We start from the raw sequence: 41,690 nt of genomic DNA on the forward strand, positions 1-41,690 counted from the left end.
AAGATATTATTCGCAAGATGAAATAGGAACCCCTTGGTGTGTTACGATAGATTATCAAACACTAGAAGATAACACTGTAACCATTCGTGATCGCGACACTACTAAACAAGAAAGAATTAAAATCTCCGAAATAAAAGCTTTTGTAGAAAGTAAAATTAGGGATTATCCCTAATTTGGGATGATCCCTCATCAATTATGAAAAATTTCTATCACACTGGTGTACTAGTTGATCAAGCTATCGCGGGTCTTAATGTTTTTCCCAAAGAAAAATATATTGATGCCACAATTGGAGGTGGGGATCATACCGCGAAAATAATGGAGTTAGGAGGAATTGTTTTAGGACTTGATCAAGATGTCAACGCGATTAAATACTGCCAAAAACGCTTTGGGCATCAGTTGCAAAAGAAGCAACTAACTCTTGTTCATACAAATTTCGAAAAAATTGACGAAGTCGCAAAAGCGCGTGATTTTGTCAATGTTTCTGGAATACTATACGACCTTGGTATCTCGAGTTTTCAAATGGAAGATCCTACCCGCGGTTTTAGTTTTAGGTTCAAAGATGCCCCCCTTGATATGCGCATGGGAGAGCAAACGGGGGTTAAAGCCTGCGATTTGCTAAACGCCTTACCCCAAAAAGCCCTTGAGGAGATATTTTTTAAATATGGAAATATTCGGGAGGCAAAGAAATTAGTTCAAGAAATCATTAGAGCTCGAACGAACCAACGGTTTGTTACTGTTGGGGATTTGTTAACAACGCTAATGCGAATAAAGAAAGATTTTACGCGTGACGATTTTGCCGCCAAAGTTTTTTTGTCTTTACGCATAGCCGTAAATTTGGAGCTGGAGGTATTATCTCAATCTTTACCTAAGGCGCAATCCTTGTTGGACAAGGACGGGAGACTTGCCGTAATATCCTTTCAAGGTTTAGAAGATGGTGTGGTAAAAAACTTTGGTCGTGGCGCGAGTTCAACCTTAGTGTCTTTGTCTGTTCCTATGCGTTGTGAAATAATTGCAAACCCAAGGTCAAGAAGCGCCAAATTAAGGGTGTATAGATTTAGAGGTAGCAAAAATGAGATCGCTAAAAAATAAAAAAATTAACTTTTATTTGGTTTTTTCTTTTGTCATTGCTGTGGGGTCTTTTATCTTTGGGGCTTTTTTTATTAATTCTTCGTCCGAAGAAAGTTCTGAATACGCAAGATTTTTGGTTAGAAGAAACTCTTTGCTTACCGAAAATCAAATTCTACGCAATAAAACAGCAAAATACAGCGCTCTCTCTAACATTAAAAAAATGGCTACTGACTTTGGTATGATAGATTCAATTACTAGATAATGCTTTTAAAAACGATTGGGATTAGAATAGCTCTGGTACAATATTTTGTCGTAGGCGTTGCTTTGGTATTTTTGTGCCGATTATTCTATATTCAAATAATATGCCATAAAGCTTTGTTTGCTAAAGCAAGTAGCCAACAGGTTCAAGAAATTGTAATTCCAGCATCAAGAGGCAGTATTCATTTCTCTGATTTGTCGCCTTTGGCGTCTTCCCAAACAGCATACTTTCTTTTTGCCGAACCCAGAAATTTTACTGACAAAGACAAAAGCTCTTTAGTACTCTATTTAAAAGATAAGTTTAAATTAGATTCGGAAGTTGTTAATCGTCTTAACGATGTTACATTGTGGTATGTTCCAATTAAACATGGCATATCCCCGGAGGAAAAAGTAGAAATAGAAAAAAATATTACCAGTGGAATAGTTTTTAAAAAAGAGGATTCACGGTTTTTTCCAGAAGAAGATTTAGCGGTTTCTGTTGTTGGTGTTGTAGCTAGCGACGAAAATGGATTGCCCCAAGGTTATTTTGGTGTAGAGGGTTTTTATAACTCCGATTTGAAAGGCAAAAGCGGAAGGATTATTTCCGAAACCGATGCTTTTGGAAATGCGATTATTATGGGATCGTATACAGAGATGCCATCAATTTCTGGAACCAGCATTGTTTTGTCATTAGACAGAGCTGTGCAATATCTTTTAGAAGAACGCCTTAAGTATTACTTGGCAAGCTATGGGGCAAAATCCGCTAGCGCTGTTGTAATAGAATGCGAAACAGGAAAAATCCTTGGGATGGCATCGTTTTTGTTGCTAGAAGAAGATAGCAAGCCAAAAATTGATTCAACATCTAACTTAGTTATAAGCGATACCTATGAGCCTGGTTCTGTCTTTAAGGCGTTTACAATGTCTTCTGCTATCGATTTAAATTTGGTTACCCCCGAGACTTCGTTTGAAGATACTGGTCCTAAATATTATTCGGGTCATAAAGTTGACACTTGGGATGGAAAGCATTATGGAACAGAGACAATGTATGAGGTGTTGGAACACTCTAATAACCTAGGGGCGGCATGGGTAGCCGAAAGACTAGGTTCCGAAAATCTTTGGAAATATCTTGTTAGCTTTGGAATGGGAACACCTTTGGGGGTGGATTTAGAAGGGGAGCAAACAGGGCAGTTGCGCCATTATTCTACCTGGCGTGATATTGATTTAGCCACGGCTTCTTTTGGGCAGGGAGTTTCGGCGACCGCTCTTCAGGTTGTAAATGGTTTTGGCGCGATAGCCAACGGTGGTGAGTTGTTAAAGCCTTATCTGGCGGTAAATTTTGTAGAAAATATGCCCAATGGAGATACAAAAATTGTTAAACAAAGAAATTTAAAAACAATAATTTCTAGAGTTATAAGCCAAAAAACATCCTTTACCATGGTTGATATGTTAACTCGCGCTACCAGTAGCGGAGAAGCCAAATTTTTTATCTCTAAAAAGTATCAAGTTGCGGGTAAGACTGGAACTGCCCAAATTGCAGTTGAAGGTGGCTATGACCTCAACAAAACTAACGCTACATTTGTGGGGTTTTTGCCAAAAAGCAGGAAATTTGTTATGCTGGTTCGGTTTAGTGAGCCTACTACAAGTATTTACGCCGCCGAAACTGCGGTTCCTGCTTGGATGGACATTGCGGAGAAGTTAGCTTTATATTACAGAATTCCTTACGATTATTAAGATGAAATATATTGTAGCTGGTCAAAATAAAATTGCGGGAAAAGTTGCTGTTTCGGGATCGCCTCTTGGTGCATCTGCTTTAGTTTCTTTGGCGCTACTTTTAAATGACAATTCAAAAATAGAGAATGCTCCTAGTTCTTTTGGTTTCGATCAACTATTTAATATTTTAGTGTCTGTGTTCTCTAAAACAACAAGAAGTCAGGATGGAATCCTCTTAGTAGATCCTTCTGTTGCTTCTACAAGCCCCAAGAGAATAAAAATTGCAGTGGATATCGACAACGAGGTTTTTTTTGCCTTGCCTGCTTTCATTTTTAAAAATATAGAGGTCATTTTGGATGGTTCATCAAAGATCTTTAACAAGCACAAAAATATTCTTGATCTTTTAAAAATTTTTGGACTAGTAAAAGAAACTAATTCCAAAAATTTGCTGGTTATTAGACCCGCGATTATAAAGGAGAGCTATTATCTAGATTTTCGAAATAGGGGTGGACCTGAAGCGTTTTTGGCGATCCTCTTTGCTATCTCCTTGGATGCCAAAATTATTATGGTAAATTACCCCCAAGATCCGCTGTTTAAATGGTTTTTGGGGGTTTTAGTAGATTGTAATCTAAATGTAGATGCTGGTGTAAGAACAAACGAATCGGATACGGTTTGTGTTTCTACAGCAGGTCTTCCTACAGGTAGAGTAGAGAAAAAAGTATCGTTTAACGACAATCTTGCGGCTTTTTATACCTTTCTAGCAATGGGTACTCAAGGTGATATTACGCTTTCACAAGTCAATTCGCAGGACTTAATGCCTTTTTGCGCTAAGATATTGTCTTGGGGGGCGCAAATTGATTCTTTATCTAAAGGCGAATTAAGGGTTTATATGCAACCTGTAAAATATGAAGATACTGTTAGCTTTGAGGTTAAGCCATACCCCGGGTTCGTGGAATCTTGGAGTTATTTAGCTTTAGTTTTTCTTCTGTCGAGACAAATCGCGATGTCTTTAATCTTTCCCAATTCTTCCGTAATCCAGGTTTTACTTAAAGAACTTAATCGTATGGGCGCAAATTTAGATTTTAAAGTCTTGGGGAATTTTGTTAGCGTAACCAGTGTTAAAAAGTCAGCCCTTTTGGCGCAAAAAATAATTTTAGACGAGAGAGAACTTTTGTTGCCTTATCTTTTATTGTCTTTATTAAATAAAGGAAAGACAGTCTTAATTGGTGGCGAGTTGATTGATTCGTATTACCCCGGTCTGATAGATAACTTAAAAATGTTAGGCGCAAATATTAGCGTTGGTTAATGGTAAGATATAGCTATGGGTGATAACTCGTTGGGTTCATTGAAGATTGTTGGAGGAAATCCTCTGCGAGGTACTGTTGTTCCTATTCCAAATAAAAATTCCATCGTTGTTGCCCTTCCCGCCTCGATTTTAACTGATGAGACTGTTATCTATAACAATGTGCCACAATCAACCGATGTTCAAAAAATTTTGGAAATGATAGTTCTTTTGGGCGGTGAATTCACTTGGACAAGCGCCAACTCGGTTTCGGTTTGTTGCAAGAATTTAAAATCATATAAAGTCGATTTTGCTTTGGGAAATCTAATTAGAGCTTCGATTCTTTTCGCGGGACCGCTTCTTGTGCGTTTTGGTGTTGCCGAAATACCAGTCCCTGGTGGTTGTGTGCTTGGAAAAAGATCCATCGCTTCTCATGTTGATGTTTTTAATAAATTAGGAATTGTCACCGAGTTTTTTGACGGGTTTGTAAGGTTTACCCTGCCCAAAAAAATTACCTCCTGTTCCATTTGGCAAAACGAAGCCAGCGTTACAGCAACCGAAAATTTTGCTATGCTGGTTGCTGGTCTTAGCGGTAATACAATTTCACTTACTGATGCGGCTTGTGAACCTCATGTAGTTGATCTGTTAAAACTGTTATCGGATATGGGAGCGAGTATAACTGGCGCGGGTTCTAACATTATCACCGTATCGGGTAAAAAACTAAAAGGTGCCACATTTGTTGCGGGACCCGATTTTGTAGATATTGGAGGCTTTATTGTAGCTAGCGCTTTAACTCACGGAAATATTACGATCAGAGGTGGTAATGTTCCAGAAATAACGGGTGGAATGGTAAATTGGTTTAGGAAATTTGGGATTAAGATAGTAGAAAGCGGTCAAGACCTTGTAGTGGATGGGAATTGTGAACTTAAAATAGATCAGATTAATTCGGGGTTTCCTCTGGCTGGAGAAGATTTACTCAAATTTGCCCCTCGCCCCTGGCCAGGGTTTCCCGTTGATGTTCTGCCTCCGGTTGTAACGCTAGCTTGCAAAACAAACGGGAAACTTTTAATTAATAATTGGATGTATGAGACAGGGTTGGAGTTTTGTAAGGACCTAAACTTAATTGGAGCTAATATCCAAATGATTGATTCGCAAAAGATTATTGTTAATGGTCCTGTGACATTTAAAGGTGGGGAGGTTACTCCCCCGGGAATTATTCAAGCAGTCAAAGCTTTGTTCCTAGCATCTCTTGCCGATCCTGTTACAACTGTGGTACACAATGCTGACATCTTAAAGCGCCGATATCCTGATATAGTAGCAGGTTACACCTCCCTTGGAGCAAATATCAGTCCCGTTTAGGTTGTTGTTATAAGGTACTACCCGATTCGGGTACTACCCGATGATTTGTTGTTAAATCAAGGTATTTTTGATGCTTTCTAAAATGTTGTTGTAACAAGAAAAGATGGGGTGAGACCCAAATTCGGGTCTCACCCCTCTATCGTTTTACCCTAAAGAATCATTTTGTATATCTTGTTATAATATTATTACAATGCAAAAAGCCAAAAGAAGTTTCAAAGCACCAATTGTCTACGCTTTCATAGATAGTCAAAATCTCAATTTAGGTGTTAGATCTTTAGGTTGGAAATTAGATTTTAATAAATTCTATATTTATCTAAAAGATAAGTACAATATCTCTAAAGCCTTTTTATTTATTGGATACTTGGATTCAAATAAAAACCTCTATAGCAATTTAGAAAAGTGGGGATACAGTTTGGTTTTTAAACCTGCAATACGATTTAATCGTAAAAGTATTAAAGGTAATGTAGATGCGGAGTTGGTTCTGCATTCCGCAAAAATTCAGTATCCAAAATATAATTTGGCAATAATTGTTTCTGGTGACGGTGATTTCTTTTGCCTACATGAAGAATTGGAAAAAGATAAAAAGCTTTTTAAAGTAATAGTTCCAAGTAGAAAATCGGAGTCGTCTTTAATAAAGAGATTTAGAGATTACAAGCTTTATGTCGAAGATATTAAGCCAAAGGTTGAGTTAATTGGGAAATAATAAAGGAGGCTTCACTTGCAACACCAGCATTGCAAACTACTGACCTCCTGATGATTAGTTAAATACTATCAGTTTACTTAAAGCAAGTCAATATTTGTTGTGATTAAACATCTTCCGCAAATTGACAAAAATGTTTCGCTTGCTTCGTTTACTTCGCTTAAAGTTGGAGGACTAGCGGAGAATTTTGCCGTTGCCAAAAATCAAGATGAGCTTGTGGCTTTGTATCTTTGGGCTAAACAAAAAGAGATTTCAGTTTTCGTCTTGGGTGGAGGAACAAATGTTTTAATCTCTGATGACGGAATAAGAGGATTAGTAATTAAAAACGAAGCTAGAGGTTTTGTAGTTGGTGACAAAATCAACTCTCAAACTGTAACTAAACGCAAAAAACGCAATCAGCAAACCCACTGGCGTAAAGGTCTTTTAAATTGGGACGATTTATCAATTTCACAATCAACCGAGGGGGTTGCAATTGAGGTTCAATCAGGTCATCGGCTTCCTTTATTACTATCTCAAACACTACAAAACAAAATTACCGGATTGGAGCTTTTTGCCGGAATTCCAGGAACTGTAGGCGGTGCGGTGTGGAATAATATCCATGGAGCGGATTGGTTCATTGGCGATTTTTTGGAGTCGGTTAAAATACTCAACGCTGAAGGTAGTATCATCAACATCCCGCGGGAACAATTAGAACTGGAGTACAACGATTCGTTTTTTCACCGAAATAATTATTTAATCTTGTCGGCAAAGTTAAATTTATTTCTCGGAGATATCAAAACCGCACAAATGACAGCAAGTGAGTGGATAAAGCGCAAAATTGTGCAACCTAAAAACTCCGCAGGATCCACATTTAGCAACTTAACCGAAGAGCAAAAGCAAACAGCTGGTTTGGACAATCTCTCCGCGGGTTTTGTGATTGATAAAATTCTCAATTTACGAGGTTACACAGTAGGCGGAGCAAAAGTCTCCGAATCTCATGCCAATTTTATAGAAACTAAAGAGGGCGCAACAGCAAAAGATGTGCTGACGATCATCAACTATATTAAAAAATTGGCTCAAGAGAGGTTGGGTGTGGATTTAAAAGAGGAGATTGTGTTGGTTGGAGAATTTTGACATGCCAAAAGCTCATATTTTAGGAATCGGTGGCGAAGGATGGTCGTGGATAGCTAAAGTGTTGTTAGAATCTGGTTGGGATGTATCAGGATGCGATGCTGGTGATATCGCTAACAACAAACATATTCAAGAATTATTAAAACTTGGTTTATCTAAAGTTTATCTCAACAACTCCCCTAATCATGTAACAGGTGACCTAGACTATTTTCTGTATACTTCCGGTTTACTTTCTTATCCCAAAAATATGGAGGAGTTAACAAGAGCAAACGAACTTGGTGTAAAAAGCTTGGACAGAAACCACTTTTTCCCAGTTATTCTTGATGATCGCAATGTTGTTGCAGTTGCTGGGACTCATGGCAAGACAACTACAAGTGCTATGGTAGCGTATCTGTTCGATTCTATGGGTGACAAATGTGGATTTGGGATTGGTGGAACTTTGCTTAATTTTGCGACTAATGGCAGAGTAGGGGAGTCAAAAAACTTTGTAGTAGAAGCAGACGAATTTGGGAACGCTTTTTTGGGATTAACTCCCCAAATTGTCGTCTTGACACATTTGGAGAACGATCACACCGATTACTTTAAGTCGTTTAACGACATGCTAGGTTCATATCGGAAATTTGTAAATCAGGTAAAGAAAGGAGGACAAATTATTGGTTTTGGGGATAATCCAGGAATAGAAAGACTCGTATTAAATTGCAATAAAGACCAAATTTTTTATGGTTTTGAGCCTTATAACAATTGTGTTTTGAGTAAGGTAACTATTAAGGATTTTACGACATTGTGGGAGTTTAAGTACCAGAATGTCGTATATAAAGCGCAGATAAATTTTCCTGGAATTCAATATGCCTTAAATGCTACCGCTTCTGTTTTGGCTTGTAATGCCTTAGGTTACGATATCAACACTACTATCTCTCATCTTCCTGGATTTATGGGAACTGCCAGAAGATTTGAGAAGTTTGTTAAGGGTGGTGTTACTTATATTAGTGATTACGGTCACCATCCAACCGAAATCGCGACCACTATCACTGGTGCAAAAAATCTGGGAAAAAGGTTGATTGTGGTTTTTGAACCCCATCAATACAAGAGGTGCGCCGATTTACTAGATAATTTTAAGGGAATTTTTGCAGATGTTGATATTCTAATTCAAACGGATATTTTTGCTTCTCGGGAGAATCCGCCCTACCCAATAACGAATGAAGATTTTTTTAAGGTTACAAAGATAGGGGTTAAAAACTTTAAATGCATCAAAGATTACAAAGATGTTTCAGATTACCTCTTAACGATTGTAAAAAGAGGGGATGTGGTCTTAATTTTTGCTGTTGGTCACGGGGAAAAAATTTTGGATGGTATCAAACGAAACCAAAAGACAGTAACTATTATGGGTTTGGGTATAAACGGTGGAGGGTTGGCGGCTACAAAATATTTTGCTAAAAAAGGGTATAAAGTTACTGTTACCGATTTAAAAACATCAGAGCAACTTTCTTCTTCACTTAAGCACCTCAAGTTACTTAAGGTACCCATTCCAATTACCTACCACTTAGGTTCTCATCAAGAAAAAGATTTTACTAACACTAACCTAGTTATTAGAAACCCCGGTGTACCACAAGATTCCCCTTACTTAAAAATGGCACAAGAGGCTGGTGTTGAAGTGCGAATGCAAGAGGGGATATTTTTTAAAAATTGCCCCACTAAAAATATCATTGGAGTTACAGGAACTAAAGGAAAAACCACAACTAGTTATTTAATTTACGAAATTCTCAAAGCCAATGGTTTAAGAGCGCATTTAGCTGGAAATATGCAAATTGGTGTCTTAGACGTTTTGTCTAAGATAAAAAAAGATGATTGGGTAGTGTTGGAGCTCTCAAGCTGGCAATGTGAAGCTCTGGACGATGTAAAAATGTCTCCAAAAGTTGCGGTGATTACAAATATCTATCCCGATCATCTAAATCGCTACAAATCCTATAAGGATTACGCCCTCTCAAAATCTTCAATTTTTAAATATCAAAACTCAAATGATGCCTTTATCACAGTAAAAGATGGGGAATTCACCAAAGAATATTTTAATTTTTGCCCATCGCAAAAGATAGTTTTTGACAAAGATAGTTTTGCCATTCCAAAACCAATTCTTGCTGGAGAGCATAACATCTTAAATATTATGGCAAGTTTACGAGTTGCTAAATATCTGAATCTCAACACGGAGAGAAGTATCCAAGCGGTCTGTAATTTTAAAGGTGTTCCCTATCGGCAAGAATTAATAGGACAAATTGGAGGTGTTGATTTTATCAATGACACAACCGCGACAAATCCCACCGCCTCAAAAACTGCTATAGAAACATTCCTTTCTAAAAAACCTGTGGTGATTTTGGGTGGGGCTGATAAGGGTTTAGATGTTACAGATTTAGCCTCGTTCGTTATAACAAATCATGTTGACTATGTATTCCTTAAAGGAGCAGGAACAGATAAATTAATAAAAGCAGGATTGGACTCAAAGTTAATCTTTAACGATTTTGATAAAGTTATCAGTTCCGCGTTCATCAAAGCCAGAAATAAAGAAGGTATTGTTTTGCTTTCTCCGGGATGTGCCAGTTTCGGCATGTTCGTAAACGAATTTGATCGTGGGGATAAGTTTAACGCTTACTTTACAAAGTTAAAAAGGCTTTATGGATCTCACAGGTTACCAAAAATGGACTCTCGCCAAATCAAAAAAGGAGATATTTTTGTGGCAATAAAAGGAACTAAAATCGATGGCAACAAGTTTATTGAACAGGCGATAACAAATGGAGCAAAAACAATCCTTGGCGAAGACATTTCTGTTGGATTGACAAAAATCTACCCCGAGATAAATTTTGTCGTAGTGAATAACCCAAGGCAGGCTTTTTCTGATCTTTGCGCTAACCATTTTGGCAACCCGCAAGATAAAATTAAAATTATTGGGGTTACCGGAACCGATGGCAAAACCACCACTTGCCATTTTATTTATTCCATTTTAAAAGAGGTTGGTTACAAGGTTGCTTTAGTATCAACAGTTTCTTCTCCAGGTCTTCATACCACTACGCCCGATGCCGATGTGCTTTTTAAATTGCTAGCCAACCATGTAAAAAAGGGTTACGAATACTGTGTTCTTGAGACTACCTCTCACGCTTTGGAACAAAATAGAATCGGTCCAATCAAGTTTGTTGTTTCTTGTATTACCAATGTTACTCCAGAGCATTTAGATGCCCACAAAACATATCGTAACTACCTAAAAACAAAGGCAAAAATTATATCCAGATCGCAAGCAGTTTACCTAAATCCTCAAGGAGCTGGATTTTCTTTACTTTCTAAAATAACAAGTAACTTAAGAGACTTAACTGATCTAAAACTTATAAAAACCAACCCCATTAAGGGTTTATCGAGCAAGTGGGTTAAGAAGTTTCCAGGTGATTACAATAAACAAAACGCCGTTTGTGCCTCATCGGTTTGCGCGTATCTTGGGATATTTACAGAGGATATATCTAAAGGCTTGGAAAAAGCAATTCCTCCAACTGGAAGATTTGAAATGGTAAAAAACAAATTAGGAATTAACATTGTAGTTGATTTTGCTCACACGCCAAATGCTCTTAATAACTTGCTTTTAACTGTTAGTAAGATAAAAAATAAAGAGTCGAAGATAGTTTGCGTTTTTGGCTGTGCTGGAGAGCGAGATAAATACAAAAGACCAAAAATGGGAGAAACTGCATCAAGATATTGTGATAAAGTAATATTGACTGCCGAAGATCCCAGAAGTGAGAGCGTAGTTGATATTATTAACGAGATGGCCTTGGGGGACTCAAATTTTGATTTTATAAAAGAACCAGACAGAAAAAAAGCGATTGCAAAAGCAATCAAATTAGCAAAAAAAGGAGATTGGGTTTTGGTTTGTGGCAAAGGGCATGAAAAGTCGTTAAATATTGGTGGCAAAGAAATTCCTTGGAATGATAAAAATATTATAAATAAGTTACTAAAAAGCAGATGAAAACTATAGCGGTATTTTTTGGTGGGGTATCGCCAGAACATGAGGTTTCGGTAATTACCGGTTTGCAAGTTTTGGCGAATCTTGATCACGCAAAGTATTTTGTTATTCCAATTTATATTTCAAAAGATGGAATTTGGTATACAGGAGATAACCTCACAAATGCAGATGTTTATAAAGACTTAGTGAAGATTCCAGAATATTGTAATCAGGTTTATTTTACTCCCGGTGAGGATGGATGGGTTCTTTGTGAAAAGCGGAAAGGGTTTTTAAAAAGCGAAATACGAATAAAAATCGATGTAATTTTCCCTTGTTTTCATGGTGGTGCTGGGGAAGACGGATCTTTTCAAGGCTTTTTTGAAGTTGCAAAAATCCCCTGCGTTGGATCGGGTGTTTTAGGAAGTGCTCTTGGCATGGATAAGCTCTCAACCAAATACATTTTATCTGCTAATGAAATAAATCAAACCAGGTTTATCTCTGTAATAAGAGAATCTCAAGAAATAAAAATTGATTTTAAGTACCCCCTATTCGTTAAACCCAACTCCTCGGGGTCAAGTATTGGTGTATCTAAAGTACACAATTCTAAAGAACTAAAAAACGCAATTGATGTGGCATTGTGCTTTGGAAGTAGGGCGATCGTAGAAGAAGCTATAGAGCAGGCTCGCGAAATAAATGTTTCTGTAATGGGAGGAGAAGTTGGGGAGTTACAGGTTTCGCCCTGCGAGGAAGTTTTTTCCTCGAGCAAATTTTTAAGTTTTGACGATAAGTACAAAACTGGGCGAAAGGGAGCAAAGGGAATGGAGTCAGCAAACAGGCAAATACCAGCGTTTTTGTCGCCTGTAATAGAGAAACAAATAAAGGACACCGCCTGCAGAGTTTTTAGGCTCTTAAATCTATCGGGACTTGCCAGAGTCGACTTTTTGGTTAAAGAAAAAACCCGGGAGATTTTTGTACTTGAAGCAAATACTATTCCCGGATCGTACAGCTTTTACCTGTGGAAAGAAGCTGGGGTAGATTTTTCGCAACTTTGTGATAAGTTAATAGAAATTGCGGAGAGGGATTTTGCAAATAAGAAAAAATATACCACAAAATTTGCTGGAAATTTGTTATCCAATTTAGGCTCGTCCTTAAAGAATCCAAAGTTAGGATGAGGTGTCGCAACCGGGTCCGTCCCATTTGGGACGAACCCGAATGAAATTTTGATACTAATAATTATCGGTGAGATCGTTTTCGATTAATATCACGGGAGGTTTAATTTCAAGGTTGGCGACGGTTTCGTTAAGGTCTTTTATTGATTTAATAAATATTACTTTACCCTTGTTTTTTATAGTTGACGCTAACATTTCGGTTCGTTCGTTTTTCCCAACTAAAACTGCATAATCGCAGATATTGTTGACCAATTTTCCTAGCGTTTGATGAATCTCTAAAGTTTTATTTCCCAGCTCTACAATTCCCGGAGTAACAATAATTCTTGTGTGGTTCTTAAAGTTAGCTAAAGCTTCAAGCGCTTGTTTAAAACCATCAACATTACTGTTATAAGAATCGTCCAAAATAATCCAATCATTATCAAGTTTTTTAATTTCGAGGCGGTGAGGAATTGGTTTTAGCGTATTTAGAACAATTCTTACATTATTTAGAGAGACTCCAAGAAGCAACGCCATTTTTCCCGCTCCTGTAGCATTTGTTAGGTTAGCCTTTCCGATAAGAAAAGGATTCTTAATTTTAAAATCACCAAGACTATAAAACATAGGGTCGGAGGTATAAATTTGATAATTGTCTAAAATAATTCTGCAGTCGCGATTTAATAAACACTGCGCTTTGTTTTTAACTGCTTCTATAAGCTCGAATTTAGCTTTTATGGTGTTTTCGATTTTTTTAAACCTTTCTAGATGTTGTTCGTTAATACCAGTTAAAATTGCGAAATCGGGTGGAATCATATAACAAAGCTCCTTTATTTCGCCAATTTTGTACGCCCCCATTTCACAAATAAAGAAATCGTAATTTTCATCGAGCTCTAAATCCACAACTTTGGCAATTCCAAAAAGTGTATTGTAGCTTTCTGGGGTACGCAAAACACGAAAGTGTGTTTTTAGAATCCGATACAAAAATTCTTTGGTGGTAGTTTTGCCGTAAGAGCCAGTAATTCCAATAATCTTTAATCCTCGTGATTTTAGAGAAAGTATTTTTTTGCGAGTTTTATAAATTGTAATTTTTCGATTTATTACTTCGTAAGGTTTGCGGGTAATTACAGCTAGGCTAATAAAAACCCATGGAAAAAATAGAAGTATTGCACTAGTAAAGGCTCCCAAAATCCCTAACATTTCCAATAACCCCGCCCCGATAATTAAGTACCAAACAATGGCAACAACAGCAACAAATCTGGCCTTTTCAGTCCAAACGAGCGATTTTTTGTTCTCTAATTTTTTTCCAAAGGGGTTATGTAATGACCATTTAATAAAACGAATAAGCTGGTATTCTTCTAGTTGTAAAATATGAATAAAGTCTGTAAACATTTGTTTTTAGGGTGACACCCTAAAAGGGTGACACCCTTAATTCCTCTCGAATTAATTCTATAAATTTTTCTGGTTTTTCCAGGTGGGGGTTATGACCTGCTCCCCAGATAATTCTTAAAGTTGAGTGTGGAATTAGTTCCTTAAATCTTTTGGCGTGTTTTAAAGACAACATTTCGTCTCTATCTCCCCAAATTATGAGAGTCGGAACCGTTATCTTTTTTGTGTAATTTGATAAATCAGGTAATACTATTTTTTTAAAGGTTTTTAGCATTGTCCCAGCGTTTTTGTAATCGGCACTGACCATTAAATCTAGAAAGATTTTGGAATATTTTCTTGGCGATAGCTTTAGAATGGGTTTACCCACTTTAGTAGCCATAAGCAGAATTTTAGCTTTTAAATCTTTTATAGGAAGTCCTGCAGAATCAACAAGAATTAACTTATCACATAAGTTTTTTGGAGCTAGAATCAAGGCGATTCTGCCCCCAAAAGAGTGTCCCATAATTGTAAGATTAGTTAATTCCAATTTCTTTATAAACTCTTCAACAAAATCTGCATAATCGGTTATTTCCCATGCGGTTGATGGTTCTTGTGTTTGTCCAAATCCTGGAAGATCCAGCAACATTACATTAATTTGTTTGGATAATTCCACTGCAACTTGAGTCCACGAAGTTATATTGCATTGCCAACCATAGAGAATTAGGAGCGTCTCTTTGGAGTTTTTACAAGGGTAAATTTGGTAGTTTGTAAGGAGATTACTTATCACTAGTTGCATTTTAAGTTCCGGGGAGCTTGAGTTTTTCGTCAGCTGTTGGGAATTCCCCCACCTTTTTCAACTTACTCTGGATTACCCTCGTTCTTGTTCCAACCAAATTATCAATCTCCTTTCCGGCTTCATTTATTTTTGTTTTGGCTTTTTCTAAGACTCCTCCAAACTTATCAAATTCGGTTTTTACTTCGCCTAAAGTTTGCCAAACCTCGCTAGACCTTTTCTCAATCGCCAGCGTTCTAAAACCCATTTGCAAAGAGCTTAATGTAGCAACAAGGGTAGTAGGACCAGATATCACAACTTTGTAATCTCTCCTAATTCCCTCATAGAGTGTGTTTCTTCTCGCTATTTCGGCATATAATCCCTCCACGGGTAAAAACATAATAGCAAAGTCGGTTGTATGTGGCGCGTCAATATACTTCTCACAAATATCTCTCGCCGATTTTTTAATGGCGTACTCCAATTCTTTAGAGGTCGCATCAATTTTTGCTAAATCTCCAACCTCGTAGGCATCAACTAAAGCATGATATTTATCCATGGGAAACTTAGAGTCAATTGGAAGGAGTAAATCGGCGTGGCTGGCATCTTTGGAAGGAATTTTAATGGCAAATTCCACAGGCATATTAGACCCTGCTTTAGTGATGACATTTTTAACATACTGACCGGTAGTTAGGATTTGTTCTAGAATATTTTCCAATTGAATTTCTCCCATCACTCCTCGCGTTTTTACATTAGAGAGAACCTTTTTTAAATCGCCAACTCCAGTTGCTAAATTTTGCATTTCTCCTAAGCCTTTATGAACTAGCTCCAATCGTTCGCTGACTAATTTAAAGGATTCTCCCAGTCTCTTCTCTAAAGTTTGATGAAGTTTTTCGTCCACAGTTTTTCTCATCTCCTCCAATTTTGCGCTATTGTCCTCTTGAATTGATTTAAGCTTGGTGTCAACCATGGTAGATAAACCTGCTACTTGTTTAAAAAGAGTATCACCAAAATTTTTAAAGTTGTTGGACAGCTCTTCGCGATTAGTCCGTAAATTAGTGGCGGTTTCCTCGCGACTTTTCAAAAAATCATCTTTAAATCCGGAACTTATTTTTTCAAAGGCTTTGGCAATAATCTCGTCAAAATCGGTTTTATTGGTGGATTTTAAATGAAAATAGATATCAACGGTGACAAGAACAAGTAAAAGAATCAAAAGTATTATTTCTATCATGAGTTTATTTTAACCCAAACTGGAATCAATGGAAATCGGTTTCTTTTCGGGTGACACCCGTAAAAAAAAGTTTATTGCGAACAAATAAAAAAATCGCCTCCCTCTGCTTTTTGTCTTTTAGGACATGGTAGAACCCTGGAGCGACGGAGACCCCGACAATCAAAACTATAATAGGCAATAGATATTTATCTACTCCGGGGATCATACTACCTAAAAAATAACCGGCGTAAGATATCCCCACTGCCCAAAAGAATCCGCCAAAAACATTGTAGGAAATAAAGGTGGAGTATTTCATGTTGCCAATGCCGGCAATTATTGGAGCAAAGGTGCGAATTATGGGAATGAATCGTGCCAAAATAATCGTCTTTTTGCCGTGCTTTTCGTAAAATTGTTCGGCTTTCTCTAAATTTTCTTTATGAAAAAACACAGAATCTTTTTTATGGAATAATTTGCGCCCAAATTTGTGACCTATTTCGTATCCTGCGGAATCACCAGCAACCGCTCCAATAAAGCAGAGCAATGCCAAAAGCTCAATGTTAAAGATTCCTTGTGAGGCTAAAAATCCCGCGGTAAAGAGCAGACTGTCGCCAGGTAAAAAGAATCCAATCAAAAGTCCCGATTCAGCAAACACTATAGCAAAAATTCCAATGTATCCAATTGCGGGGAGAATCGTTTTTAAATCCATGAGGGTAATACTACAATGGGGTTAAATTAACTGCAAGAGATTCTTGCATTTAAGATTTTGCAATGCCACAATGTTAGGGGAGGTGATTTAATTCTATGCCAAAAATTCTACTTATTGAGGACGATGAGTCCTTGTACAAAATGTATTCCACGGAACTGGAAATGGAAGGATACGAAACAGTTTGGCACAATACTGGAATTGGCGCAACCGAAACGGCAAAAAAAGAAAATCCCGCTTTAATCCTGTTAGACATTATGTTGCCCGATAAAGATGGGATAAAAATTCTTAAAGATCTAAAGGAGGAACCGGCCACAAAAAACATTCCTGTTGTTATGTTGACCAATTTTGGTAGCGACGAGAACATAAAGGTGGCTTTGGAAACCGGCGCCGAAGATTTTATTTTAAAGTATCAAATTGTTCCGGCGGAACTTGTAGTAAAAATAAAACAAATTCTTAAGGTCTAGTTTGTTGGTTTTTATGTTTAATTTAAATACCAATGTAGCTCATGTAGCTACTAAGGTTGTTCAATCACAAATGGCAATCTTGGGTTCCCAAATTGCAGTTTCTAAGGCTCAAGAGATTCCGGGACTTCTTGTGTCCGAAAACGGGATAGTTACAAGTATCAAAGGTAAACCACGAGAAGTTTTGCAATTATTAGTTAGCAAGTACACATCACTTTCTGGGGAGATTGTTAAAAACATAATTAAACCCATCGTTTCTTGCTATCCCGAGATTTATTTTGACGAAATTTAATTATGCAACCTACCACCATTAATGTCTTTTTAGGTCCTCAAATTGGTGATTCCATGGCTTTTGTCTATCTAAATCTGGTAGCTTTTTTGGTAACTTTAATGTTTGTATTGCGCGTTGGTACGGGAAAAATCGCCAAACCCATTTTTTTTATTTCCCTAGGATTTTTAATTTCGGCTTGTATCCCACTAACCTTAGGCAACGAATATCTTTGGATGGTTCCTTTAATTCAAACTTTATTTTCTATTCTTGGGATTATGGGCTTTATGAGCGCTTACGGTGTTTTTGACTTAATTACCAAGAAGCAAAATTAACTACTGCCCTATGCTAACGGAAACAAATTTATATGCTTTTTCTCTAGTAATATTTTTCTCCCTTTTTATCTATGTGGTTGTAGAGGCGCGGTCGGAGCAAAAGCGATTTGCTAATTTAAAATTAGATTATCTTAAAAAACAAGAGTACCTTTCGCGAAAGCTTTATGAAATTTCGGTTCTATCCCAAATTAGCGAACGCATTGGCTATTCTTTGTCGGTTCAGAACATCATTGATATTATAATCTCTTCTTTGGGGGATTTAGTTGGTTATACCTCGGTATCTTATCTCTACGAGTCCGATGGCAAATTTAATCTCAAAATATCTTTGGAAGAGTCGGTGGGAAAAAAATATCTTTCCGAGGTTAAGAAAAACCTTCTAGTCGCCTTTTTTGCGTTGAACAAAATTAAGTTAAAAAATATCCCACCTGATATAGAAACCACAATTACTGGAGCGGTTATTTCGGAAAGCCAAGAAGTTCCAAGCTCCTTTTTTAATGTTCCTATTTTTAAGAAAGGTCGCGGTGTGGGTCTAATAAATATTTCGTCGTTGCATTTTAATTTGTATACAAAGGACGAAAGCGTCAACACCATTTTTGAAATTGCCAAAAGGGCTTCCATGGCGCTTACTAAACTGTCTAATCTTTTAGATACCGAAGAGCAAAAGCTTAAAAGTTCGGTGGAAAGCTTAAAGGATGGGGTGGTGTTTTTTGATAAAGATTTAAAAATTATCGTCATTAATGAAGCTTTTCAAAAAATGTTGGGGCTTAAAAACGCCAACTGTAATTTTTATGATGTCATTAGCAAATTTCCTCGCGAGATAAATTTAAAAGGGGCGTTTGATGAAGCGACAAAGCTTAATAAGGTTACAATATTTAACGAAGTCTACTTAAAAAACAAGGTGGTGCGGTTAACCGTAATCCCAATTTTAGATGGGGCGCAAATCATTGGCTGCGCCTTCTCCTTGCAGGATATTACTCGCGAAATGGAGTTGGTTAAAATGCGCGAAGACTTTACCAGTATGATGATTCATGATCTGCGATCCCCTTTAACTGTAATTCGCGGAACTTCGGATTTAATCGAAAAGCGAGCCAAAGAAATCTCGCAGGAAAAAAAGACAGAATTACTCTGGCAAATTAAAGATTCAGCGGGAAGCATGCTTGATATCGTAAACGACTTGTTAGATGTGGCAAAACTAGAATCGGGTAAATTTAGATTGGAAAAATCTCATTGTAATCTCACGGAACTTATAAATCAAAAGGTTGTGCCTTATCAAAATGTTATGATTGGGAAAAATGTCAAGCTGACAACAAAAATGCCCAAAACACCAGTGTTTATTGAGTGCGATACAGAAAAAATTGGGCGGGTTGTCATAAATTTACTATCAAACGCCATTAAATATACTAAAGATGGTAGCGTCACTGTAAGTTTAACGACAAGCAAAAGCCGTGCCACTGTTGCGGTCAAAGACACGGGAGTAGGAATTTCCAAAAGCCAGATTCCCCTATTGTTTAATAAATTTCAGCAATTGCGAGCTCCAGTTGACCCGATGCAAAAAGGAACCGGTTTGGGTTTGGTCATCGCCAAGGGTATAATAGAGTCTCATGGAGGACAAATTAAAGTTACCAGTGAGGAGCAAAAAGGCAGTACCTTTTCGTTCACCCTGCTTCTAAAATGATTATGACTCTCGTTGATCCAACTATTTTTAAGGCTTACGATATCCGTGGATTTTATCCATCTCAAATAAATGAGGATACAGCCTACACCATTGCCCGAGCGGTAGCTTACATATTGAAATCTAAAAAATGTGTTATTGGTAAAGATGTTCGGTTAGGATCTGATGCCGTCTACAAGAGCTTGATTCAGGGGTTCCTAGATTCTGGCTGTGATGTAGATTATCTAGGTGAAGTAACAAGCGATTCTATATATTTTGCTGTTGGCAAGTACGATTACGACTTGGGGATTGCAATTACTGGGTCTCATAACCCGAAAGAATATACTGGCCTTAAATTTACCAAAAAAGGGGTTGTTCCAATCTCTGGTGCAAGCGGAATGGAAGACATTAAAAACGCTTCAATTCAAAATCTTTCTTTGGCATCACAAGTCAAAGGAACTTTAAGAGAGCTCGATCTCTCTTTGGAATACAGAGACTTTGTTTTGTCCTTTATCGACAAATCAAAAATTGCCCCTCTAAAAATTTGTGTAGATACTGGAAACGGTGTGGCTGGGGAAACTGTACTTTCGGTACTTAGCCAGTTGCCGTGTATAGTTACCTCAATCTATGCCGAAAAAGATGGCAACTTTCCTAACCACTTACCAGATCCACAAAAAGAGGAAAATACTCGAGACTTAAAAAAACTGGTGGTTGATTCTAAGAGTGATCTTGGAGTCAGTTTTGATGGCGATGGAGATAGAATGCTTATTATTGATGAAAAGGGTAATTATTTGAGCGGTTATTATTTAACTGCCATGCTTGCCAAAATCGCACTTAAGAAACACCCGGGAAGTAAAATTCTTCATGAACCCCGCTTGGTTTGGGCAATAATTGACACCATAAAAGAAAATGGTGGCATACCAGTAATGTGTAGAGCCGGACATTCATTTATTAAAGAAAAAATGAGAGCAGAAAATGTTGTTTTTGGTGGAGAGACTACTGGACATTTTTTCTACAAAGAAAATTACTATGCTGATAATGGGGTCATTTCGATGTTGTTATTTTTGGAGATGCTATCCCAAGAACGCAAACCGTTGTCAGAGATTATTGAGAAGTATTCAAATAAATATCCTTTTGCTGGAGAGTTCAATAACAAAGTTTCCGACCCCGATTTAATAATTTCTCAAATTAAAGCCAATTATTCAAATCGTGGATATTCGTTGGACGAAACAGATGGGATTACAGTAGAAAATGGGCGGGAGTGGCGGTTTAATGTGCGAAAGTCCAATACCGAGCCACTCGTGCGCTTAAATGTAGAGGGAAAATCAAAAGAGATTGTTGATGCCAAGGTCAAAGAAGTGTTAAATTTAATCCAGAATTAAAAATTGAGAATTGATAACTGCCTAAGATGTTTGGAAAACAAAAATTTACTTTAGAATTCTCTAAAATTAGCAAAAAAGACATTCCGCTTGCCGGTGGCAAAGGGGCTAATCTGGGAGAAATGTATAATGCGGGTTTTCCGGTTCCGCCTGGTTTTGTTGTTACTGCAACTGCCTACTACCACTTTTTAGATAAAACCTCATTGCGCGAAAAAATTAAAACCGAGACCAAGGCTTTGGATATTTCCAATTCCCAGGCCTTAGAAACTTGCGCTACCAACATTAAAACGGCAATCTTAAAAGCGCGCATGCCCTCAGAAATTGAAAAGCAAATTAAAGACAGCTATATTAAACTGTCGGGAAATAAAGATCGCTTCGTTGCGGTTAGATCGTCGGCTACGGCAGAGGATTTGCCCGACGCCTCGTTTGCTGGTCAGCAAGAAAGTTACCTAAATGTTTTGGGGTGGGAAGATGTTGTAGCAAGAGTTCAAGATTGCTGGGCATCGCTTTTTTCGGCGCGGGCTATTTTTTACCGTCAAGAGCAGGGGTTTGACCATTTTAAGGTGGGGATTGCGGTTCCGATTCAGGCAATGATCGAAAGCGAAGTTTCGGGAATAATGTTTTCGGTCAATCCTATGACCAACAATAAAACTCAAATTTCCATAGAAGCAGGTTACGGCTTAGGTCAGACAATTGTCTCTGGGGAAGTCACCCCTGACCAATTTTTAGTTTCTAAATATGACTTTAAAATTTTAGAAAAACATATTGCTAAGCAATCGTGGCAGCTTACCCGTAAAGGAAAAATTCCTATTTCTCGTGTTTACCAAGAAAAGCAAAAGTTATCCGACGATCTGGTGGTTCGCCTTGCCAAGATTGGAAAAGCCATCGAAGACCACTACAAATTTCCGCAGGATATGGAATGGGGAATGGAAGCGGGTCGTTTGTACATTGTCCAAAGCAGACCAGTAACAACTCTTTCAAACGAAAGCGCCGACCTATTTTCTATAAAATCTGGTGGTTCTCAAGCAATTCTTGAGGGTTTGGGGGCATCTCCTGGAGCTAAGTCTGGAAAGGTCAGAATTTTAAAAAGCCCCAAAGAAGTCTCTAAAATTAAGGTTGGTGAGGTTTTAGTTGCCACAATGACCAACCCTGACTTTGTTCCCGCTATGAAAAAAGCTTGCGCTATTGTAACCGATCAAGGAGGTAGAACATCACATGCGGCGATTGTTTCGCGGGAATTGGGAATTCCTTGTGTAGTTGGAACAAGTTTAGCTACTAAAATTCTTAAAAATGGGGAAGTGGTCAGTGTTGACGGAACGACGGGAAGGGTTTTCGAGGGATCATTAGAAGGAAAAAAACTAGAAAAAATTCACGAATTTACTAAGTTTAAAGACACCAAAACAGCCACAAAGGTTTATGTAAATTTGGGAGAGCCAGAACTTGCCCAAGAAGTAGCCGCCAAAAATTGTGATGGTGTGGGACTCTTTCGCGCCGAGTTTCTAATGGCGCAAATTGGGGATCATCCCCGAAAAATTATTAAAGATGGCAAGCAGAAAGAATTTATCGAAAAAATGGCAACGGGAATGAAGCAAATTGCTGAGTCATTTTACCCCCGACCCGTGGTTTATCGCGCCAGCGATTTTAGAACCAATGAATTTAGAAATTTAGCTGGTGGGGCAGAGTTCGAAGGACAAGAGCAAAATCCCATGATTGGTTTTAGAGGAGTATCTCGCTACGTTGCCGAAAAATCAGTTTTTGAAATGGAGCTTGAGGCGATAAAAGTGGTACGTAATAAAATGGGTTTTAAAAATTTGCATTTGATGTTGCCCTTTGTTCGCACACCAGGAGAATTAATGGATTGCAAAAAGATAATTGCAGAAAACGGGCTTCGTCGCGGTCCTAATTTTAATCTTTGGATTATGGTAGAAGTTCCCGCGACAGTAATAATCTTGGAAAAATTTATTGATGTGGGAATAGACGGCGTATCCATCGGCTCTAACGATCTTACCCAGTTAATACTAGGTCTTGATCGGGATAATGAAAAGGTAGCGCACTTATACGATGAACGAAACGAGGCTGTGATGTGGGCTATCGAAAGAACAGTTACAGTCTGTAAAAAATTTGGGGTAACATCATCCATTTGCGGTCAAGCCCCTTCGGATTATCCCGAAATGGTTAAAAGGTTGGTGGGGCTTGGTGTTACCTCCGTTTCGGTAAGTATTGACGCTTTAGACCAAACCCGCGGAATTGTCTACAAAGCTGAAGAGGAACTTGTTAAATCCCGTAAAAAATTGTAGACCCCCTCGCATGCGTGCTCGGTGGTATATAACGCCCCCGATATGCATCGGGGGTATTAATTGGGCGAGTTCTTTGTATATCTTGTTATGAAAATTGCCAAAATTAGCTCGCGTAAAATTTTAGACTCCCGTAACGCCTGGACCATAGAAACAACCATGACCACAAAAGAAGGTGTTGTTTCTCTATCCTCTGTTCCCTCTGGAACTTCCACAGGTTCCAGCGAAGCTAAAACGGTACCTGCTGAACAAGCGGTGTCTTTTGTGGAGGAGATGTTTTTGGACATTAGAGGAAAGGATTTTAAGACTCTGTTGGACTTTGATAATCATTTATTAGCCTTGGACGGCACACCCGATAAATCCCGTTTTGGCGCCAATAGCATTTTATCTTTAAGTATAGCTTTTGCTAGAGCGCATGCTTTAACAAAAAAAGCACCCCTTTACAAATATCTTAATGAAGTAGCCTATTTAAGCGGAAATTTTAAAATTCCAAAAATACAAGCTTTAATTTTTGAAGGAGGAAAGCACTCTAGTGGCAAAATGGACATTCAAGAATTTAGCATTGTTTGCGACTCTATTTCCGATGCGGTTTCTCTTTACGGGAAAGCTAAAATAAGGTTGGAAGAGGCTCGTTTGTCAACAGATGTAGGTCTGGAGGGCGCCTTTAGTCCCGATAGTTTTGATAACAAAGATGCTCTTGTCTTTCTCTCTCAACTTCTTTCTATTTCTCCTATTTCCCATATTCCCCCCGCCCAAAACGCTTCGCGTATTGAGGCGGGCAAGCTTATTTCCCTCGACATAGCTCAGGCAAATAGGAAGCGATTGGATCTCAATTATCCCCAATTGTTAACAGATTACCCAATACTGTCTTTAGAAGATCCCCTTGGCGAAGAAGATTGGGAAGGTTGGACGAAACTAAACGCGCAAATTGGGAATAAGGTATTAATAATTGGGGATGATTTAACGACAACAAATCCAGCGAGAATTCAAAGGGCGATTGACGAAAAATGCATTGGGGGAGTAATTATTAAACCAAATCAGATAGGAACTGTCTCCGAGACGCTAACTGCGGTAAGTGTTGCCAAATCGGCGGGAATTAAGGTAGTTGTCAGTCACCGATCTGGTGAAACCAACGACGACTTTATTGCGGATTTGGCAGTAGGTGTAGAGGCAGATTTCGTCAAATTTGGAGCTCCTGCGCGGGGCGAAAGAATTGCTAAATATAACCGATTACTGGAAATTCAAGGGGATCTCTTTCTCTCGTTAGTTTAAACTATCTGATGATTGATCCTGCAATATTTGCCAAATATCCCAAACAAAAAATTGATCAGGCAATTGCCTATTTAAGTTACCGCGATATAAAAGAGCTTCCCAAAGATGAGAATCCGAACTTTCCAATTCTTTATGTTTTTAGACATGGGCAAACAGAAGACAATGCCAATTTTTTATTTAGTGGTTGGCGCGATTCCGATCTAACTGAACTTGGAGTTAAGCAAGCGGGGGTGTTAGCGGATAAATTAGCCCACAAAAAAATTGGTTTGTTATATTCATCGGATCAAATCCGCGCCATAAAAACAGTCGAGATCGCGATTTCTAAAAACGAGTCGGCAAAATCTTTAAAGATTTTTCAGGATCCCAGAATTAAAGAGCGAAGTTATGGAGATTTGCAAGGGACAAGCAAGCTCGTAATGCAACTTGAGAATCCAACAAAGCTTTTGGAATATCGCAGGTCTTACTTTGTTCAACCTCCAAACGGAGAAAGTATCGCACAAGTGGTATTAAGGGTTAAAGATTTTATCGAAGATTTATTTCTTATCATGAGGGCAAAAAAGTATAATGTAGCTGTTTCTTGCCACGGAAACTCTATAAGAGGTTTCAGGCAGTATTTTGAAGGTTTATCCAACGAAGAAACGGCATCGCTTGAAACCCCGCTGGGGCAGGATTATTTGGCGTATTCTGTACACGATGAAAAAAGAATTTAATATTATTACTATCGGTGGAGCAACACAGGATATTTTCTTAATCTCTAATCAATATCAAGTCAAAGACGGCAAACTCCAATTGGATTGGGGGGAAAAGTTCTTAGCCGATAGGCTTTTTACTGATGTTGGAGGTGGGGCGTGCAATTCGGCGGTGGGTTTTTCGCGATTGGGGCTTTCTGTTGCCTTTTGGGGCAAGGTCGGCATGGACATTCCGGGGCAGGTGATTGCCCAAAGGCTTAAAGAAGAAAAAGTTTCGATCAAGCTATTGGTAATAGACGAGAAAGCTCAAACATCCACTAGCGCGGTTTTGGTTGGTAAAGGTGGGGAACGAGCAATTGTAATGTACCGAGGCGACAACGACGATCTTCTAACCCATACTCCTAGCTTTGATTTGTTTACCCAAACGGAGTGGATATATCTCTCCGATCTTGGTGCTCATACCGAAAGCTTTACCTTTAAAATTTTAGATTTGGTTACAAACAATAATAGTAAGTTGGCGTTTGTGCCGGGGCAACATCAACTAAAACAAGGAATTGAAGCGCTCAAGCCCATACTTTCTAAGTCAACTATCTTAATTCTTAATATCTATGAGGCGTACCAATTGCTTTACGGATCCTATCCAGGGGAGGAGAAGGAGTCTTGCCATACCAATGAAGGAAATATCTTAAAAATGCTTAAGGAATTTTATCAATTAGGTCCAAGATACGTTGTGATAACGCGAGATAAGTGTGGGGTTTCGGCTTACGATGGAAGGTCATCCTATCAGGAAGCTTCTCCTGCCGTGGATAAAGTTACTGATACAACTGGGGCAGGAGATGCGTTTGCTAGCGCTTTTATTACGGCAATTATCAAAGAAAAAGATATTAGGACGGCTTTAAGTTGGGGTAACAAGAATGCAGGATCCGTTATAGCTTCTTACGGAGCACAATATGGACTTTTAAAACTATCTCAACTAGAATAATTACATGTTAAAAGCTCTCGCCCTTCTCATTTTAAATGTTGCTGTCACCACCGCCCTCTATCCTTTTTTTATTAACTTTTTATACAAATTTTCTTTGCGCGAAAGGGTGCGACACGACGGTCCCAAAACCCATTTAATTAAGCAGGGGACTCCTACAATGGGAGGTTTGGCGTTTGTTTTGTCTGTTTCGCTCTTAACTTACCTTTTTAACCGTCAAAACTCTTACGGGCCATTTTTGGCCATTATCACCTTTTTAGCTGGGGTTTTTGGGTTAATGGAGGATTTGTTTAAGGTTTATGCCAAGTCTCATCTGCAAGATGTTATTAGAAGCTCGCTCATTCCTGTGGTTTCGGTCTCAAGAATTACATCAAAGGCTTATAACAAACTGCTTTTGCCTTGGGACTTGTTCAAAGAATTTTGGAGAACTGTTGGAAGCGCCACTGATGTGGGTTTGCAAACCTATCAAAAATTCTTTTTGCAATCGGCAATTGCCATTATCGCCTCACTTGTCATCTATTTACAATTTGGTTACAGTAGTCTTTGGCTACCGTTTTATGGATTTCTAAATTTGGGAATATTTTACCCGGTCTTAATTTATTTTATTTTTATTATTGTTTTAAATTCGGTAGCTTTCACTGATGGGTTGGATGGTCTTGCTGGTGGCCTTGCCATTATCGCTTGCTGTTTTTTTCTGGCTATCGCTCAAAGCCAAGGCAAATACCAAATCACTGTGTTTTTGGCAAGTTTTATTGGAGCCTTGCTCCCCTTCTTGTATTTTAATTTTTACCCAGCCAGAATTTTTATGGGTAATGTGGGGTCGCATACTGTTGGGGCGGTAATTGCCTTGGTGGCAATTTTGCTCCATCGGGAGGTGGCGCTACTTTTAGTTGGAGGGGTGTTTTTGCTTGATGGGGCATCAAGCATTTTTCAACAGCTGGCAGTCCGTTTCACCGGTAAAAGAATTTTTAGAATGGCGCCAATTCACCACCATTTTGAAATGCTCGGCTGGCCCGAAACCAAAGTTACCACTCGCTTTTATCTCATCTCCGCAATTTTGGGTTTTGTGGGTCTTTTTATTTCGCTTTTATAACAAGATTTAGAGAAGACCCCGCCAACGGTTGCGCAGTTCTGGGCGGGGGATGAATCTTCCGATATCCGAATGTTGATTTATCAAGCCGAAACTCTTCCACTTCGGAAGTGGAAGAATCTCCTTTCTCTAATTCATTTAGAATTTAGGATTTTCTCTTTTTGGTGCTAAAATGTAGGTGATTATAATTTGAGTTTGGGTGAGAACAAATTCCACTGGAGGAGGTGCGAATTTAGATAAAAAATAATATGGAACAAAATAAACAAAAAAAGAAAAGTTTCTGGTTTTGGAAAATTGATGAAGATGACTTAAAGAAACAAGTTGAGAATTATCAGACTCTTAAAATTACCAGGTCGTATCGTGGAATGTCGTTTTTGATAATTTCCGCACTTCTTGGCTTTTCACTTCTGTTAAGTTTTTTTGGTGCTTATGTAGACCCTACAGCTATGATTTGGGGAATACTCATTTACTTACCCATTTTGTTTTTTGTATTCAAAGGTCGTCGTTGGGCGATTGTTCTTTTAATGATCATGTGGACATTTGAAAAGGGCTATAACCTTTATGAAATTGGGCAAGGTGGGGGTGGGAGTGTTATCATGCCAATTATTTGGTGGCTTATCGTTATGCCTTATTTTTGGAAAGCATTGGTGGTTGAGAATAAAAGACGAAAACTTGTACCAGCATTGAAAGACCTTTCCGGGTCGGTATTTTGTCATAAGTGTGGCGAACAATTAGAAACTAATTCGAAATTCTGTTCAAAGTGTGGAGTAAAAGTGCAGTCACCAATTATGAGTGAATAAAGTATTTATCTATGTTTTGCAAAAATTGTGGGCAACAAGTTAAAGCTGGTAGTAAATTTTGCAAGAATTGCGGACAAGAAATTAAATTCGGCAGGTTCGCAATTTTCAGGGTCAATTTTTTTGGATGGTTGAAAGATCATCGCAAGGGTTTTTTAATTGCTCTTGGCATTGTTGTTTTTATAGCTATCTTAGGAATTTACGACGAATCTTCAAACACCAATACTTCTTCAAATTATTCAGCTACACAAACCATCTCATATGATCAAAATGAAATTGTGGCTTCGGTAGTTAATATATTTTGTCCGAGTACGGTTTCCGAAGAAGAAGCAAGTGGTGGATCTGGCACAATAATTAGTGAAGATGGTTTAATTCTTACAAACTCACATATTATTCCGCAAGATGAAATAAATATCCATGTTGATGAGCAGGGTTGTTTAGTCGTTCTTCCCGATCCAACGACGGGGCAAGCAAAAGATATTTATTTAGCACATCCGATTGTACTTCCAGAGTTGAGTGATAAATATGATTTAGCATTTATGGAAATATATTCTTCCTATTATGATGTGGAAACAGGCGAATATTCTAGTGTTTATCCGAGAAAATTTCCGAGCTTTGACGATACAACGCGTTGCAATAATGAGAATATTCAGCTTGGAGAACCAATCCGTATTTTTGGATATCCAGCAATTAGCGGTGGTTATTCCTTGACAATCACCGATGGCGTTGTAAGTAGTTTTCCTGGTGATAGCTTGATAGTGACTTCAGCAAAAATTAGCTATGGAAATTCAGGTGGTTTAGCAGTTGATAGAAATGGATGTATGATTGGCGTGCCATCAATGGTAAGTTCCGACGAGGTTGAAAGTTTGGGCGTTATAATTTCAATGGATTTAGTAAACCAATTTTCCGAAGAAGTTACGACATATATTGATAGTTTGAAATAGGTCTACCGAAAAAATCCCTGAGGAATAAAATCGATTTATGGATAAAAGTAAAAATATAGCGAATTTGAAAGAGTTTTTAAAAAATCACAAGACATTCAAAGAAAAATGTGAGGTGGTTTTTTTGATGGTTGAAATTAGAAAGATTTTAGAATACGGAGGGAAATCTTATAAAACCCTTCGTTTTTATTGCAATTGGGTATTACATAAAGAATTAAGCCAAGAAAAAACTACCAAATTATTATCAGATATATTTGAACCAAACGTGGATCCTAAAAAAAGCGGACATGAAAATGCTCGTAACATAAAATCTATTGGAAAAGACTTTTTTATGTTGAAGACATTTAGAAAGGAGCTTGGAGATTTTTTTAAAGATTACAATCTCCCGATGGATTTATTGAAAAAAAACTGGTGGACATTTGGAAAATTACTTTTGGAAATCATCAAAGATTGCCCTGTCCATTTCGTCGCTAATAAAATACGAGAGTTGAAAATAGAAAAATATAATGACAGAAATTTTGGTTATAAATTTAGTTTTATTGATAGCAAGCAAAAGTTAGTAGAAAAATTAAAGCTTAAGAGAAAGTAGTGCCCTAAATTTTTGAAGTGGTGCACCAATGAAATTAGCACGCTCTCCAAATCTGCCGAAAAAACGACTCTTCCACCTCCGAAGTGGAAGGAATTACCCTATCTAATACAACAAATCCCATCCAGAAAATCTTATCATTGGGGACGGACCCCAATACAACAAATCAATAATACTTCATAGGGGTCAGTCCCCATTTCTAATACAACGAATTAGATAATTGCTCTAAATAGTACCGTTGACTAGACTACGGTACTAATTTGGTAAAATGCGATTAAAGAAGGGTTTTAATTATTTTAATCATTATCTCCTTGTCTTTTGGGTCACTTGTTGCAATTAAAAGTGCCAATGCTGTTAAAGCACCGTCACTTATCCTTCGTTCTCCCGAATCCTTAAAAAGATAATTTGATTTATTTAAATAATGTACAAAAAGAAGCGAAGCAATTCTTTTGTTACCATCAAAAAATGGATGGTCTTTAATAATTAGATAAAGCAAATTAGACGCTTTATCTTCTAAAGTTTCGTAAAGTTCATTTTTATCAAAAGTTACATACAAACCTTTAATAATACTTTTAAAGCTTGTTTCTCTTTCTTGTCCAAAAAGCTCTCCCGCTTCTTTTTTAGCATCAAGATCTTTTTTAATCATTAATATCATCTCAACACAGTCTTTATACTCCAAAACAAATTTTGTTTTTTGACCATTTTTAGTTATTATCTTTCCTTTATCGTATTGTTCCAATAGAGTTAGTGTGCTCGAGTAATCGGCGAGGAGACTTAAGATTTCTGCCTCTTTTCCAAACAGCAATTCATTTTTTGACTGTTTTTGCAAGAATAAAACAGCATTTTGCAATTCGTTAAATTTATTTTGCGCTTCTAAAAGCCTTTTTTCGTTTATTGCATAACCCTTAATAAGATATTGTTTTAGAATTTTAGTAGCCCATTTGCGAAAATGTATTGCTCGAGAGGAACTAACGCGATATCCAACAGCTAAAATAACATCTAAACTGTAAAACTCTACTGGTTTATCTGAATTTGGAATGTGCATTTTTTGCACATTGCTTTTTTTGGCGACCTCTTTATCAAAAAAAATCTTGTCAATATGTTTTGTTATAACGGACCGGTCTTTGTTAAAAAGTAGTGCTATTTCGTTTTGCTTTAGCCATACAGATTCATCTTTTAAACGAACCTGCAGTTCAACCTCGTCTTTCGAAGTTTTATATATAACTATTTTGCCTTTCGGTAAACCAATTTTATTCATATTTTTAAATTATATCAGTTTCTAATAATTTAACCCAACTTCGAAGGTTGGGATGAGGATCTTGTTAATTTGCGCTCTTCCACTTCCGAAGTGGAAGGAATTACCCTATCTAATACAACAAATCCCATCCAGAAAATCTTATCATTGGGGACTGACCCCAATACAGCAAATCAACAATACCTCATTGGGGTCAGTCCCCCCCTTCAAATCTTAACAAATCTAATTTTTAGGAATTTAGTTTCTTTACCGTTTCTGGTAGTTTTTTGTCTTCGGATTTTAATTTGCGTTCGAGTTTTTTTGTATCTACCTCTGGTAATAATGTTTCTGGGCGAATACCGCTTTTAGCAAGCATCTCTCGCATGTTTTTATTATTCTTTATATGTTCGAAGGTAATAGGCGTTTCTCCTTTTAGTTTTTGGTCTTTTTTTACATTAAAACTTGTAATTTCATTTGCTAAATCTTTGGCCTTAATGGTAACGCCTGGTAAAAAATCTGCTAGTGGTCTATTATTTGGCACACCTAACAGATTTTTCATATTTTTTGTAGTGTGTCCACCAAATAAAGCTGAATCGCCCTTGCTTCTAATTCTCGCGAATCCTTGACCATCAACACCTCGTTCAAATAAAACACCAGAAAGAGTTTTTTCGGAAATAGAAAGTTTTTCTCTGGCATGTAAGCGTTCCCATTGTGCTAATCGTTTCTCGACTACTTCCTGTCTACGAGTTTGAACGGCAAAATAAGTCATAGCAAAGGCAATCTCGTCTTTGCGCGGATTTCCATTCTGGGCAATTAGATAACAAGCATAGCGAGTGAGTTTAAAATCGATAATGGGTTTTGAAGTAGCTCCGGCATCTACGATTTTGTTGATGTCAACAAAATGGTCGAAAGCTTTTTGTTTGGCGTTTTCACAAGCTATCTTGGCCTTATTTACAACATTTTCAAAGTTTCTCCACTCGTTATACCCAAGGAGAATTTGTAATTCTCTTGCATACCAAAATTCCACGCCATCGCTTTTATGAGCACAATCTTCGAAATTTTTATGTAATCTAACAATCAGTTGTTTTTCCATAAATTATATTTTACTACTTTTAATTTTGTAATTGTATAGACCTCATATCTATAGAAGTTTAAAAGCTCTTATAATTTCCGTGGTAATATAGTAGCCATGCCTCATCACAAAGAAAAACGCTTTTTGGATTTGCCTTTTTTTATTGCTACCCTTGCCATTTTATTTTTTGGAGTGGTAATGGTTTACGATTCTTCTGTAGTTTATTCTTTGAATTTGTTTGGTGGCAAATTTCATTTTCTTATCTCGCAAGGAATGTGGGCTTTATTTGGAATACTCTGTTTTTTTATGGCATTTTTTCTTCCTCTAGATTGGTTATTTTCTAAATCCCGCGCTTTATATATTTTTTCGGTCTTACTTTTAATTTTGGTACTGCTTCCAACCCCATTTTCTCCAATGCTATATGGGGCGCGAAGATGGCTTTTTTTAAATCCCGAGCCATTTCCAGCATTTCCCCTTATTGGCAGATTAGGTTTTCAGCCGTCAGATTTAATGAAGTTGACCTATCTTTTGTATCTGGCTAAAATTTTGTCTTTGGAAAAGGACAATGATGTCGTAAAAATACTTAAACGATTTTTTGTTGTAACTTTTATACCTGTGCTTTTGGTCCTTTTGGAGCCCGATCTAGGAACAGCCCTGCTTTTGTTGGTAGCGGGAGTGGTAATGCTTTTTGTTTGGGGATTTCCCGTTAAATACTTTGCGGTTATGGCTCCGGTTTTTTTGGTGTTGGCAACAATTGCTGTTGTTTCCTCTCCCTATCGCAAAGAGAGATTTTTAACTTTTGTTGGAAATAATGTCGAAACCAATCAAGACAAAAGCTATCATGTAAGACAAGCCCAAATTGCTTTGGGGTCGGGAGGTATATTTGGAAGAGGCTTGGGTCAGTCCCGCCAGAAATACGGCTATTTGCCAGAAGTAACTTCGGATTCTATTTATGCTATAGTTGGTGAGGAGTTTGGATTTATCGGAACCACGCTAACGCTTTTTGGGATAGTGTTTATTGTTTTAAGGGGGTTAGAGCTTGCCAAACGAACTAAAATAGTTTCGGCAAAAATATTTGGCTGTGGTGTAATTACGGTATTTGGATTGCAAGCGTTTCTAAATACAGCCTCCATGCTTGGTCTAGTACCGCTTACCGGTGTTCCTTTACCTTTAATTTCGTATGGTGGTTCGTCAATGGTAATAACTCTTTTAGGATTTGGTTTAACCATGAATTTTTTATCTAGTTAGCCATAAATGTGCCCTTGACCTAAAAAGTTTAGTGGTGTTAGACTAACTGTTAACAATGCCCAAAGAAAAACTAGAAACAGTAATTGACATTGGGTCAACCAAAGTTGCCACAATTATAGCAAGCCTTGCCGATGAAAGAGTTTCGGTAGTTGGTGTTTCTACAGTGCCGTCAACCGGAATCAGAAAAGGCGTGGTTGTTGATATTGACGCAGCTGTAGAGGCTATATCTCAATCTCTCGAGAAATCTCAAAGAATGTCTGGTTTTCCAATCTCTACGGCGTTCGTAACTGTAAATGGATCGCATATCGAATCGATCAATTCTCATGGGGTTGTGGCAGTATCTCATCAAGATGCTGAAATATCTCGAGATGATATTAAAAGAGTTACCGATGCCGCGCAGGCTGTTTCTATGCCGTCATCCCGAGAAATTATTCATGTTTTACCGCGAGATTTTATTGTAGATGGGCAAGACGGCGTGCACGATCCTATGGGTATGAGCGGTGTGCGACTCGAAGTGGAAACCAATTTAATTCACGGTTCTACCGCCGTCATGAAAAATTTAAGCAAATGCGTTAATCAAGTAGGTGTATCCATAGAGGAGTTTGTTTATACGGCACTGGCGTCGTCCTATTCGTGTCTTACAGATACCGAAAAAGAACTAGGGACAATTTTATTGGATATTGGTGGAGGAACTACCTCGCTGATAATTTATAGTGGCGGGAGCCCTGTTTATAGCGGAGTTTTGCCAGTAGGTGGTCAGAATATAACTAATGACTTGGCGATAGGGCTAAGGGCATCCTTAGATATTGCAGAAAAAATTAAGCTGAAGTTGGGGAAAGAAGACGATTTAATAAAAAGGACCATTTTTCCAACTAGCGATGAAGAAGCAAGGGAAGTAAATAAAAACGAGCTAGATGTTACGGAGTTTAATTTGGATGTAACAACAATTTCGCGAAAACTGCTTTATGACATTATGAAAGAAAGAATGAGAGAACTATTTACCCTGGTTTCAATAGAAATTAAAAAGGCTAATTTTACAGGAAAACTTCCGGCTGGAGCGGTTCTTTGCGGAGGCGGGGCTTTAACCTACAATGTTTCTTCTATTGCCAAAGAGGTTTTAAAAATGCCAGTTCGTGTTTCTAAACCTCGGGGGGTTACAGGACTTATTGACGAAATTGACGGACCAGCCTATTCGGCAGCAATCGGCGCCTTGGTTTTTGGGAGTCGGCAGTTTAAGAACTCCGAAAAATCTCGTTTTTCTGATCGCAGAAATATTGGAGGGTCGGTAAAGGGCGCTGTTGGTTGGCTAAAATCATTTCTTCCTTAGTTTTTTTACCACCACTTATGCTAGTTAAACCAGAAATCGAACAATTTGCAAAAATCCGAGTCGTTGGTGTTGGTGGGGCTGGTACTAATGCCGTAAATAACATGGTAACCCGAGGTACTATTAAAGGGGTCGATTTTGTTTGTGTTAACACCGATGTTCAATCGCTAACTTTAAGCAAAGCTCAAGTTAAAATCCAAATTGGAAAAGATTTAACCAAGGGTCTTGGATCTGGAGGAAATCCCGAGGTAGGCAGAAAAGCTGCCGAAGAATCTTTGGATTTAATTAGAGATTCTCTTGAAGGCTCCGATATGGTTTTTATAACCGCAGGTTTAGGAGGCGGAACTGGAACAGGAGCAACCCCAATTATTGCCAGTATTGCAAAATCTCTTGGCGCGCTAACAGTTGGTGTAGTCACAAAGCCTTTTGAATTTGAAGGAGTTAAACGCATGGAAAATGCTAATATTGGGCATAAAGAGCTTAAAGAAAAAGTCGACGCTTTAATTACTATTCCCAACCAAAAACTTTTAGATGTAGCAGATCAGAAAATGAGTCTGCTGGAAGCGTTTGGTATGGCAGATGGCATTTTAGGACAGGGGGTTCAAGGAATCTCCGATTTAATTGTGGTTCCTGGGCTTGTTAATGTAGATTTTGCCGATGTTAAAACCATTATGACTAGCGCAGGGTCTGCCTTAATGGGTATAGGGTCTGCTGAAGGCGAAAATAGGGCCGAAATTGCCGCGCAAATGGCAATATCGTCTCCGCTTTTGGAGGTGGACATAAGTGGCGCTACGGGAATTTTGTTTAATATTGTAGGCGGTCTTGATTTATCAATGCACGAAATTGACAAAGCGGCAAAAATTATCTCCAGCGCCGCTAATCCCGACGCCAACATTATTTTTGGAGCGGCAATTGACGAATCTATGGGTAATTCTATTAAAATTACCGTAATTGCTACAGGTTTTGATATGGAAATCCAAGATGCCTATAAAAAAGTTAAAGAACTGCCAAGCGACAGCGTTTCCCGATTTGACGCGTCGCAAGGCCCCAGTTCTGATGGGGGTTTATCTGAAGAAGATACAAAATACGATATTCCGACTTTTTTAAGAAGATCTAAGTGACAAAACTACAGCTTATAATATCTTATATACTCCTTGGTTTAATATTTCTGTTACTCGTGTCGGTTCTTATATATAGGGCGATTAAGTTTGATGCTGTGGTAAAATTAAGGTAATGTTTTCCGAAGTAAAAACCCTAAAATCCTTTGCCGAAATAGATAATGAGATACTCCCATACTGGGAGAAGAATAAGATATTTAAAAAAACGCTTGCCAAAAACAAAGGCGGTAAGAGCTTTGTTTTTTACGAGGGTCCTCCAACTGCAAACGGCATGCCACATTTGGGTCACATTCTTCCCCGCGTTTTTAAGGATTTATTTCCCCGATATAAAACAATGCAAGGGTACAACTGCATCAGAAAAGGCGGTTGGGATACCCAGGGGTTGCCTGTGGAACTAGAAGTAGAAAAGGAACTGGGGTTTTCGGGAAAATCACAGATAGAAAAGTACGGTGTTATTGCGTTTAACAAAAAATGCCGGGAGTCGGTTTTTAAATATGTTGAAAAATGGAATATGCTTACCCAACGCATTGGATATTGGCTAGATTTGGACGATCCCTATGTCACAATGGACAAAAACTACATTGAGTCGGTGTGGTGGGTTATTAAAACTCTGTACGATAAAAAGCTTATCATTAAAGACTATAAGGTTTTACCCTATTGCGCTAGGTGTGAAACCCCGCTCTCGTCCCATGAATTAGCGCAAGGTTACAAAGAGACAAAAGACGCCTCGGTTTATGTAAAATTTAAGGTTAAAAACCAAGATAAGACATATTTTTTAGCTTGGACCACAACACCTTGGACACTGCCTGGAAATGTTGCTTTGGCAGTTAGCGCAACTGCTAGTTATGTCAAAGTTTCCGTTAAAGACGAGTTTTATATATTGGCTAAGGGGCGACTCTCTGTTTTAGATGATGAGTATACCATTATCGAAACTTTTAAAGGCTCGAATCTTGTTGGGATTAAATATCAACCTCCGTTTGATTACATAAAATATGATGTTCCCGCCCACTTTGTGACTTCTGCCGATTTTGTAACCATGGAAGATGGGACTGGTATTGTCCATACCGCTGTAATGTATGGTGTTGACGACTTCGAATTAGGTTCCAAAATTGGCTTGCCTAAAAAGCACGCGGTGGATCTTTCTGGCAAGTTTATTGCCGATATCACCCCATATGCTGGAATGTATGTTAAGAAGGCCGACAAATTTATTATTGAGGATCTTGCCAAAATGGGTAGTTTGTATAAAACAGAAGAAATAACTCACGATTACCCTTTTTGCTGGAGGTGCGACAGCCCACTTTTGTATTACGCCTTGGAGTCTTACTTTGTAAAGACTACCGCACTTAAAGAAGAAATCATCAAGGAAAATCAAAAAACCAATTGGTATCCCAAGCATTTAAAAAACGGTCGTATGGGAGAATGGCTTTCTAATATGGTCGATTGGTCAATTTCTAGATCGCGCTTTTGGGGAACACCGATTCCTATTTGGGTTTGCGCTAAATGTAATCAAGAAAAATGCCTAGGTTCGTATCAAGAATTACCCGACAAAACAATTGATCCTCATAGACCTTATATTGATGAGATTAAATTTAAATGTAAATGTGGGGGGGAGATGGCGCGAGTTCCCTATGTTTTAGATTGCTGGTTCGATTCTGGAGCCATGCCTTTTGCCCAATATCACTTTCCGTTTGAAAATAAACAAGTTTGTTTCTCACGAAATAAGGAACTTTTTGAATCCCAGTACCCAGCAGATTTTATTTGCGAGGCCATTGACCAAACTCGAGGCTGGTTTTATACCTTAATGGTTCTGGGAACGCTGATTACAGGAAAAAATTCCTATAAGACGGTTCTCACAACTGGACATGGGTTGGATGAAAAAGGTCGTAAAATGTCAAAGTCAGTGGGGAATGTGGTCGATCCTTTTGAGGCCTTGGATAAATATGGAGCGGATATTATTCGCTGGAATTTCTTTAGCGGGGCTTCTTTGGGAAACAATTTTAGAACTGGAATGGCAAATTTTGAGGAGGTCCGTCGTCAATTTTTTAATATTTTATGGAACTCGTTTAATTATTTTGTAACCTATTTTAATATTTCTGGATTTAAGGAGGCTGAAATAAAACAGATTAAAGATAGCGATTTATCAATCTTAGATAAATGGATAGTATCCCGTATAGAAAGTGTCACCAACGAAGTTACGAAATATTTGGATAAATACGATGCTCTAAACGCTACTAAATCCATCGAAGGTTTTGTAATAAACGACCTCTCTACTTGGTATATTAGGAGATCTAGGGGTAATCATACCAAATCAATTTATAGGGTTTTATATTTTGTTTTTAAGAGGCTCTCGATTATTATGGCGCCCCTTGCTCCTTTTATCAGTGAAAAAATTTATCAAGTCTTGGGAGGGGATGCGGAATCCGTTCATTTGGAAAACTGGCCAAGAGTAAACGAGAATTATCAAGACGAAAAATTAGAGGAGGAGATGAGGTTGGCGCGAGTTTTTGTGGAGCAGATTCATGCCAAACGCCACGAGGCGGGAATAAAGCTTAGACAACCATTGGCAAAAGCTATAATTAAAGGGAACAATCTTAAGATCTCTTTGGAGATAATTAAAATTATCGGGGAGGAGCTTAATGTTAAAAAAATAGAAGTCAAACAAGCATCAAAAGAATCGATTGAGCTAGATACTGTTATCACTAAAGAGTTAGAATTAGAAGGGCAATTTCGCGATTTTATAAGGAGTATTCAAGAGTTAAGAAAATCTTCCAATGTAGCTTACGATCAAATAGTGGCAGTAACTTATGAGGATACGGTAGGGAATAGGGAGGTGGTGGAAAAATACAAAGATGAAATTTGCAAGCAAGCTTTGTTGTCAAAGCTAATTCCTAATGAATCCTTTAAAATCCTTTAACCCTCTTTTAGTACTCCCGGTTGTTATTATCACCACTCTCGGTCTTGCCGTGCTTTTTTCTACTTCGGCATCGTTGGCTTTTGATCAAGCTCAATTTTTACTTATAGGCATAATACTTTTTGGCGCAATATCTTTTTTGGACCTGGATTTATTAGATAAGTTTTCCTTACCAATTTTTTTGGTTTGTCTTGTTATAAATATTCTGCCACTTTTTATAGGATCCGAGATTAGAGGTTCTAGGCGGTGGATACAGATTGGAGATTTTGGTTTTCAAACATCCGAGGTGTTGAAGTTGGGGTTTGCAGTTTTTTTATCTTCTAATTTAAGTCGCCTTAACATTAATAAGCCCTCTCTTAAACTTTTCTTTTTTATAATTTTAACTTTAATCTCACTGGTAATCGTTTTTTTGGAGCCTGACCTTGGAACCACGGGGATTCTATTTTTGTCCTTATTGGCTTTAGTTATTTTTAAGGGTCTATCTTTTAAAAGACTGGCGTTGTTTATATTATTGATCTTACTGCTGGTCGCACCTCTTTGGACATTCTTAAAAGACTATCAAAAGTCACGAATCGTGGGGTTTTTAAATCCCCAAGAGGATCTCAGCGGAACGGGCTATAACACTTATCAATCAATAATTGCCGTGGGTTCTGGTGGGTTGTTAGGTCGCGGTTATGGAAGAGGGTCTCAATCACACCTAAGCTTTTTGCCCGAATACCACACCGATTTTGTTTTTGCCTCTTTTGCCGAGGAATGGGGGTTTATTTTTTGTCTTTTAGTTTTGGTGTGTTTTGCAATCTTATTTTTAACCATGCTTAAAATTGCGCAAAAAGCTAAATACTCTTTTTATAGCTTGCTAGCGTTTTCCTGTTTTATCTTGCTGTTTCTTCAAACTTACATTAATGTCTCGATGAATTTGGGTCTTTTTCCCGTAACGGGAGTTCCTCTGCCCTTTATGTCTTATGGAGGAAGCTCTTTGATTACAAGCTTCTGTCTGTTGGGATTGGTGAATAATTGTTACAAAAAAGAAACTGGTGGTTGAATCGATAACTAGCTTTTGATAATATGCCACCTATGTCTAACAAATTCGTTCTTCTAATCAATGGTGTACAGCATATTGCATCAATTGGTGATACCTTAGAAATTGACGGTAAAGCTGTTTCCGAAGCTAAAGTCTTGGCATCTTGGGATGACAAAAAAACCACCATCGGCAATCCTTATTTGGATAAGTTGATTCCAAATTTAGAAATACTAGAATCCTATCAGGGCGATAAGGTAATGGTTAGAAGGTTTAAATCCAAATCCCGATATAGAAAAACCAAGGGTCATAGACAAGACAAGTCAAAATTAAAAGTAGTTTCTATAGATGATGTTACTTCGTAACATGAAACGCCCCCGGTATACATCGGGGTTATTTGTTGGAAGATTTTCATTAATCTTGTTATGATATGGCACATAAAAAGGCTGGTGGTAGTAAAGCAAGACAAGGCGGTAATGTAGCGGGAAAACGCTTGGGTGTAAAAGTGTATGGTGATCAGGCCATAAAATGCGGGGGTATTGTTGTAAGGCAACGAGGATCGACTCACAAACCAGGGAAAAACGCTGGAATGGGAAGGGACTTTACCATATTTGCTAAAAAATCGGGGTTGGTTTCCTTTAGAAAAAAAGGTGCTAAGAGTTTTGTGGATATTGTTTAATATTTAGGACTTTCTATTAGTGCCAAAGCTTGCGGAGGCCAGTATCTAACCCACGAGGTTCCGATAATGTCATTATAAGGCAAGGGGCCCCATTGTCGGGAATCGCTACTTCTTTCCCTGTTATCCCCCATCACAAAGTAATCATTATCCGGAATCTTATAAACTTGACCGTCAGCTAAAAACGATTTTCCTGTTGTAACAACATTGGAGTCAATATAAACCTCGCTTAAAAGAAAGCCGTCGGGGTTATCTTGATTGTAAATTTTTACCAACCCGTTAGTCAATTGAATAGATTCCCTGGGAAGACCAATTATCCTTTTAATGTAGTCATATTGAGGGGCGTTGGGATACTTAAAGACTATGACATCGCCCCTTTTGGGCTCTCTAAATTTGTAAGTCAGTTTATTGGTAATAATCTGCTCGCCATCGCGAAAGTTATTTAGCATACTATCGCCTTTTACTTGGTGAACTTGAGCAACAAAAACATAAGTTACAACAAATATTGCCAAAGAAACAACCAGGGTTTCTAAAATGTCTAGGATAAAAGAGCCTAAGGATGATAAAATATTCACGAACACAATTGTAAAGGGATTAATGGTAGAGGGCAAGAAGAAAAATTTAGGGGTTCGTGGCTCAGTTGGTAGAGCGTCCCGGTCACATCGGGAAGGTCGGGGGTTCAAATCCCTCCGAACCCACCACTATGTCAAAAAAGATCATCGTCTCCAACACAATTTACCAGCTTATTGGAAAGCTATTTACCACAGTAAGCACACTTCTTGTTACTGTTTTTATTACACGAAAGCTCGGCGCAGTAACTTTTGGAGAGTTTTCTATTGTTCTATCTTACATCACTCCGCTTTTTATCATCTGCGATTTTGGAGTTAACGCCATTGTGGCAAAGGAATTTGCTAAAGACAAAAACGCCATTTATACCCACTTCAAAAGCGCTTTATTTTTACGAATTGTTATCTCGTGGGGTTTAATTGCTCTGGGTCTTTCCATTTTGCCTTTTACTCCATATAGTTTGGTAGTCAAAACCTCTATTTTAATTGGGATGTTGCTTGTTTTTACTCAAGCAGTTTTTAACGGGTGCAACATTATTTTTCAGACTAACTCCTCGTACAAGTTTGCCACTTACGCTCAAATTATTTCTTCAGTACTTGCTGTTTTGCTGGTTTCTATTAGCATAAATTACCATCTCGGACTTTTATATATTGTGGGCTCTTTTGTTTTGGCTAACCTTTCTCTAGCGTTTATTTCTTACTATACCGTTAGAAAATATGTTACACCTCGAGCCAAGCTTGTTAATTTTAATTACTGGAAAAAAACACTTACAGACTCCTCTCCGTTAGGCTTAGCGCTAATTTTAAATACATTTATGGTAGCCTCCGACAGATTACTCCTTTCGTTTTTGGCAACTCCCACTGATGTTGGAATTTATTCTTTAGCCTATAAAATATTTGATGGAATCCTTGTTGTTCCAACATTTATGATGAATTCCGCTTATCCGTTTTTAGTAAAAAAATTGACCGCGTCTTCTGCTGATTTTAAATTAAGTTTGAATCGGTTAGTAAAAACCCTTTTTGGGTTGTCTATTTTAATCTCTGTTGTAATAATATTGTCGGGTAGATTTGCGATCTCTTTTATTTGGGGAATTGAAATGGTGTCGGCGTATTATCCATTAGCCGTATTAGTATCTGGATTGTTTAC

The 41,690-nt window shown here is 38.0% G+C and carries 38 protein-coding genes and 1 tRNA gene; 32 read left to right on the forward strand and 7 right to left on the reverse strand.

The genetic code is table 11. The features are described from left to right. The 10 genes from KKF75_00785 to KKF75_00830 all read left to right on the forward strand — a co-directional run. Window positions 1-172 (forward strand): glycine--tRNA ligase (locus KKF75_00785; GenBank protein ID MBU4380742.1); only part of this gene is annotated, 172 nt, incomplete at its 5' end. A 23-nt stretch (window positions 173-195) separates the two neighbouring features. Continuing rightward, window positions 196-1,089 (forward strand): 16S rRNA (cytosine(1402)-N(4))-methyltransferase RsmH, encoded by an 894-nt coding sequence (gene rsmH / locus KKF75_00790; protein MBU4380743.1) that lies wholly within the window; start codon window positions 196-198, stop codon window positions 1,087-1,089. Next, window positions 1,070-1,330 carry a hypothetical protein gene (locus KKF75_00795; protein MBU4380744.1) on the forward strand — a complete coding sequence of 87 codons (261 nt, stop codon included), beginning with the start codon at window positions 1,070-1,072 and terminating at the stop codon, window positions 1,328-1,330. Before rsmH ends, KKF75_00795 begins: the two co-directional genes overlap by 20 nt. Further along, window positions 1,330-3,036, forward strand: a complete 1,707-nt coding sequence (locus KKF75_00800; GenBank protein ID MBU4380745.1) for a penicillin-binding protein 2 — start codon at window positions 1,330-1,332, stop codon at window positions 3,034-3,036. Before KKF75_00795 ends, KKF75_00800 begins: the two co-directional genes overlap by 1 nt. A 1-nt stretch (window position 3,037) precedes the next feature. Then, window positions 3,038-4,321: a hypothetical protein gene (locus tag KKF75_00805; protein MBU4380746.1), complete on the forward strand. Its 1,284-nt coding sequence runs from the start codon at window positions 3,038-3,040 to the stop codon at window positions 4,319-4,321. Window positions 4,322-4,336: 15 nt separating this feature from the next. Beyond that, a complete protein-coding gene (locus KKF75_00810) occupies window positions 4,337-5,656 on the forward strand; it encodes a UDP-N-acetylglucosamine 1-carboxyvinyltransferase (GenBank protein ID MBU4380747.1) in 1,320 nt (439 codons plus the stop codon). 190 nt (window positions 5,657-5,846) lie between these two features. Then, window positions 5,847-6,359: an NYN domain-containing protein gene (locus KKF75_00815; GenBank protein MBU4380748.1), complete on the forward strand. Its 513-nt coding sequence runs from the start codon at window positions 5,847-5,849 to the stop codon at window positions 6,357-6,359. A gap of 99 nt (window positions 6,360-6,458) precedes the next feature. Then, the gene (locus KKF75_00820; GenBank protein ID MBU4380749.1) at window positions 6,459-7,469 is read left to right on the forward strand and encodes an FAD-binding protein; all 1,011 of its coding nucleotides are present in this window, start codon (window positions 6,459-6,461) and stop codon (window positions 7,467-7,469) included. 1 nt (window position 7,470) lies between these two features. Continuing rightward, window positions 7,471-11,463, forward strand: coding sequence for a UDP-N-acetylmuramoyl-L-alanyl-D-glutamate--2,6-diaminopimelate ligase (locus KKF75_00825; GenBank protein ID MBU4380750.1), 3,993 nt, complete (start codon window positions 7,471-7,473; stop codon window positions 11,461-11,463). Continuing rightward, complete coding sequence (locus tag KKF75_00830) at window positions 11,460-12,611, forward strand: D-alanine--D-alanine ligase (GenBank protein ID MBU4380751.1); 1,152 nt, start codon at window positions 11,460-11,462, stop codon at window positions 12,609-12,611. Before KKF75_00825 ends, KKF75_00830 begins: the two co-directional genes overlap by 4 nt. Window positions 12,612-12,665: 54 nt before the next feature. Here KKF75_00830 and KKF75_00835 read toward each other — a convergent pair whose 3' ends face one another. Genes KKF75_00835 through KKF75_00850 form a run of 4 tightly spaced genes read right to left on the reverse strand, consistent with a single transcriptional unit; the run spans window position 12,666 to window position 16,634 of the window. Then, on the reverse strand, window positions 12,666-13,973 hold the full coding sequence (locus KKF75_00835) for a UDP-N-acetylmuramoyl-tripeptide--D-alanyl-D-alanine ligase (protein ID MBU4380752.1): 1,308 nt from the start codon (window positions 13,971-13,973) through the stop codon (window positions 12,666-12,668). 19 nt (window positions 13,974-13,992) lie between these two features. Then, the gene (locus KKF75_00840) at window positions 13,993-14,736 is read right to left on the reverse strand and encodes an alpha/beta hydrolase (protein MBU4380753.1); all 744 of its coding nucleotides are present in this window, start codon (window positions 14,734-14,736) and stop codon (window positions 13,993-13,995) included. Window positions 14,737-14,746: 10 nt separating this feature from the next. Beyond that, window positions 14,747-15,949, reverse strand: coding sequence for a DNA recombination protein RmuC (gene rmuC / locus KKF75_00845; GenBank protein MBU4380754.1), 1,203 nt, complete (start codon window positions 15,947-15,949; stop codon window positions 14,747-14,749). A gap of 25 nt (window positions 15,950-15,974) precedes the next feature. Further along, complete coding sequence (locus KKF75_00850; protein ID MBU4380755.1) at window positions 15,975-16,634, reverse strand: VTT domain-containing protein; 660 nt, start codon at window positions 16,632-16,634, stop codon at window positions 15,975-15,977. Window positions 16,635-16,729: 95 nt separating this feature from the next. Here KKF75_00850 and KKF75_00855 point away from each other — a divergent pair, with 95 nt between their 5' ends. The 13 genes from KKF75_00855 to KKF75_00915 all read left to right on the forward strand — a co-directional run bounded on the left by KKF75_00855 (window position 16,730) and on the right by KKF75_00915 (window position 29,379). Continuing rightward, the gene (locus tag KKF75_00855; GenBank protein MBU4380756.1) at window positions 16,730-17,098 is read left to right on the forward strand and encodes a response regulator; all 369 of its coding nucleotides are present in this window, start codon (window positions 16,730-16,732) and stop codon (window positions 17,096-17,098) included. 13 nt (window positions 17,099-17,111) lie between these two features. After that, complete coding sequence (locus KKF75_00860) at window positions 17,112-17,387, forward strand: hypothetical protein (protein MBU4380757.1); 276 nt, start codon at window positions 17,112-17,114, stop codon at window positions 17,385-17,387. Window positions 17,388-17,389: 2 nt separating this feature from the next. Then, complete coding sequence (locus KKF75_00865) at window positions 17,390-17,698, forward strand: hypothetical protein (protein ID MBU4380758.1); 309 nt, start codon at window positions 17,390-17,392, stop codon at window positions 17,696-17,698. Between the two features lie 10 nt (window positions 17,699-17,708). Continuing rightward, window positions 17,709-19,373, forward strand: a complete 1,665-nt coding sequence (locus KKF75_00870; GenBank protein ID MBU4380759.1) for a PAS domain-containing sensor histidine kinase — start codon at window positions 17,709-17,711, stop codon at window positions 19,371-19,373. A gap of 2 nt (window positions 19,374-19,375) precedes the next feature. Beyond that, window positions 19,376-20,731: a phosphomannomutase/phosphoglucomutase gene (locus tag KKF75_00875; GenBank protein ID MBU4380760.1), complete on the forward strand. Its 1,356-nt coding sequence runs from the start codon at window positions 19,376-19,378 to the stop codon at window positions 20,729-20,731. 26 nt (window positions 20,732-20,757) lie between these two features. Further along, window positions 20,758-23,025, forward strand: coding sequence for a phosphoenolpyruvate synthase (gene ppsA / locus KKF75_00880; GenBank protein ID MBU4380761.1), 2,268 nt, complete (start codon window positions 20,758-20,760; stop codon window positions 23,023-23,025). 87 nt (window positions 23,026-23,112) lie between these two features. Beyond that, entirely contained in the window at window positions 23,113-24,294 is a 1,182-nt protein-coding gene (eno, locus tag KKF75_00885) for a phosphopyruvate hydratase (GenBank protein MBU4380762.1), read from the forward strand. An 8-nt stretch (window positions 24,295-24,302) separates the two neighbouring features. Continuing rightward, window positions 24,303-25,004, forward strand: a complete 702-nt coding sequence (locus tag KKF75_00890; GenBank protein MBU4380763.1) for a histidine phosphatase family protein — start codon at window positions 24,303-24,305, stop codon at window positions 25,002-25,004. Further along, window positions 24,988-25,965: a carbohydrate kinase family protein gene (locus KKF75_00895; protein MBU4380764.1), complete on the forward strand. Its 978-nt coding sequence runs from the start codon at window positions 24,988-24,990 to the stop codon at window positions 25,963-25,965. Before KKF75_00890 ends, KKF75_00895 begins: the two co-directional genes overlap by 17 nt. Before the next feature lie 4 nt (window positions 25,966-25,969). Further along, complete coding sequence (locus KKF75_00900) at window positions 25,970-27,055, forward strand: phospho-N-acetylmuramoyl-pentapeptide-transferase (protein ID MBU4380765.1); 1,086 nt, start codon at window positions 25,970-25,972, stop codon at window positions 27,053-27,055. Window positions 27,056-27,300: 245 nt separating this feature from the next. Beyond that, window positions 27,301-27,852 (forward strand): zinc ribbon domain-containing protein, encoded by a 552-nt coding sequence (locus tag KKF75_00905; GenBank protein MBU4380766.1) that lies wholly within the window; start codon window positions 27,301-27,303, stop codon window positions 27,850-27,852. A gap of 11 nt (window positions 27,853-27,863) precedes the next feature. Beyond that, a complete protein-coding gene (locus KKF75_00910) occupies window positions 27,864-28,793 on the forward strand; it encodes a trypsin-like peptidase domain-containing protein (protein MBU4380767.1) in 930 nt (309 codons plus the stop codon). A gap of 37 nt (window positions 28,794-28,830) precedes the next feature. Then, window positions 28,831-29,379 (forward strand): hypothetical protein, encoded by a 549-nt coding sequence (locus KKF75_00915; GenBank protein MBU4380768.1) that lies wholly within the window; start codon window positions 28,831-28,833, stop codon window positions 29,377-29,379. A 271-nt stretch (window positions 29,380-29,650) separates the two neighbouring features. Here KKF75_00915 and KKF75_00920 read toward each other — a convergent pair whose 3' ends face one another. Beyond that, the gene (locus tag KKF75_00920; protein ID MBU4380769.1) at window positions 29,651-30,634 is read right to left on the reverse strand and encodes a virulence protein RhuM/Fic/DOC family protein; all 984 of its coding nucleotides are present in this window, start codon (window positions 30,632-30,634) and stop codon (window positions 29,651-29,653) included. Between the two features lie 226 nt (window positions 30,635-30,860). Further along, on the reverse strand, window positions 30,861-31,703 hold the full coding sequence (gene dinD, locus KKF75_00925) for a DNA damage-inducible protein D (protein MBU4380770.1): 843 nt from the start codon (window positions 31,701-31,703) through the stop codon (window positions 30,861-30,863). A gap of 96 nt (window positions 31,704-31,799) precedes the next feature. On the opposite strand from dinD, the gene KKF75_00930 reads away from it, so the two are divergent. The 7 genes from KKF75_00930 to KKF75_00960 all read left to right on the forward strand — a co-directional run bounded on the left by KKF75_00930 (window position 31,800) and on the right by KKF75_00960 (window position 39,980). Next, window positions 31,800-32,930, forward strand: coding sequence for a putative lipid II flippase FtsW (locus KKF75_00930; GenBank protein ID MBU4380771.1), 1,131 nt, complete (start codon window positions 31,800-31,802; stop codon window positions 32,928-32,930). Window positions 32,931-32,985: 55 nt separating this feature from the next. Then, window positions 32,986-34,257 (forward strand): cell division protein FtsA, encoded by a 1,272-nt coding sequence (gene ftsA, locus KKF75_00935; GenBank protein ID MBU4380772.1) that lies wholly within the window; start codon window positions 32,986-32,988, stop codon window positions 34,255-34,257. 17 nt (window positions 34,258-34,274) lie between these two features. Then, window positions 34,275-35,375, forward strand: coding sequence for a cell division protein FtsZ (ftsZ, locus tag KKF75_00940; protein ID MBU4380773.1), 1,101 nt, complete (start codon window positions 34,275-34,277; stop codon window positions 35,373-35,375). Window positions 35,376-35,487: 112 nt separating this feature from the next. After that, window positions 35,488-38,286 (forward strand): isoleucine--tRNA ligase, encoded by a 2,799-nt coding sequence (gene ileS, locus KKF75_00945; protein ID MBU4380774.1) that lies wholly within the window; start codon window positions 35,488-35,490, stop codon window positions 38,284-38,286. Beyond that, window positions 38,264-39,325 (forward strand): rod shape-determining protein RodA, encoded by a 1,062-nt coding sequence (locus KKF75_00950; GenBank protein MBU4380775.1) that lies wholly within the window; start codon window positions 38,264-38,266, stop codon window positions 39,323-39,325. The genes ileS and KKF75_00950 overlap by 23 nt, the downstream gene beginning before the upstream one ends. A 32-nt stretch (window positions 39,326-39,357) precedes the next feature. Next, complete coding sequence (gene rplU / locus KKF75_00955) at window positions 39,358-39,666, forward strand: 50S ribosomal protein L21 (protein ID MBU4380776.1); 309 nt, start codon at window positions 39,358-39,360, stop codon at window positions 39,664-39,666. A 65-nt stretch (window positions 39,667-39,731) separates the two neighbouring features. Next, complete coding sequence (locus KKF75_00960) at window positions 39,732-39,980, forward strand: bL27 family ribosomal protein (GenBank protein ID MBU4380777.1); 249 nt, start codon at window positions 39,732-39,734, stop codon at window positions 39,978-39,980. Here KKF75_00960 and lepB read toward each other — a convergent pair. Continuing rightward, window positions 39,977-40,552, reverse strand: coding sequence for a signal peptidase I (gene lepB / locus KKF75_00965; protein ID MBU4380778.1), 576 nt, complete (start codon window positions 40,550-40,552; stop codon window positions 39,977-39,979). The two genes, KKF75_00960 and lepB, sit on opposite strands and share 4 nt — an antisense overlap. Before the next feature lie 50 nt (window positions 40,553-40,602). Between lepB and KKF75_00970 the strand changes: the two genes are divergently transcribed. Beyond that, window positions 40,603-40,678: transfer RNA gene (locus tag KKF75_00970), tRNA-Val, on the forward strand. Between the two features lie 2 nt (window positions 40,679-40,680). Further along, window positions 40,681-41,690: oligosaccharide flippase family protein (locus KKF75_00975; protein ID MBU4380779.1), on the forward strand; the 1,010-nt coding region annotated here is incomplete at its 3' end.

Source organism: Patescibacteria group bacterium (assembly GCA_018896215.1).
Lineage (GTDB): Bacteria > Patescibacteriota > WWE3 > 0-14-0-20-40-13 > 0-14-0-20-40-13 > JAHINB01.

What these genes read in the sequence shown, in the direction of transcription:
- rsmH (MBU4380743.1), top strand. Translation starts at nt 196, where the DNA reads ATGAAAAATTTCTATCACACTGGTGTACTAGTTGATCAAGCTATCGCG.
- KKF75_00795 (MBU4380744.1), top strand. Translation starts at nt 1,070, where the DNA reads ATGAGATCGCTAAAAAATAAAAAAATTAACTTTTATTTGGTTTTTTCT.
- KKF75_00800 (MBU4380745.1), top strand. Translation starts at nt 1,330, where the DNA reads ATGCTTTTAAAAACGATTGGGATTAGAATAGCTCTGGTACAATATTTT.
- KKF75_00805 (MBU4380746.1), top strand. Translation starts at nt 3,038, where the DNA reads ATGAAATATATTGTAGCTGGTCAAAATAAAATTGCGGGAAAAGTTGCT.
- KKF75_00810 (MBU4380747.1), top strand. Translation starts at nt 4,337, where the DNA reads ATGGGTGATAACTCGTTGGGTTCATTGAAGATTGTTGGAGGAAATCCT.
- KKF75_00815 (MBU4380748.1), top strand. Translation starts at nt 5,847, where the DNA reads ATGCAAAAAGCCAAAAGAAGTTTCAAAGCACCAATTGTCTACGCTTTC.
- KKF75_00825 (MBU4380750.1), top strand. Translation starts at nt 7,471, where the DNA reads ATGCCAAAAGCTCATATTTTAGGAATCGGTGGCGAAGGATGGTCGTGG.
- KKF75_00830 (MBU4380751.1), top strand. Translation starts at nt 11,460, where the DNA reads ATGAAAACTATAGCGGTATTTTTTGGTGGGGTATCGCCAGAACATGAG.
- KKF75_00835 (MBU4380752.1), bottom strand. Translation starts at nt 13,973, where the DNA reads ATGTTTACAGACTTTATTCATATTTTACAACTAGAAGAATACCAGCTT.
- rmuC (MBU4380754.1), bottom strand. Translation starts at nt 15,949, where the DNA reads ATGATAGAAATAATACTTTTGATTCTTTTACTTGTTCTTGTCACCGTT.
- KKF75_00850 (MBU4380755.1), bottom strand. Translation starts at nt 16,634, where the DNA reads ATGGATTTAAAAACGATTCTCCCCGCAATTGGATACATTGGAATTTTT.
- KKF75_00855 (MBU4380756.1), top strand. Translation starts at nt 16,730, where the DNA reads ATGCCAAAAATTCTACTTATTGAGGACGATGAGTCCTTGTACAAAATG.
- KKF75_00860 (MBU4380757.1), top strand. Translation starts at nt 17,112, where the DNA reads ATGTTTAATTTAAATACCAATGTAGCTCATGTAGCTACTAAGGTTGTT.
- KKF75_00865 (MBU4380758.1), top strand. Translation starts at nt 17,390, where the DNA reads ATGCAACCTACCACCATTAATGTCTTTTTAGGTCCTCAAATTGGTGAT.
- KKF75_00870 (MBU4380759.1), top strand. Translation starts at nt 17,709, where the DNA reads ATGCTAACGGAAACAAATTTATATGCTTTTTCTCTAGTAATATTTTTC.
- KKF75_00875 (MBU4380760.1), top strand. Translation starts at nt 19,376, where the DNA reads ATGACTCTCGTTGATCCAACTATTTTTAAGGCTTACGATATCCGTGGA.
- ppsA (MBU4380761.1), top strand. Translation starts at nt 20,758, where the DNA reads ATGTTTGGAAAACAAAAATTTACTTTAGAATTCTCTAAAATTAGCAAA.
- eno (MBU4380762.1), top strand. Translation starts at nt 23,113, where the DNA reads ATGAAAATTGCCAAAATTAGCTCGCGTAAAATTTTAGACTCCCGTAAC.
- KKF75_00890 (MBU4380763.1), top strand. Translation starts at nt 24,303, where the DNA reads ATGATTGATCCTGCAATATTTGCCAAATATCCCAAACAAAAAATTGAT.
- KKF75_00895 (MBU4380764.1), top strand. Translation starts at nt 24,988, where the DNA reads ATGAAAAAAGAATTTAATATTATTACTATCGGTGGAGCAACACAGGAT.
- KKF75_00900 (MBU4380765.1), top strand. Translation starts at nt 25,970, where the DNA reads ATGTTAAAAGCTCTCGCCCTTCTCATTTTAAATGTTGCTGTCACCACC.
- KKF75_00905 (MBU4380766.1), top strand. Translation starts at nt 27,301, where the DNA reads ATGGAACAAAATAAACAAAAAAAGAAAAGTTTCTGGTTTTGGAAAATT.
- KKF75_00910 (MBU4380767.1), top strand. Translation starts at nt 27,864, where the DNA reads ATGTTTTGCAAAAATTGTGGGCAACAAGTTAAAGCTGGTAGTAAATTT.
- KKF75_00915 (MBU4380768.1), top strand. Translation starts at nt 28,831, where the DNA reads ATGGATAAAAGTAAAAATATAGCGAATTTGAAAGAGTTTTTAAAAAAT.
- KKF75_00920 (MBU4380769.1), bottom strand. Translation starts at nt 30,634, where the DNA reads ATGAATAAAATTGGTTTACCGAAAGGCAAAATAGTTATATATAAAACT.
- dinD (MBU4380770.1), bottom strand. Translation starts at nt 31,703, where the DNA reads ATGGAAAAACAACTGATTGTTAGATTACATAAAAATTTCGAAGATTGT.
- KKF75_00930 (MBU4380771.1), top strand. Translation starts at nt 31,800, where the DNA reads ATGCCTCATCACAAAGAAAAACGCTTTTTGGATTTGCCTTTTTTTATT.
- ftsA (MBU4380772.1), top strand. Translation starts at nt 32,986, where the DNA reads ATGCCCAAAGAAAAACTAGAAACAGTAATTGACATTGGGTCAACCAAA.
- ftsZ (MBU4380773.1), top strand. Translation starts at nt 34,275, where the DNA reads ATGCTAGTTAAACCAGAAATCGAACAATTTGCAAAAATCCGAGTCGTT.
- ileS (MBU4380774.1), top strand. Translation starts at nt 35,488, where the DNA reads ATGTTTTCCGAAGTAAAAACCCTAAAATCCTTTGCCGAAATAGATAAT.
- KKF75_00950 (MBU4380775.1), top strand. Translation starts at nt 38,264, where the DNA reads ATGAATCCTTTAAAATCCTTTAACCCTCTTTTAGTACTCCCGGTTGTT.
- rplU (MBU4380776.1), top strand. Translation starts at nt 39,358, where the DNA reads ATGTCTAACAAATTCGTTCTTCTAATCAATGGTGTACAGCATATTGCA.
- KKF75_00960 (MBU4380777.1), top strand. Translation starts at nt 39,732, where the DNA reads ATGGCACATAAAAAGGCTGGTGGTAGTAAAGCAAGACAAGGCGGTAAT.